This is a genomic window from Rhizobium sp. 18055 (assembly GCF_902706285.1).
Lineage (GTDB): Bacteria > Pseudomonadota > Alphaproteobacteria > Rhizobiales > Rhizobiaceae > Rhizobium.
In genome coordinates this window covers 1-56,425 of record NZ_CACSKD010000009.1, presented here as the reverse complement: position 1 = coordinate 56,425, position 56,425 = coordinate 1, and the positions used below count along the sequence as shown (strand labels likewise).

Genomic DNA, 56,425 nt, shown 5'->3' with positions numbered 1-56,425 from the left:
CTGGCTGCATGACCGCGGCTGGTCGGTGAATGCGACGGGTGCAGCCCTGGCACTCGCGCTGGTCTCGCTGGTCATCGCCGCTTTCGGCGCCACGCATATCCTGCCGATCCTGGTCGCCGTGCTGCTGCTCGACATCGCCATCCAGGGGCTGAATGTTCTGAACCAGACGCGCCTGTTTGCGATCGACCCGAACGCCCGCAGCCGGCTCAACACCGCTTTCGTCGCCAGCAATTTCATCGGCGGCGCGATCGGATCGACCTTGGCGGGCGTGCTTTGGGGACATGGCGGATGGCTGTTCGTGGCGCTCGGCGCCGCCGCTCTGATCGTGTTTGCGATGATCGTCTGGCTGGCCAAGCGCAAGGCACTGGCGCCGGTCTGATCCCAAGGCTGGGGCAACAGCTCAACCAGAAAATATGGAACCTTATCGGCTATCCATCTGTTTAGGCTGGATGAAAAGCACAGAGAAAAAAGCCCGCCGCGGCATGACGCGGTTCGTCGTCATCATCTTTGCCATCGCCGTTGCACTTGCCGCGGTCTATTTCCTGGCATTCACCCCCGGCACGGCATGACAACCGAACTCACTTCGCAGGCTTGCTTTTGCTTGATGGCTTGGCTTTAGAATTGACCGAAGACTTGCCAGGAGACTTAAAGGTCCATTTGACGACATAGTCGCCATTGCGTTTTTGCTTGATCCTGGTCTTGAGCCGCACAGGCCCGCCAAGCGCGATCTCAGCATCTTCGAAAGCCTGGCGCGCTTCGGCCATGGCGCGATGATAGGCACTGTTGTCGCGCTTCGGACTGTCGGCAACAGCCTTCAGAAGGGCGATCGTATCCGGCCCGATCGTGCCGGGCTTTTCGTCACCCATCTCCTGCTCCTTCGTGCTGCGGCATCCATCGTCACGGCGCGGCCGTACCGGCAACCCTATCGCTCCATACACCAATCGACACGCGCGTCTCAATCCCGACCGGCACTCGCCGCTTCAAGCAAAATCGATGCCGTCAATGGCAGCATCCCGATATTTTGCGACCGTGACGGCATTGAATAGCGCGGCACGCGGCACACTTATCCGCTGACGCCAGGAGTTCTCCTGCCGCCCAGTCCCAGTGTCCGGAAACGCATGACAACACAACAAATTCTCGCCTTCGGCGTCATCGGCCTGATGATGGCAGTCTTCATCTGGGATCGGTTCCGCTACGATCTCGTCGCCTGTTGTGCGCTTGTGCTGGCGGTTGCTGTCGGCCTCGTTCCCTTCGACAAGGCCTTTTCGGGTTTCAGCGACGACATCGTCATCATCGTCGGCAGTGCGCTGGTCGTCAGCGCCGGCGTCGCCCGCTCCGGCATTGTCGATACCGCGATCAAGCGCTTCTTTCCCAATCTCGACACGCTGCACACCCAGCTCGCGCTGCTGCTGATCGTCGTCGCTGTGCTGTCGGCCTTCATCAAGAACATCGGCGCGCTGGCGATCATGATCCCGGTCGCCTTCCAGTTCGCCCGCAAGAGCGGCAAGTCGCCATCCCTCTACCTGATGCCGATGAGCTTCGCCGCCCTGCTCGGCGGCCTGATGACCCAGATCGGCACCTCGCCCAACATCGTCGTCTCGCGCCTGCGCGGCGAGATCACCGGCACGCCCTTCACCATGTTCGACTTCACCCCGGTCGGCGCCACGCTGGCGCTGGTCGGCGTCATCTTCCTGATCTTCTTCCACTGGCTGGTGCCAGAGCGACAGAACGAGAACCCGTCGCTGGAAGAAGCGCTCGAAGCCAAGGCCTATTTCTCCGAGGCGACGGTGGCCGAGGAATCGACGGTCGAGGGCAAGCCGCTCAGCGACCTCCTGAAGCTCGGCGATGGCGACGCGGTCGCCACCGCCATCCTGCGCGGCCACACCCGCCTGTCGCCCTTCCCCGATATCAGCCTGAAAAGCGGCGACACCGTCCTGCTTGAGGGCAGCCCCGATGCGCTTGACCGCATCGTCTCCAACGCCAGGCTGAAACTCTCGGGCAAGCCGATCGCCGATCCCGCAGAACGCAGCGACCTGATCTCGATCGAAGCCGTCATCACCTCGGAATCCCAACTTGTCGGCTGGTCCGCGCGGCAGCTCTCGCTCTCCAACCGCCGCAGCGTCAATCTTCTCGCGGTCTCCCGGAAAGGTCACCGCCTGAACGAGCGCCTGAGCGAAGTCCGCCTGCGCGCCGGCGACGTGCTGGTGCTGCAGGGCAGCCGCCGCACGCTGCCCGCCTTCCTCCAGGAATTCGCCTGCCTGCCGCTTGCCCAGCGCGACATCATGCTCGGCACCTCGCGCCGCGCCTACCTGCCGCTCTTGATCCTGCTTGCCGCCATGGGCGCCACCGCAACCGGCGCCGTCCCGGTCGCCGTCTCGTTCTTCTGCGCAGCCCTTGCCATGGTCGTCTTCCGGGTGATCCCGCTGGTCGATGTCTACAAGGCGCTCGACGCCCCGATCCTGATCATGCTCGCCACCCTGATCCCGGTCTCCGATACGCTGCGGACGACAGGCGGCAGCGAGCTGATCGCCGGCTGGCTCGGCCACTTCGCCGCCCAGATGCCGCATTACGGCGCGCTGGCACTGATCCTGGTGACGGCGATGGCGGTCACGCCCTTCCTCAACAATGCCGCCACCGTGCTGGTGATGGCCCCGATCGCCGCAAGCTTCGCGCAGACGCTCGGCTACAAGCCGGACGCCTTCCTGATGGCGGTGGCAATCGGCGCCGGCTGCGATTTCCTCACCCCGATCGGCCACCAGTGCAACACGCTGGTGTTCGGCCCCGGCGGCTATCGCTTCAGCGATTATCCGCGCCTCGGCCTGCCGCTCTCCTTCCTGATCATCCTCGTCAGCGTGCCGCTGCTGCTCTATGTCTGGCCCGTGACCTGAACCGTCGCCTGGCAACGGCGCCTCAAGGCCCGCGGGCGGCATTTTCCTTGACGTCCGCGGCCGAATATGGCCTTAAAGCCAGCCAAACGGACAATTGGCCGGGCAAGCGCGCAGGACACCCTTTTCCGGCCGGTTTCCTGATCCACTTATCTGCATTCCTTCCGGCCGAGCGTCGCTTTCCCTGGGAAAGCCGTCCGGCATTTATTTGACGGGCACATAACATGACAGCTTCCGGCGTCCGCGTCCGCATTGCTCCCTCGCCAACCGGCGAGCCGCATGTCGGCACCGCATATATTGCACTCTTCAACTACCTGTTTGCCAAGAAGCACGGCGGCGAGTTCATCCTGCGCATCGAAGACACCGACGCGACGCGCTCGACGCCGGAATTCGAAACCAAGGTGCTCGACGCGCTGAAGTGGTGCGGCCTGACATGGTCGGAAGGCCCCGACATCGGCGGCCCCTACGGCCCATACCGCCAGAGCGATCGCAAGGACATGTACCAGCCCTACGCCCAGCAGCTGCTGGACAAGGGCCATGCCTTCCGCTGTTTCTGCACGCCCGAACGCCTGACCGAGATGCGCGAAGGCCAGCGCACTTCAGGCAAGCCGCCGAAGTATGACGGTCTCTGCCTGAAATATTCGGCCGACGAAGTCTCTGCCAAGATGGCGGCCGGCGAAGGCTCGGTCATCCGCATGAAGATCCCGACCGAAGGCTCCTGCGATTTCACCGACGGCGTCTATGGCGACGTTTCGATCCCGTGGGATTCGGTCGACATGCAGGTGCTGATCAAGGGCGACGGCATGCCGACCTATCACATGGCCAACGTCATCGACGACCATCTGATGAAGATCACCCATGTGGCCCGCGGCGAGGAATGGCTGTCGTCGGTGCCCAAGCACATCCTGCTGTATCGCTATTTCGAGTGGGACGAGCCGGTGTTCATGCACCTCTCGCTGATGAGAAACGCCGACAAGTCGAAGCTGTCGAAGCGCAAGAACCCGACCTCGATCTCCTATTACTCGGCACTCGGCTATATCCCCGAAGCGCTGATGAACTTCCTCGGCCTGTTCTTCGTGCAGATCGCCGAAGGCGAGGAAGTGCTCGATATCGCCCAACTGGCTGAAAAGTTCGACCCGGAAAACCTCTCCAAGGCCGGCGCCATCTTCGACATCCAGAAGCTCGACTGGCTGAACGGCCGGTGGATCCGCGAGAAGATGTCGGAAGAAGAGTTCCAGAGCCGCGTGCTCACCTGGGCGATGGAAAACGATCGCCTGAAGGCTGGCCTCGGCCTGTCGCAGTCGCGCATCTCCAAGCTCGGCGAACTGCCGGAGCTGATGGGCTTCCTGCTGAAATCCGACCTCAACCTCGAGCCTTCGGCCTTCGCCAAGATCAAGTCGCCGCCGGAAGAGATCCTCGAGATCCTCAACACCGTGCAGCCGGATCTGGAAAAGATCCTCGAATGGAACGTCGAAGCGATCGAAGCCGAACTGCGCGCCATCGCCGAGCGCATGGACAAGAAGCTCAAGGTCATCGTCGCGCCGCTGTTCGTTGCCGTCTCCGGCTCGTCGCGCTCGCTGCCGCTGTTCGACAGCATGGCCATCCTCGGCCGCTCGGTCGTGCGCCAGCGGTTGAAGCTGGCAGCAACCGCAGTCGCCGCACTGGTTGGCTCGAAATAAGCGGCGGATAGTCCCTCCCCCTTGTGGGGAGGGGTTGGGGAGGGGCTTTCACCGAGAGAACCCCTCCCCTCCGCTTCGCTCCGACCCTCGCCACAAGGGGGCGGGTTAAGCCGAGCCCGGCGCAAGCCACCTGAACCGACAAAATTCCATGCCCATCGATGAGGCAAATGACATGACCGACAAGACCGAAACCACCCTCTCCTCCGACGCGACGGAAGTTCGCGCCCAGAAGCTGAAGCTGCTGCGCGAGCAGATCGGCGACGTCTATCCCGCGCATTTCCACCGCACCATTACCAATGCCGAGCTGATCGAGAAGTACAAGGACCTCGAACCCGATGTCGAGACGACCGATGTCGTCACCGTCGCCGGTCGTGTCTACTCCTCGCGCAACTCCGGCATGTTCATGGATATCCATGACGCCGGCGGCAAGATCCAGATCTTCAGCCACAAGGACGTGACGCCGGAAGAAGCCCGCGCCATGCTCGCCATGATCGACATCGGCGACATCATCGGCGTGACCGGCACGGTACGCCGCACCAAGCGCGGCGAGCTGTCGATCAACGCCCGCGAGATCACCATGCTCACCAAGTCGCTTCTGCCGATGCCGGAGAAGTGGAACGGCATTGCCGACATCGAGATCCGCTATCGCAAGCGCCACCTCGACATCATGAGCAACGAGGAATCCAAGCTCCGCTTCCAGCAGCGCTCGAAGATCGTCTCCGGCATCCGCCGCTTCATGGAAGACGACGGCTTCATGGAAGTCGAGACGCCGATGCTGCATTCCGTCTATGGCGGCGCCACGGCCGAACCCTTCAAGACCCACCACAACACGCTGAAGCAGGATATGTACCTGCGCATCGCGCCGGAACTGTTCCTGAAGCGCACGCTGGTCTCCGGCCTCACCGACAAGGTGTTCGAGATCAACCGCAACTTCCGCAACGAAGGCGTCTCCACCCGGCACAATCCAGAATTCACCATGATGGAGTGCTACTGGGCCTATGCGGATTACGAGGACATCATGGACCTCGTCGAACGCCTGTTCGCCGAACTGGCGATGAGGGTCCACGGCTCCACCGAATTCGCCTATGGCGACAAGGAAATGTCCTTCAAGGGTCCGTTCAAGCGCGTACCGATGCCCGACGCCGTCAAGGACGTCACCGGCATCGACTTCCTCGCCATGAAGACCGACGAAGAAGCCCGCACTGCAGCCAAGGCTGCCGGCTTCGAAGTCGAGAAGGACTGGACCTGGGGCGAATGCCTGGCCTTCATCTTCGAAGAGAAGGTCGAAGGCACGCTGATCCAGCCGAGCCACGTCACCCATTTCCCGAAGGACATCTCGCCCTTCGCCAAGGAAGTGCCGGGCGAGCCGCGCCTCGTCGAGCGTTTCGAGACCTATTGCAACGCCTGGGAACTGGGCAACGCCTTCTCCGAGTTGAACGACCCGGAAGAGCAGCGCAAGCGCATGGTCGAACAGCTCGAGCAGGCCCATGCCCGCGGCGAGAAGGACAAGCAGCTCGACGACGAATTCCTCGACGCCATCGACCAGGGCATGCCGCCCGCCGGCGGCCTCGGCATCGGCGTCGATCGCCTGATCATGCTCTTGACCAACGCCCCCTCGATCCGCGACGTCATCCTCTTCCCGGCCCGCCGCGCCAAGGCCGACTGAGGCTGGTCATAGACACTGCAAGAAGGCGGCGGCCCGAAAGGGTTCGCCGCTTTTTTATGCTTAAGATTGCTGTTCCCTGTCTCGTCATGCTGACGGCCCACGGACCTCCCCACCACCTACATTCCTGTGGTCGTCACAGGAATCCAGCCGACGCGCGTCTGCGCAGCGAAAAGGGTTTTTTGCGCCCAGGGACTTGAGCGCGCTAGATTCACGCCACAAGGGCGAGAATGAGGGAGTAAATGGGAGCCCTGAGCGGCAAGCGGTGAACACTGCGGCACATTGACGGCTGCCTACGGAGACACCGGAACGACAAAGCCACACACATGCGGCGTCCCTTGTCTGCTTATCCTTAAAATCAGTGCCCGGCGGCCGGCGCCGCTTCCGCTTCGCCCTCGGCAGCCTTCTCACCTTCGGCAGGCTTTTCTTCCTTGCCCTTCTTCGGCTTTTCCGACTTGCCCTCCCCACCCTCGGTCGCCGCGACCGCGATGGGATCGATACAGTCGGTGACGTCCTTGAAGGACGCGTTCAGCGTGGTGATCTCATCTTCGGGCAGATCGACGCGCTCGCCGAAGAACAGGCCGTTGGCGGCCGCTGTTCCTTCGTAATAGCGCGCCGTGAACGTCTTGTTACCTTCGATGCTCTCGACGGCGGCATCGGGATGCGGGATGTAGACGACGTCGGCGCCGATTGCCCGGCCGCGGATGTCGGAGCGCAGTGTCGGGCCATTGGTGTCGAGCACCACCACCTGCACCAGATCCGGCTTCTGCGCCTCGTAGACCGCCTTCGCCACCCTCAGCGCAGTCTTCACCCGGGTCATGCCGTCGGTCGGCTCGGTCTTGATGTACTTGCGGATCCAGATCCGCTTCTGCTTCTTGATGGTGACGAGGTTGACGTCCGTGCATGCGGCGCCGTTCACGGTCTCCGAGGGAGGACCGAGGATGGCGTCCTTGCCGACATACAGTGCTGCGCCGCCGGAAGCGCCCCCAAGCAGGGCAATTCCGCCGATGATCAGAACCAATTTCCGGGAAGGCCGGAAGATGCGCAGTAAGGCCTTCACGCCAACTGCTCCGCCATCAAGTCACTCCAACGCGATAAACTCGGTTTCAACGCTAGAGAAATGACGTTTCGGAATACTTAAATACGGCGAACAAGTTTGTGCCAGTAAGGGACTTATACCAAAAAAGGTCAGCCTGCTGCGCGCTTGCAATAGCGCTCACCGCCATGCTCTAACACGCCATGGCCTTCACGCTTCGCCAGATCCAGTATTTCATCGCAGTGGCCGAGCAGGGTTCCATCACGCGGGCCGCGCAGAACCTGTCGATCTCGCAATCCTCGGTTACGGAAGCGCTGAAGGAGCTGGAAACCGATCTCGGCGTCGAGCTGTTCGATCGCCACCCGCGCGGCCTGACCATCACCCATAACGGCCACCAGTTCCTGCGTCATGCCACCAAGATCCTCGCCAGCGTTTCCGATGCCCGCACAAGCTTTTCCGGCAACAGGAACGAACTCTCGGGCAAGCTGAATATCGGCGTCACCTCGCTGGTCGCCGGCTACGTGCTTTCCGACCTCCTCGCCCGCTATCGCCGCGCCTGCCCCGGCGTCGAGGTCTCGGCGATCGAGGACAATGGCGGCTATCTCGAGCATCTGCTGGTCGGCGGCGAACTGGACGTGGCTGTCATGGTCATCTCCAACCTGCGCGACCGCATGGCGCTGCAGGCCGAAATCCTGGAAACCTCGCCCTACCGCCTCTGGCTGCCGATGGGCCATCCGCTGGTGTCCGCCGATATCATCTCGGTCGCCGACATTGCCCGCGAACCGCTGATCATGCTGACGGTCGATGAGATCGAGGAGAACACCGGCAAGCTGCTGTCGGCCCTCGGCGCCCGCCCGCATGTGGCTTTCCGCACCCGCTCGGTCGAGGCCGTCCGCAGCCTTGTGGCAACCGGCGCCGGCGTGGCGCTGCTGCCCGATCTCGTCTATCGCCCCTGGTCGCTGGAAGGCGACCGCATCGAAAGTCGCGATGTCTCCGGCTCGCTTCCGGTGGTGCAGGTCGGCATGGTCTGGCGCAAGGGATCGAGCCTGCCGCAGGCGGCGCGCGACTTTGTCGGCATTGCCGAAGCGATGCGCTCGGGCCGGCCGCGCTAGACACCTTTCATCTTGCCATCGGAAAAACCGATAACGCCATTCTGATAAATGAATTTGCGAAAGCGGCTTTTTCGCGTCACCTTTTCTGCCGGGAACAAAACGCCACAAAGTGGCACCTGAACCGGGAGACATCAGATGAAATATCTTCTGAAATCGTGCACGGTCGCGCTCGCGAGCCTGAGCTTCGTGACGCAGGTCGTGGCCGCAGAGCCGCTGAAGGCGCTCGGCAAGGGCGAAGGTGCCGTCAGCATCGTGGCCTGGGCCGGCTATATCGAGCGCGGCGAGAGCGACAAGAGTTACGACTGGGTCACCGGCTTCGAGAAGGAAACCGGCTGCAAGGTCTCGGTCAAGACCGCCGCGACATCGGACGAAATGGTCTCGCTGATGAACGAAGGCGGCTTCGACCTCGTGACCGCCTCGGGCGACGCCTCGCTGCGGCTGGTGGCCGGCAAGCGCGTCCAGCCGATCAACACCGACCTGATCCCGAGCTTCAAGAAGGTCGACGAGCGGCTGCAGAACGCGCCGTGGTATACGGTATCAGGCGTCCATTACGGCGTTCCCTATCTCTGGGGGCCGAACGTGCTGATGTACAACACCGACGCCTTCAAGGATAAGGCGCCGACCAGCTGGAACGTCGTGTTCGAAGAACAGACGCTACCCGACGGCAAGTCCAACAAGGGCCGCGTCCAGGCCTATGACGGCCCGATCTACATCGCCGATGCGGCGCTCTATCTGATGGCCCACAAGCCGGACCTGAAGATCACCAACCCCTACGAGCTCAACGAGGACCAGTACAAGGCGGCGCTCGACCTGCTGCGCGGCCAGCGCAAGCTGGTGTCGCGCTACTGGCACGATGCGATGATCCAGATCGACGACTTCAAGAACGAAGGCGTCGTCGCTTCCGGCTCCTGGCCGTTCCAGGTCAACCTGATGCAGGCCGACAAGCAGAAGATCGCCTCGACCTTCCCTGATGAGGGCGTCACCGGCTGGGCCGACACCACCATGCTGCATGTCGATAGCGAACATCCGAACTGCGCCTATATGTGGATGGAGCATTCTCTCTCCGCCAAGACCCAGGGCGATGCCGCCGCCTGGTTCGGCGCCGTCCCCTCGGTGCCTGCCGCCTGCAAGGGCAACGAACTGTTGACCGACACCGGTTGCGCCACCAACGGCTTCGATCACTTCGACAAGATCAAGTTCTGGAAAACGCCCACCGCCAAGTGCGAACAGGGCGAGTGCGTGCCGTATCATCGCTGGGTGTCGGATTATATCGGCGTGATCGGCGGGCGGTAAGCTTAGCCCGCAGCCTCTCTTCTCCCCGACGGGGAGAAGATGTCCAAAGGACAGATGAGGGGGTGAGCGACGCAGGAGCGAACGTCTGAGCGGCAAGCGAAGACGGCGCGGCGCCTACCGTGTTGCCCCCTCATCCGACCCTTCGGGCCACCTTCTCCCCCTTGGGGCGAAGGGAAAACCGCAAACACCGGAGCCCCCATACCATGACCCCCGCCGTCCGTTTCCAGCAGGTCTCGCGCCATTTCGGCCCGGTTCGCGCCGTCGATAGCGTCGATCTCGAGATCGCGCCCGGCGAATTCTTCGCGATGCTCGGTCCCTCCGGTTCCGGCAAGACCACCTGCCTGCGCCTGATCGCCGGTTTCGAGCAGCCGACAGCGGGCCATATCGAGATCTTCGGCGAAACCGCCGAGGGCGTCCCTCCCTATCGCCGCAACGTCAACACCGTCTTCCAAGACTACGCGCTCTTTCCGCATCTCAACATCCTCGACAACGTCGCCTATGGGCTGATGGTCAAGGGCATTGGTAAGCTGGAGCGCACAAAAGCCGCCGAACAGGCGCTGGAACTGGTCAAGCTCCCCGGTTACGGCGCCCGCAAGCCCGGCCAGCTCTCGGGCGGCCAGCGGCAACGCGTGGCGCTCGCCCGCGCGCTGGTCAACAAGCCGAAGGTGCTGCTCCTCGACGAGCCGCTCGGCGCGCTCGATCTGAAGCTGCGCGAGCAGATGCAGGAGGAGTTGAAGAGCCTGCAGCGCGCGCTCGGCATCACCTTCATCTTCGTCACCCATGATCAGGGCGAGGCGCTGTCGATGGCCGACCGCGTCGCCGTCTTCAACGATGGCGGCATCGTCCAGGAAGGGACGCCGCAGGATATCTACAACAGACCAAAAACCCGCTTCGTCGCCGATTTCGTCGGCTCGTCGAATGTCATCGCTCCCGAGCTGATGGGCACGCTCGGCGGCGAAAAGCGCTGGGCAAGCCTGCGCCCGGAAGCCATCCGCCTCGCGGGCGACGGGGTCGAATCCCGGGTCGAGAACGCCAGCTTCCTCGGCGCCGCCACCCGCCTCACCGTCGATGTCAAAGGCACCCGCCTGCACGTCATGTTGCCCGCCGGCAGCGCCGTGCCCGATGTCGGCGCCAATGTCCGCCTCGCCTGGCAGCCGCTCGACATCCATTATATGGATGGTGCTGCATGACGACGATGGCGCTCACGGAGGCAGAGGCATCGACCTCGATCCTGCCCGGCCGCGGCGGTTTCTTCGGCGGGCTGTCGGACGCCTTCTGGCGGCACCCGAAACTCCTGCTCCTGATAATGCTGACGCCGCCGCTGCTGTGGCTCGGCATCATCTATATCGGCTCGCTGCTGGCGCTGCTGCTGCAGAGCTTCTTCTCGATCGACGATTTCTCCGGCCTGGTGAACTACGAATTCACGCTGGCCACCTACGCGCAGCTCTTGAGCCCCACCAATTTCGACATCATCCTGCGCACCATCCTGATGGCCGCCATGGTGACGCTGGCATCCGCCATCGTCGCCTTCCCGATCGCCTATTACGCAGCGCGCTACGCCAGGGGAAAGTGGAAGGCGCTGTTCTATCTCGGCGTCATGCTGCCGCTCTGGTCGAGCTACCTGGTGAAGATCTACGCTTGGAAGCTGATCCTCGCCAAGGAAGGCATCCTCACCTGGATATTCGCCAAGCTGCACCTCTCCTGGGTGCTTGACGGCATCCTCGCGCTGCCCGTCATCGGCGGCAACTCGCTGTCAGTCAGCTACACCGGCACCTTCCTTGTGTTCGTCTATGTCTGGCTGCCCTACATGATCCTGCCGACGCAGGCAGCGCTCGAGCGCGTCCAGGGGAACCTGATCGAGGCCTCGTCGGATCTCGGCGCCACGCCGAGCCAGACCTTCCGCACCGTGCTCTTTCCGCTGGCCTTGCCCGGCATCGTCGCCGGCTCGATCTTCACCTTCTCGCTGACGCTCGGCGATTACATCATCCCGCAGATCATCGGCTCGTCGCGCCTGTTCATCGGCCAGGCGGTCTATGCCCAGCAGGGCACCGCCGGCAACGTGCCGCTGGCCGCCGCCTTCTCCGTCGTCCCGATCGTCATCATGGCCATCTATCTCTGGCTGGCGAAAAAACAGGGAGCCTTCGATGCGCTCTGATCGTGGCCAAGGCTCGCCGCTTTTGTTGAGGATCGCCGCCGCCGGCGGGCTGCTGTTCCTGCATCTGCCGATCCTGCTGATCTTCGTCTATGCCTTCACCACCGAGGAGAAGAGCTATCAGTGGCCACCGCCCGGGCTGACGCTGCAATGGTTCGCGGTCGCCTGGAACCGGCCGGATGTCTGGGCCGCACTCGGCCTCTCCGTGCAGGTCGCCAGCATCGCCACGGCAATCGCCCTGCTGCTCGGAACGCTTTGTGCTGCCGCCGTCAGCCAGACCAAATTCTTCGGCCGCGAGGCGATCTCGCTGCTGGTGATCCTGCCGATCGCGCTGCCCGGCATCATCACCGGCATTGCGCTGCGCTCCGCCTTCAGCCTGTTCGATATCCCGTTCTCCGTCTGGACGATCGTGCTCGGCCACGCCACCTTCTGCGTCGTCGTCGTCTACAACAACGCCGTCGCCCGTTTCCGCCGCACGCAGGGCTCACTGATCGAGGCGTCGATGGATCTTGGCGCCGACGGCTTCCAGACCTTCCGGCACATCATCCTGCCGAACATCGGCACCGCACTTCTGGCCGGCGGCATGCTGGCCTTTGCGCTCTCCTTCGACGAGGTCATCGTCACCACCTTCACCGGTGGCCAGCAATCGACATTGCCGATCTGGATGCTCGAAGAACTGATCCGCCCGCGCCAGCGCCCGGTGACAAACGTGGTTGCCATGGTCGTCGTGCTCGTGACATTCCTGCCGATCCTGGCCGCCTACTACCTCACCCGCGACGGCGATCAGGTTGCCGGCGGCGGAAAATAACCCGGGCGGGATACCCCCATCCCGCTCCACCAAAGACAAGGGAGAACATCATGGACACCGCGATGCTGATTGGATCCCGCTTCGAAGCGGGCACCGAGATCGAAGAAAACATCCTCAACCCGAAGACCGGCGAGACGGTGCTGCACCTCGCCGAAGCCTCGCTTGGTCAGATCGATGCCGCTGTCGATGCCGCCGAAAAGGCCTTCAAGGGCTGGTCGCAGACGACGCCCGGCGAGCGCTCCGGCTATCTCCTGAAGATCGCCGACGCCATCGAGAAGGATGCACTCGGCTTCGCGACGCTGGAAGCGCTGAACTGCGGCAAGCCTATCAATGCCGTGTTGAATGACGAGATGCCGGCGATCGTCGATTGCTACCGCTTCTTCGCAGGCGCCGTGCGCAACCTGCATGGTCCGGTTGCCGGCGAATACATTCCCGGCCACACCTCGATGATCCGCCGCGACGCCATCGGCATCGTCGGCTCGATCGCGCCGTGGAACTATCCGCTAATGATGATGGCCTGGAAGCTGGCACCGGCGATTGCCGGCGGCAACACCGTGGTCTTCAAGCCCTCCGAGCAGACGCCGCTGACGGCGCTGAAGATGGCGAAGCTCCTGGCGGACATCCTGCCGGAGGGCGTCGTCAACGTCATCCTCGGCCGCGGCGAAAGCGTCGGAAACGCGCTGATCAATCACCCGAAAATATCGATGCTGTCGATCACCGGCGACGTCGCCACCGGCAAGAAGGTGCTCGCAGCCGCTGCCAAGACCGTCAAGCGCACCCATCTGGAACTCGGCGGCAAGGCACCGGTGATCGTCTTCGATGACGCCGATATCGATGCCGTCGTCTCCGGCATCCGCACCTTCGGCTATTACAATGCCGGCCAGGATTGCACCGCTGCCTGCCGCATCTATGCCGATGCCAAGGTCTACGACAGGTTCGTCGCCGACCTCTCGTCTGCCGTCTCCTCGATCAAGTTCAACCTTGCCGACGACACCGAAAACGAGATCGGCCCGCTGATCTCCAAGCGCCAGCGCGACCGTGTCGAGAGCTTCGTGGCCCGCGCTTCCGAGCACACGCACATGGAAATCACCACCGGCGGCAAGGTCTCCGGCGACAAGGGCTTCTTCTATGCTCCGACCGTGATTGCCGGCGCCACCCAGGATGACGAGATCGTTCGCCGCGAGGTGTTCGGCCCGGTGGTTTCGGTTACCCGCTTCACCGATGTCGAGGATGCCGTCACCTGGGCCAACGACAGCGACTACGGTCTCGCCTCGTCGGTCTGGACCAAGGACATCAGCCGCGGCATGAAGACGGCAGCACAGCTGCAATATGGCTGCACCTGGATCAACACCCACTTCATGCTGACCAACGAGATGCCGCATGGCGGCCTGAAACAATCCGGCTATGGCAAGGATATGTCCGTCTACGCACTGGAGGATTACACCGCCGTTCGCCATGTGATGATCAATCACGGCTGACGGGTTCTCACCGCAAACATTGACGCCGCCGAGAGCAACCACGGCGGCGTTTTCTTTGATCACAATGAAGAACCAGCAACGCGCTATCAGCGCGGCGGCATCTTCTCGAACGTCGGAATGGCCGGATCGAGATGATCCCACGGATATCCGGCTGCCGTCCACGACACCAGTTGCGGCTTGAAACGGCTCGGGTCGTCGAGGCTTGCCGGCGGGACGATGAAAACGTCAGGCATATCGGGAAAGGTCAGATGCACCGACGAACCGCATGTCGGGCAGAACGCCCGCCGCTTGACGGTCCCGCCATCGCCGACTGTCTGCCAGTATGATGGTTCTCCCGCAACCGTCACCTCGGCCGCAACGAATGTCAGGTGCGACTGATGCCCGGTGCCGCTGTCGCGCTGGCACTGCCGACACTGGCAGTCGAGCATGACGACCGGCTCGCCTTCGATCTCGTAGCGGATCGCACCGCAGGCGCAGCCGCCGGTATAGGACGTGTTCATGCCGTTCTCCTCCTCTTGCCTCTTCTCTCAATGCAACGTCTGCGACGACGCCTCCTCGGCAACCACCGTATCGAGCCGCTTCACCACCGTCTTCCAGCCCTCGCTCATATTGCGATAGGCGGTGTCGTTCTTCGGCAGCACGAAGCCGGAATGGACCAGTTGCAGGCGGGTCCCGCCGTCTACCTTCGACAGCGTGAAAGTCACCACCGTCTCCAGCTTCGAGCCTTAGCCCTCATTGCCCTCATGCCCACCCCTCCAGGCGTAGGACAGCCGCTCATTCGCCACCACCTCCAGCACCTCGCAATGAATGGTGCCGTCCCATTCGCCGGCCGGATTGGTCTGGAAGGTGAAACGGTTGCCGACCACCGGTGCAAAACCCTTCGGCGCCATCAGCCATCGCCCCATCAGCGCACCCGATGTCATTGCCGCCCAGATCACCTCCGGCACATGCGGAAAGACCTCGTCGATGACGATCGCCTGCGTCTTAGGCCTGGCAGCTTGGCTCATGGGTCGATTTCCTTCAGCAGGGTTCTCAAATCGGCAAATCGCTCGCGCCAGAACACGCCGTAATGGCTCATCCAGTCGGCCAGCGGCGCCAGCCCGCCCGGCTGGACGCGGTAATAGACATTGCGACCCTCGGGACGCTCGCTGACGAGACCAGCCTGTTTCAGCGCCTTCACATGCTGCGAGATCGCGCCTTGCGTGACACTGCTGCCGCGCGTCAGTTCGACAACGGTGATCTCGTCGGAATTGGCGATGCGTTCGAACACCGCCCGCCGCGTCGGATCGGCAAGGGCGCGCATGACGGCGGTGATGGCTTCGGCTTCGATCATGGAAAATCCAATAGCCAATACTAATCAATTAGTCAATACTTATTGATTTTACCGCGTGAGCCGGCCGCCTCCAGAACCCCGAGCGGACGAGAAAAATCACGGCTATCCCGTTGGATACGGAACCTTTTTCGATCTGAAGAGTCTTCTACCCGACCAACAAGAAGGAATACCTCCATGCTGAAATGGGCTCTCATCTTTTTCGTGATTTCGCTGCTGGCTGGCTTCTTCGGCTTCTCAGGCGTTTCGGCGGCCACCGCGACCATCGCCCGCGTCCTCTTCGGCATCGCGCTGGTGATCTTCCTGATCTTCCTGGTGCTGGCGCTGATGGCCGGACAGGCGATCCTGTAGCCAGCCCTATACCGGAAGCGAGCAAAAACGAGATCCTGCAGCCACCCGGCTGCGGGATTTTCGTTGTTTAAAGCAAGCTGGCCCCGACATTGATGGCCAGCGCCAGGATCGTCGTGTTGAACAGGAACGAAAGCACAGAATGAAGCAGAGTCAGCTTGCGCATCCCGGTGGAGGTGGTTGCCACATCGGCGGTCTGTGATGCCACGCCGATGGTGAAGGAGTAATAGAGAAAATCCCAGTAAAGCGGCTCGGCAACGCCCTCGGGAAATTTCAGCCCGTCGCCCTTCACCCCATCGCCATCGTCATCGCCGCCATAGAAGCGATGGGCGTAGTGCAGCGTGAACAGCGTGTGCAGGAACACCCAGGAAATCAGGATGGTCGCGATCGCCGTCAGCGCCCGTGCGAACGCCACGCCCGGCGCCGCATCCTTTACCTGATGCAGTTCGAGCCCGATGCCCGCGACGCTGGCAAGGGCTGCGACGATCGACAGGAACAACAGCAGTGAATCGGAAAAATCGAGATCGGCGGATCGTTTGCGGATCTTCTCGACACTGGCACGCAGCATCCGCCACCATGTCGCGGCGATGAACAGGAGTGCCGACACGTTCCAGCCAGCCAGCAGGTTGCGGGCATTCACCTCGCGCGTCGTCAGCAGCAGGAACACCAGGAGGCCGACCAGCAGCGCAATCAGGAAAACCGCGTGCTTTCGCATCAGCTTCATCAGCCGGCTCGGTTCGCCACGTGTATTTCCTGCCATCGCCTGCTCCGCCGGTCCGAGATTGCCTTTGATATCAGCTTGATACCGGCCAGAGCAAGATGACCTCAGCCGGTCCAGCCGCCATCGACGACATGGATCTGGCCGGTGGTGAAGCCTGCCTCGTCGCCGGCGAGATAGGTCACCAGTGCGGCGATCTCCTCCGGCGTCGCGATCCGTCCCATAGGCTGGCGGCCGATGAAATCGGCGAGCGCCTTGTCGTAATCGCCGGTGGCACGCAGCCGCTCGTGCAGCGACGGGCTGTCGACCGTGCCCGGGCAGATCGCATTGGCACGGATGCCCTTGGCGACGAAATCGGAGGCGATCGACTTGGTGAGACCGATCACCGCCGCCTTCGAGGCGCTATAGGCAAACCGGTTCGGCACGCCCTTCACGCTTGACGCCACCGAGGCCATGTTGACGATCGCCCCTTTGCCCTTCTCCAGCATGCCCGGCAGGAAGGTGCGGCAGGTCGTGTACATCGCCTTGGCGTTCAGGTTGAACGAGAAATCCCAGTCCTTCTCCTCGCAATCGAGGATCGAACCGGAATGGACGAAACCGGCGCAATTGAACAGCACATCGATTGGCCCGATATCGGCCGCAAAGCCGCGCACGGCATCGCCGTCGAGCACGTCGAGAACCTCAGTTGTTGCACCGGCCAGCGTCGAGAGCGTCGCCTGGTTGATATCGGTGGCGTAGACATGGGCGCCGAGCGCGATGAACCGCTCGGCACTGGCGCGACCGATCCCCTGCCCCGCCGCCGTGATGACGACCTTCTTGCCTTCCAGACCGTGGCTCATACTTCCTCCCATGCTGCATGGCGCTTGCGGCGCATTCATTCATATGCAAACATTATATTCATTATGCCGTCAATCACATTGTCCGACGCCGGACGCTGACACAGAGCAGAGGAGGCCTGTTCAGCAGAGGAGAAACCGGCGTCCGGACGGATGGATGGCCTGGGACGCCAGCATGGATGGGAGGAACCGCATGCTTTTCGATACACACCTGCACGTCATGGACAGGACGCGACTGAATTACCCGTGGCTGCCAGATGTGCCGGATCTCGACCGCGACAGCCTCTACGAACACTACGCCCGCGATGCGCACCGCTGCGGCATCTCCAACGTGCTGCACATGGAGGTCGATGTCGCGCCGGATCAGATCAACGCCGAGATCGATTACATCAAGGAACTCGCCGCCCGCCCCGGCAGCCTCGTGCGCGGCGCCATCGCCGCCTGCCGCCCCGAGGAGGATGGCTTTGCCGCCCATCTCGAACGCTGCCTCGCCGATCCCTTCATCAAGGGTTTCCGCCGCGTGCTGCACGTCGCCCCCGACGACACCTCAGAGCGCCCGCTGTTCCGCGACAACATCGCACGCCTCGCAAACACCCGCCTGACCTTCGACCTTTGCGTCTTCCCGCACCAGTTCGAGCGCATCCTGGCGCTTGTCGATCTCAATCCCGATGTCCGCTTCATCCTCGACCACTGCGCCAACCCGCCGATCAAGCACGGCATGAGCGCCGTCTGGCACAAGGGCATCACCGAATTCGCCCGCCGCCCCAACATCACCGCCAAGATCTCCGGCGTCATCGCCTATGGCGATCTCGAGACCTGGTCGGTCCAGAGCCTGCGCCCCTATGTCGAACACACGATCGGAAGCTTCGGCTGGGACCGGGTGGTCTGGGGCAGCGACTGGCCGGTCTGCACCCTCGCCCACGGCCTGACCGCCTGGGTGGCCGCGACGCATGCGCTGACGGCAGGCTGCAGCGCCGATGAGCGCGATGCGCTGTATCAGGGCAATGCGAGGCGTATCTGGTCGGTGTGAGATGTGAGGGAGTGCCGGCGCAACGACAAGGCCACCCCGCGGGTGCGCCCTACCGCCACGTTTCGGTCGTTCGCGCGAACACCCTCCCTCTCCCCCATCCTCACCCTTGTGGTGGGGTCGAGCCGACGCGCGTCTGCGCGGCGAGAGGCTGTTCTACTCTCTGCATGCGAGAAAGCGTCATTCACGGCACAGACACGCCGTGGCTGCATGCCTGTGACATCGCTCCGGCAAGGCACGAACACAGGTATGAGGGTGGCGTTGCCAACCACCAAAACGCAAAAAGGGCGGCGCCATCGGCACCGCCCTTCCAATCAATTTACCCGAAAACCTTAAGCGGCTGCGAGCTGCAGTTCCTTCTGCACCATGGTGCGCAGGATGCCCAGATCCTTGGCGAAAGCGCGAATGCCTTCGGCGAGCTTTTCGGTCGCCATCGCGTCTTCGTTCATCATCCAGCGGAAGGTCTTCTCGTCGACGGCGATCTTCGGCGCCGGCTTGATGATCTCGGGCGACAGCTTGCGCTCGAGCTTGCCTTCGTCCTTGGCCAGCTCATCGAGCAGGTTCGGCGCGATCGTCAGGCGGTCGCAACCGGCCAGCGCTTCGATTTCGCCGGCGCTGCGGAACGAGGCACCCATGACGATCGTCTTGATGTCGTTGGCCTTGTAGTAGTTGTAGATGTCGCGAACGGAAACCACGCCCGGATCTTCCTCAGGCGTGAAATCCTTGCCCGTGGACTTCTTGTACCAGTCGAGGATACGACCGACGAAGGGCGAGATCAGGAATGCCTTGGCGTCGGCGCAGGCGATCGCCTGTGCCTTCGAGAACAACAGCGTCAGGTTGCAGTCGATGCCTTCCTTCTGCAGGATTTCGGCAGCGCGAATGCCTTCCCAGGTGGAAGCGAGCTTGATCAGGATACGATCCTTCTCGATGCCGCGTTCCTTGTAGCCGGCGATGATGCCGTGTGCCTTTTCAACCGATGCCTTGGTGTCGAACGAAAGGTCGGCATCGACTTCGGTCGAGACGCGGCCGGGGACCAGCTTCGACAATGCGGCACCGACGGAGATGGCGAGACGATCGGCAACCGCCGACGAAACGGCTTCCGAAGAACCGCCCTGCTTCTTGCCCCAGGCAACGGCTTCCTTGATCGCGTCGGCAAACATCGGCGTGCCGAGTGCCTTCAGAACGATGCTGGGATTGGTCGTGCAATCGACCGGCTTCAGGCGGGCAACCGCTTCGATGTCGCCGGTGTCGGCAACGACGGTGGTAATTTCGCGGAGTTGGTCAAGCTTGGATGTCATGATCGTGTCCTTCTGACTTGAGCTGCGGACCGGGGGCGATGTCCGCCCGGCAAAGAGGTGATCTACGGAATGAACCGTATGCTGCACGTGAAATCGCGGCCGTCTGTTACGGATAGCCTGTAAACGTTAGAGAGGGTCTTGTCGTTCCGGCATCGTCACTCGACAAAACGACTCGCGCAGGCCTATCAGCCCGCAGCGCAAAAGCCTGTCGTGACGACCCATTTGCCCGCACATTGCCTCCTTGAACGGACGGAGCGACTTGTCGGTAAGACTATCGCTATTCCGAGCACACTATGTCAAGGACATTTGTGCATTTCAATTGACATAAGTGTCACACCGGTCATTATCCCCCGACGCAAAGCTCATGCCTTAGATCAAGAACAGATCTAGGGCGCAATTCGCTTCGGAGGAGATGTGGTCAAGCTCAAACGCGGCACGCACACCGCCTATTCGGAAGCCTCCTCCCTCAGACTGCGCGCTGCCTGGCTCTATTATAACCAGGGATTGACGCAGAAGGATGTCGCCGAGCAGCTCGGCATCAGCCGCACCACCGTCATCCGTCTGCTCGACGAGGCGATGAAGCGCAGCGAGGTGCAGATCTGGATCAACGATTCGATCGGCGATTGCGTCGAGCTGTCGGTGAAGCTGGAGCGCGCCTATGGACTGGACGAGGCGATCGTCGTGCCGGCACCTGTCAGCACCGATGCCAATGCGCTGGCGAAAAGCGTCGGCCTGGCGCTCGGCCAGTTCCTCTCCGAAGCCATCCCCGACAATTACACCATCGGCGTCGGCTGGGGCCGCACCATGACCGCCTCGCTGTCGAGCTTCCGCCCGCCGCGCCGCGACAATTGCAAGGTGGTTTCGCTGCTTGGCGGCATCGTCGCCGTCCATCAGACCAACCCGATCGACTACACCTGGCGGCTGGCAAACCAGCTCGGCGCCGAATGCTACATGTTCCTCGCGCCGCTCTTGGTCGATTCCACCGAGACCAAGCGCAACCTGATCGAAAAATGCGGGCTGGACGCCATCTACCGCCTGGCCGAAACGCTCGATCTCGCCATTGTCAGCTGCGGCGATATCGGCCCGCACTCGACCTCGCTGTCGGAAGGCTGGATCTCCAAGGCCGAATTGCAGCAACTGATCGACGCCGGCTGCGTCTGCGACACCATGTTCAACTTCCTCGACAAGGACGGCAACACGATCGACCACTCGATCAACAGCCGCGTCATGTCCGTCGATCTCGACACGCTGAAGAAGGCAAAACACATCGTGCTGTCCTCCGGCGGCGCCCACCGCGCCGTCGCCATCAGCGCCACCATCAAGCGCATCGGCTGCAACACGCTGATCACCGACGAGAGCGCCGCCAAGGCGCTGCTGGAGCTGGCGAACGCGGCTTAGCCGATCACATCGGCGTCATCTCGGGCAAGCGGTCATCCGGCCGCGGATCATCTGCGTAAATGCTTGATGACCCAAGCAGCAGAAAATGAAGGCGTCGAACAGACGGAAAGCCCGACAGGCAGATTTGTCCTCGTCGCCTTCTACGCCATCGCCGGCTTCGCCCATTTGCTTTTCCCCGGCGTCTTTCTGTCGATCACCCCGGATTGGGTCCCCCTTCCCGCCACGGTGATCGCCCTCACCGGCCTATGCGAACTCGCCGGCGCCATCGGCCTGATGACGACGAGGTTCCGCCGCTCGGCCGGCATTTGTCTGGCGCTCTATGCCGTCTTCGTGTTCCCGGCCAATATAAAGCATGCAATGCACGATCTCGGCTCGGCCACGGCCACGCTGGGCTGGTGGTATCATTTGCCGCGTCTGGCCCTGCAGCCGGCCATCGTCTGGTGGGCTTTGTTTGCCGGCAAGGTCACGCGCTGGCCCTTTGCGCGACACCCATAGCGGCCGCACCATCCGGGTGGACATGCTCCCGGTCGCCCTCAAAGCTGCGCCGCTGCCTGTCTGTTCGCCCTGCTGTCATATATCCTTCATGAGACGCTGCTTATTTGGCGGCGTGAGTCGCCCTCCTCGTGCCTGCTTTCATGATAGTCTTCATGCCGCCGGCAGTCTTCTGAAGCGCGATGCATGGCCGACCAACCCGCTCCGGCGACAGAGCTCACCCACACATCCACACCAAGGATTCGAGATGACCAACTCCAACGGCACGCCTTCACACGATTGGCTCGAAGCCGAACTGGCCGATACGCTCGATGAGGATTACGAACTCGAACTCTCGGAACCGGCTCTGTCGGAAGAGATCCGCAAGATCTATCGCAAGGCGCACCCGCCCTCGATGCCGCGCATCGACTATTTCCGCGCCCTGATCTCCATGCAGGCCGAGCTGATCCGGCTGCAGGACTGGGTCACCTATCACAAGGAAAAGGTGGTGGTGATCTTCGAAGGCCGCGATTCCGCCGGCAAGGGCGGCGTCATCAAGCGCATCACCCAGCGGCTCAATCCGCGCGTCGCCCGCGTCGTGGCATTGCCGGCTCCGTCCGACCGCGAAAAGTCGCAATGGTATTTCCAGCGCTACGTGCCGCATCTGCCGGCCGGCGGCGAAATCGTGCTGTTCGACCGCTCCTGGTACAACCGCTCCGGCGTCGAGCGGGTCATGGGCTTTGCCGACGAGGACCAGGTCGAGCAGTTCTTCAACGACGTTCCCGAATTCGAACGCATGCTGGTGCGTTCCGGCATCCGCCTGGTCAAATACTGGTTCTCGATCACCGACGAAGAGCAGCAGCTGCGCTTCCTCGTGCGCATCCACGATCCGCTGAAGCAGTGGAAGCTGTCGCCAATGGACCTGGAATCGCGTGTTCGCTGGGAATCCTACACCAAGGCCAAGGAAGAAACCTTCGCCCGCACCAATATTCCCGAAGCCCCGTGGCATATCGTCGAGGGCAACGACAAGAAGCGCGCCCGCCTCAACTGCATCGCCCACCTGCTGTCGCAATTTCCCTATGAGGACGTCCCGCACGAGGAGATTGCTTTGCCGGAGCGCGTGTTCAACCCGGATTACGAACGCAAGGTCCTGCCGCCTGAACTCTACGTGCCGTCGAAGTATTGAGCAAATATCGAGAGGGTGGCGGCTGTCACCCTCATCCCAGGTGCAACGAGTTGCACCTGCCCCGCCTGCACCTTCTCGCTCCCGAGAGGGAGAAAAGACCAACGGCGGCATCCCACTCAAACGCCCCAGAATATAGGCGCACCTCGAACGTCAGTGCAAACAGCGCCACCCATCAGGCCTGCGCCCGGGCCTTCTGCCCGGCATCCCTGATCAGATCGAGCACCACCTGAGGCTTGGCGATGCCCAGAAATTGCGGTGTCGGATCGAGCGCCGGCATCAACCCCGACATCGAGCGATTGCCGAACAGCGACGTCGACGACCCGAAACGAATATGCCCCTTGGTGGCGCCGTCGCCGATGAGGTTCAGCTCCGGCAGGCGGTCGAGCTCGATCGACGTAAAGCGTGCGAAAGGTGCGGAGCGCAGAATGATCACCCGCTGGTCGGTCACGGCATAAAGCGTGCGGCTGCGCAGCCAGGCATCGACGGCAAACCGGCCCACGGCAAAAAACAGGCCGATGCAGACAAACATCGCGCCCCAGAGATAGAAGAACGCCGGCGCGCCCTGGTGCGTGACCATCGACAGCCAGAACACGGCAAATGCCAGCCAGACGGCGCTGAACGGGATCATCAATAGGTCGCGGCTGGTCAACAGCAGGCCCTGCGCAGGTGCCGCACTCCAAAGCACCCGCTCGCCATGCGCCAGCTTGGAATTCAGACTATACGCCGCCATGCACCGCCCCCGGATCGTCTCAACCGCACGGACCATAATGGCTACGAATTAACGTTCACCTACATTTGCCCAAGCCTTGCAATCACGCGTGCGCCGACTCCCACCCGAGCATCGCCCGCTTGCGCGTCAGTCCCCAGTGATAGCCCGTCAGCGCGCCGCTCTTGCCGAGCGCCCGGTGACACGGCACCACGAAGGAGATCGGGTTGGCACCGACCGCAGCCCCCACCGCCCGCATCGCCGTCGGTCGGCCGATGTCGCTGGCGATGTCGCTATAGGTCACCGCCCTGCCGAACGGGATCTTCAGCAGGCTTTCCCAGACCTGAACCTGGAAATCCGTGCCGATCAGCACCACTCGAAGCGGCTGATCCGAGGTCCAGCGGCCCGGCTCGAAAATCCGCGCGGCATAGGCGATCGTTGCCTCCCGATCCGCCACATATTCGGCATTCGGCCAGCGGCAGGTCATGTCCTCGAGACAGGCCGTCTCGTCGCCGATATCGCTGAAGGCAAGACCCGCAAGGCCGCGATCGGTGACCATCACAAGCGCGATGCCGAACGGAGACGGGTGGAAGCCGTAGCGGATCGTCAGCCCGCCGCCACGCGCCTTCCACTCGCCCGGCGACATCGCCTCATGGGTAACGAACAGGTCGTGCAGCCGGCTCGGGCCGGAGAGCCCGACTTCCAGCGAGGTCTCGAGCAACGGCAGCGCTTCCTGCCGCAGCAGCCGCTTGGCGTGATCGAGCGTCACCGCCTGCAGGAAAGCCTTGGGGGAAAGACCGGCCCAGCGGGTGAACGTCTTCTGCAGCTGCGTCGGCGACTGGTTGAGGCGCGCGGCAATCGTTTCCAGCGATGGCTGGTCACGGTAATCCTCGGTGATCAGTTCGATCACCTGGCGCACCGTCTCGTAGTCGGGACCATCGGGCGTGATGTCTTGGTTCAGCTTGGCTATCATGTTCATGATCTTTCTCCTTGCAACAAGGAGATAGTCAAGGGGCATCGGCCAAGCCACCCGATTCTTGCCGCCATCCGCAGGAGTGCTCAGATACGCTGCTTGACCGTCGCCAGCGCCCGCTTGAACGCCTTTGCGAAGCTTTCGCGATCATCCGGGTTGAGAAACGAGCCGATATCGGTGCCACGCCCCTGCCCCGAAATATGCATCGACAGGATGCCGATCTCGTCGTGCCGGCGCACCAGGAAGCGGGACCAGAACGGGTTGAAATGATGCTCGACCGTCCGGCCCGACGGGGCGATCTTGCGCACCAGGATGTCCGTGCGTGACACCGTCACCACCTCGCGCGTCCGCGCCGAGCGGTAGTTGAGCCGGAAGGCACCGTAGAGCAGCAGAAAATCCAGACCGAAGAAGAAGCCGATCGGCCAGGCGCCGGTGGCGATGAAGAACATCCCGTACAGCAGGCAGAACCCGCCCGTCAGCAGCAGAAGCACCCTGAACCCCTTGCGGCCGAGCGACCGGTGGGGAAAGAGCTCGGCTGCAAACACGGGCTGATCCAAAACAGCCTGTTGAGTGGCGCTGTCGGCGTTGCTTTCCGTCATGGCTGCCGAGTATAGATTGTCCATGTCCAGCCCGAAACTCAAATCCGCAGCCACATCGTCGCAGCCCGAGAAAGTGATCGTCCGCGCCAAGAAGCCGGCGACGTTCCGCTCGATCTACAGAGAGGCCGAGCGCGTCGAAATGTTTCGCCGCTTCTCGGTCCAGCGGCCGGAGCCGAAGGGCGAGCTGGAGCACTCCAATCCGTTCACGCTGGTCGTCGCCGTGGCGCTGTCTGCGCAAGCAACCGATGCCGGCGTCAACAAGGCGACGCGGGCGCTGTTCAAGGTCGCCGACACGCCGGAAAAGATGCTCGATCTCGGCGAAGACCGGGTCCGCGATTACATCAAGACGATCGGGCTCTATCGCAACAAGGCAAAGAACGTCATCGCCCTGTCGCGGATGCTGGTCGAACTGTTCGGCGGCGTCGTGCCGCGCACTCGCGACGAGCTGGTAATGCTGCCGGGCGTTGGCCGCAAGACCGCCAACGTCGTGCTTTCCATGGCCTTCGGCGAGGCGACCATGGCGGTCGATACCCACGTCTTCCGCATCGCCAACCGCATCCGGCTGGCGCCGGGCAAGACGCCGGACGAGGTCGAGGACCGCCTGATGAAGGTGATCCCGAAACAGTATCTCTACCACGCCCACCACTGGCTAATCCTGCACGGTCGCTACACCTGCAAGGCGCGGCGTGCCGAATGCGAGCGCTGCGTCATCGCCGATCTCTGTCGATCGCCGGAAAAGACCTGCGACGTCCCGGCACCACTGGTCGAGCTGCCGCCGCAATTCATCGGCGAGACCGTCGAGTAGAACGCTCAGACGCGGGCGCCGAGTTCCTTGCGCGACAGCAGCTTGTGCAGATGCACCATCATGCCGGCCGCAAACAGCGGTGTCAGCAGGTTGACGATAGGTATCGCCAGGAACACCGCGATCACCAGCCCGGCCATGAACACCGTCGAGGCATGCTTCATCCGAAACAGCCGCGCTTCTTCCGGCGAGCGAAACCGCATCGCGGCAAACTCGAAGAATTCCCGGCCGAGCAGATAGCCGTTCACCAGGAAGAAGGCGATCAGGTTGATGCCGGGGATGAACAGCAGGAACAGCGCCACGATATTGCCGGCAATGATGACGCCGAGGAATTTGACCGAACTCAGCATCGCCGGCCCGAGCGGCATCGCGGTGCCGCCCACATCATCAGGATAGTCGCGCTTCTCCACCACCTCGGCGACGTCGTCGAGAAACAGCCCGGCAATCAGCGCGGTGACCGGCGAAAGCAGCAGGGCGAGACATAGCGCCAGCCCGATGCCTGCCATCAGCGCCAGCACGAAACCCATCCACCCCGCCCAATCCGGCATATCAGGGAAGAAACTGGCGAGCCACGGAAACAGAAACGTCATGAAGACGCTGCGCAGTGCCAGCCACAGGCCGATCAGCGCCAGGATCGTCAGCCCCAGCACTTTCCAGAACACCGATCGCGTTTCCGCAGCGAAGAGATTGGAGGCGGAAAGGCGGGCCGCTTCGAGGATCATTGTGACGTCTCCGGTTGTGGCGATGATGTAGGAATCTGATCTTTGAACGGCAAGGCTGAAATTATTTCGCTAAATTGACGGGATTGTTGTTAAAAAGCGTTTCGTAATATATATTTTTTCCAGCATCCGGGATTACTTGCGCAACACACCTGAATATTTGCGTGCGTGAGAGTTTGTTTCAAGCAGATCAGAAACGCCTTCGAAAATCGGGACAGCTGCCGTGGAAGACTTTGTTCAGAAGCTCCGCCAATATGCGAAATCCGGCACCCCTGCCGAACGTCGCATCGCAAAATATTTCACCGAGCATCTGAATGACCTGCCGTTCGAAACGGCAGCGTCGGTGGCCGACCGGCTGGATCTCAGCCCGATGACCGTCGGGCGTTTCCTGCGGGCGCTCGGTTACCAGGGCCTTGATAGCGTCAAGGTGCAGATCCGCGACGTCTCCGGCGTTTCGGTGACGCAGATGCAGGCGTCGATGTCGGAACTGCAGGTCGATGCATCGGACGGCAAACCGCTTGCGGTTCTGGTCGCCGAACAGATCCAGGCACTGCATCACATCTACCATCTGACCGGGCAATCGCAATGGACCGAGGCCGTCGCGATGATCCGCGCGGCAAGCGAGGTCTTCATCGCCACCCATGTCTCGCAGGCGAGTTTCGCCACCCATTTCAGCCAGCGCCTGACCCAGGCGCGCGACGGCGTGCATGCGCTCGATGGCTCCGGAAATCGCTTTGCCGAGCTTTTCGCGCGCGTCAACGGCAACGACGCATTGCTTATCATCATCGATAGCCAGCGCTTCAAGAAGGCCCGCCTTCTGGCGCGCATAGCCCGCCGTTATGGCTACAGGGTCGTTCTGATCAGCGCCCAGAGCGCCAACTGGATGCTCGATCAGGCCAATCTCATCCTGCCACTGCCGCCGACACGCGCGGGAGAGGCAGACAACCTGCCGCCTGTCATCGCCCTGCTCGACTGCCTGTCCTCGGCTGTCGTCATGGCCACAGGCGAAGAAGCGATCTCGCGCGCCGGTCGCATGTCCGAATTCAGCACCATGCTGGGCGAGGATTCGAACCGCTAGCGGCGCAGCCTTTCAGGGATCCCACCACCCAAAGTGATCGCCTGAGACGTTCTATTCCATCGCTTCCAACTCGGCGCGATGGCGATACATCGCGAGCAGACGCCGGTATTCGCGGTCGTAGATCGCTCGCTTGCGCTCGTCCGGCAGCCTTGCCTCGCCACCCGGATACATCGCCGAACCCGCCGCCGCTAGGTCGGCATGCAGGCCGCAGGCAACCGACGCCGCCATTGCCGTTCCCAGCAGCACCGCCTCGTTCATCTTCGGCACCACCACCTTGCAGCCTGTGGCATCCGAATAAAGCTCCATCAGCACCGGGTTCTTCACATGCCCGCCGGCGACATGCAGCGTGTCGGGCGCATAGCCGTATTCCTTCATCCGCTCGAGGATATGACGAATACCGAGCGCAATCGCCACCGCGGTTCGCCAATAGAGCGCGCACAGCCCGTCGAACGAGGTGTCGAGCGTCAGACCACTGATCGCGCCGACCGCATGCGGGTCGGCAAGCGGTGAACGGTTGCCGTGAAAATCGGGCAGCACGAAAATCCGGGCGCCGAATTCGTCGCCCTCCTCAGCGCGCATTTGCGAGATCCGCGAGACGATCTTCTGGTGCAGCGCCGCCGTCGGCTCGCCGCCGGCCGCATGCATCCTGACGACATGATCGAGCAGCGCGCCCGTCGCCGACTGGCCGGCTTCGACGAGCCAGGTGCCCGGAAAAACCGCCTCGTAATAGGGGCCCCACATGCCGTGGCTGGGTCTGCGTTCGCGCGAAAACGACACGATGCAGCTCGACGTTCCGGCAATCAATGCCAGTTGGCGCTCCAGCCGTTCCGGATCATGCGCATCGCCGCCAAGCGTGCCGAGCGCGCCGGCATAGGCGTCGATCATCCCTGAAGACACATGACAGGCGGTGGTCAGGCCGAGCGCCGAGGCGGCCTCCTGCGTCAGCGTCCCGACGCTGCTGCCGACGGCAACCGTATCGTCCGGCAGCCGCCCGCGTGCCTGCAGGTCGTCGAGACCGATCTGCTCGAGAAAATCCTTGCGCCAGCCCTCTGTCTGGTGTGCGAGATAATTCCACTTCGCCGTCAGCGTACAGCGCGAACGGGCCAGCGAACCGGTGGCTTTCCAGGTCATGAAATCGGCGAGATCGAACAGATAACCGGTGTTCATCCAGGTGCCGGGCAGCTTCTTCTTCAGCCACATAAGCTTCGGCATTTCCATCTCGGGAGACATGAAATGCCCGGAATGCTCCAGCACCTCATGCTGTGTCGCCGTGCAGAAATCCGCCTCCTTCAAGGCCCGGTGATCGAGCCAGACGATCGTGTCGAAGCGTCGCTCGCCGCCCGTCGATACGCTGATCTGGCCGCCATCGATATCGCGCACGACGAGCGAACAGGTCCCGTCAAAGCCGATCGCGCCAACCGATTCCGGTGGCGCACCCGATTGCTCCATCGCCTTGCGCACGGCAATCGAGACGGCAGACCAGATGTCTTCGGAATCGTGTTCGGCGTGGTTTTCCCGCGGCCGGTTCATGATGATCGGATGTTCGGCCTTGCCCAGTAGCTGGCCACGCGCATCGAACACCCCGGCCCGTGCACTGCCCGTGCCGATATCAACAGCAACCACATGCTGAGGCATTAAAGGTGAGTCCCGTCCTGCTGGTGTTTTTTGATAAGGTGTATCAAATCCGGCATGACGTCAAACGTAGCGTCGGGGGCAAGGCGGTCAAGTTCATCGCGATAACCGGCAAAATTGGCATGCGATCCGCCGGTGAAGGCAAACACCGTCATCCCCGCCGCCTTGGCCGCCTCGATGCCGGCAGGGCTATCCTCGATCACCACGCAATGGATGGGATCGACCTGCATTTCGCGGGCAGCGTGCAGGAAGAGATCCGGCGCCGGCTTGCCGTTCTTGACCATCGAGGCGCTATAGATATTTGGCAGGCGGTCGATCAGGCCGGTGACGGTGAGCGAAAGCCGGATGCGCTCCACCTGGCTCGACGACGCCACACAGCAGGGCACGTCGAGCTTGTCGATCGTCGCCGCAATGCCGCCGATCGGCTTCAGCTCTCTGCGGAAGCGTGCATAGAGATCGGTACGGATCTGCTCGAGAAAAGCCTCGCCCGGATGCACATTGTACTCGTTTTTCATCGTGTCGATGACGGTCGCAAGGCTGCGGCCGAGAAAGCGGTCATAGACCTCATCTTCGGTGATCGGCACATTGAGATCGTTCATCGCCTTGACGAGAACGCTGACCGAAATCGGCTCGCTATCGACGAGAACGCCGTCGCAATCGAAGATCACAAGCCGTGTTTCAGCATCAGCCATGACACATCCAACCAGAGTTCAGTAGGGAAGATAGAGAAAGCGAAGGGCGGCAGGGCTGCCTGCCGCCAGTGTCCTGCGCAACAACTGTGTTACGCCGCGAGTTTGTTGTCGAGATAGAGCTGCAGCGTTTCCCGCGTGCCCTTTTCCCACAGCGTCTTCAGCGCATGCGCGAACCGCTTGCGGAACAGCTCCGACTTCGCCACTTCGCCGAAGATGTCGTCGAAGGCGAGGAAGGCCATCGGATCGTCCTTGGCCTTCAGGGCCGCCGCGTGCAGTCGGTCGGCGCTGGCATCGTTGAAGACGATGTCCTTGCCGCTGTCGGTCTTGCCGGCGAAATAGCGGCACCACAGCGCCGAAACCAGCGCCAGGCCGACGACATCGCGACCCTGGCTCAGATTATCGAGCGTCGAGGGCAGGATGAACTTCGGCTGGCGGTTGGAGCCATCCTGCGCCAGACGCGGAATGGTGTCGGCGATCTTCGGGTTGAGCAGACGATGCTCGATCAGCGCGAAGTAGTCCGTCAGCGAGGTGTTCGGCACCGGCGGCACGATCGGGATGATCTCGTCGGTCTCGAGCTTGGCGAGGAAGGCGCGGATCAGCGGATCTTCCATCGAGTCATGCACGAAATGGATGTCCATCAGCGCTGCCGGATAGGCAATCGCCGCGTGGCCGCCGTTGAGGATGCGGATCTTCATGTGCTCGTAGGGCGTCACGTCGGGCACGAAGGTGACGCCGACGTTCTCAAGCGCCGGGCGACCGGCGGTGAACTTGTCTTCCAGCACCCACTGCTTGAACTCTTCGCAATAGACCGGCCAGTTGTCCTCGATATCGAAGACATCCTTCAACAGGTCGATCTCGCGCTGGCCGGTGGCCGGCGTGATGCGGTCGACCATGGCGTTCGGGAACGCGACATTGGCCTTGATCCATTCGGCGAAGGCAGGATCGGAGAGCGCCGCCGTGCCGACCACCGCATTCTTGGTGACGATGCCGTTATGCGGGATGTTGTCGCACGACATCACCGTGAACGGCACCATGCCCTTGTCCTTGCGTGCCTTCAGACCGGCAACGACGAGGCCGAACACCGTCTTCGGATCGGCCGGGTTCTTTCCATCGGCGGCAATGGCCGGGTGCGCCGGGTTGAACTTGCCCGACGCGTCGATGAAATAGCCGCCCTCGGTGATCGTCATCGAGACGATGCGGATCTCGGGGTCGGCGAGCTTGGCAATGATCGTCTTCGCATCACCGACAGGCAGAATGTCTATCATCGGCGCGGTCACGCGTGCCGAGGTCTTATTGTTGTCCTGCTCGACCACGGTCGTCAGGAAATCCTGGGCGGCGAGCTTGTCGCGCATCGCGGCATCGGACGGCAGGATGCCGGCGCCGATGATTGCCCAGTCATGGTCCTGTCCCTTGTTGAACAGGTCGTCGAGATAGATCGCCTGGTGGGCGCGGTGGAAGTTGCCGACGCCGAAGTGCACGATGCCCGCCTTCAGCGACGCCCGCTCATAGGCAGGCACAGTGGCCGTCTTTGCCGCGTCGGAAAGCGTTGCCAGCGATAATTTGCACGTCATGTCTCAGTCCTCTTGAAGGTCTTCAGGGCCACGCGTGACCCCGGGGGCCACATCGGGCCCCACTGTCGGCGCGCCGGGCACCTTGTCCGGCACGCACCGTTGTCCCCAACCCGGCAAGCCTCCTCAGATGGCGAGGCCGTCCTGGCCGAACTTGTGAATGCGCGTCTTGTCCGGCGTCAGGTAAACGGTGTCGCCGGCCTTGGCCGGGAAGTTGCCGTCGCCGCGCGCCGTCATCTGGCCGATGCCCTCGACATCGACATGCAGGAAGGTGTCGGAGCCGAGATGCTCGGCCACCACGACCCTGCCCTTCCATTCGCCGCTCTCCATCGAAAGCTGCATATGCTCGGGGCGAACGCCGATGGTGTGGGCATTCTGCGCCGCCGCATTCTGGCCGGTGATCAGGTTCATCTTCGGTGAGCCGATGAAGCCGGCGACGAACAGGTTGCGCGGCTTGCTGTAGAGCTCCAGCGGCGAGCCGACCTGCTCGATATTGCCGCGATTGAGCACGACGATCTTGTCGGCCATGGTCATGGCTTCCACCTGGTCGTGGGTGACGTAGATCATCGTCGTCTTCAGCTGCTGGTGCAACTCGCTGATCTCGAGGCGCATGTTGACGCGCAGCGCGGCATCGAGGTTCGACAGGGGTTCGTCGAACAGGAAGGCCGACGGCTGGCGCACGATGGCGCGGCCGATGGCAACGCGCTGGCGCTGGCCGCCCGACAGCATGCGCGGCTTGCGGTCGAGATAATCGGTGAGGTTCAGCACGCGTGCCGCATCCGACACCTTCTTGTCGATCTCGGCCTTCGGCATGCCCGCCATCTTCAGCGGAAAGGCGATGTTGCTGCGCACGCTCATATGTGGATAGAGCGCGTAGGACTGGAACACCATGGCAAGCCGGCGTTCGGACGGTGCGCTGTCGGTGGCATCCTTGCCGTCGATGATCACCTTACCGGATGTGACGTCCTCAAGGCCCGCGATCAGCCGGAGCAATGTGGACTTGCCACAGCCCGACGGGCCGACGAAGACGACGAATTCGCCGTTCTTGATTTCGAGGTCGATCGAAGGGATGACCTTGGCTTCGCCGAAGACCTTCGAAACTTTCTGAAGGGTAATGCTGCCCATGTTTCTCTCCCTTAATTCTTATTTCACCGCGCCGAAGGTCAGGCCACGGACGAGTTGTTTTTGGCTGAACCAGCCGAGGATCAGGATCGGGGCAATTGCCATGGTCGATGCTGCCGAAAGCTTGGCGTAGAAAAGTCCTTCCGGACTGGAATAGGACGCGATGAACGCCGTCAACGGCGCCGCTTTCGAGGCCGTCAGGTTGAGCGTCCAGAAGGCTTCGTTCCAGGACAGGATGATGTTGAGAAGCAGCGTCGAAGCGATGCCGGGCACCGCCATTGGCGTCAGCACGTAGACGATCTCCTTCATCAGCGAAGCACCATCCATGCGCGCTGCCTCGAGAATCTCGCCGGGGATTTCCTTGAAGTAGGTGTAGAGCATCCAGATGATGATCGGCAGGTTGATCAGCATCAGCACGAAGACGAGGCCGAGGCGGCTGTCGAGCAGGCCGGTATTGCGGAACATCAGGTAGATCGGGATCAGCGCGCCGACGGCCGGCATCATCTTCGTCGACAGCATCCACATCAGGATGTCCTTGGTCCGCTTGGTCGGCGAAAACGCCATCGCCCAGGCGGACGGAACGGCGATGAGCAGACCGAGCAGCGTCGAGCCGAACGAGATGATCACCGAGTTCATGAAGTGGCTGAAGTAGTTCGAACGGCTCTGCACCTCCAGATAGTTCTCGGTCGTCCAGTGGAAGAACAGGAACTGCGGCGGCGAGGCGATCGCATCGGCTTCCGACTTGAAGCTCGTCAGAAACGTCCACAGGATCGGGAAGAAGATGATGATGCCGATGGTCCAGGCGATGGCCGTGACCACGACCTTGCGCTGGGTGGTGATTTTTCTAGCCATCTCAAGCCTCCAGGTTCTTGCCGACGATGCGGACGAGGAAGATAGCAACGATGTTGGCGAGGATGACCGCGATGATACCGCCGGCAGATGCGCCACCGATGTCGAACTGCAGCAGTGCCCTGTTGTAGACGAGATAGGTGAGATTGGTGCTGCTGGTTCCCGGACCGCCATTGGTGGTTACGAGGATTTCGGCAAACACCGACAGCAGGAAGATCGTCTCGATCAGGATAACCACGGTGATGGCGCGCGCCATGTGCGGCAGCGTGATGTAGACGAACTGCGAAAAGAAACCCGCCCCGTCCATTTCTGCCGCTTCCCGCTGCTCTTCCGACAGCGACTGAAGCGCGGTGAGCAGGATCAGCGTTGCAAACGGCAGCCACTGCCAGGCAACGATCAGGATGATCGAAAACAGCGGCGCATTGGCGAGCCAGTCAAGCGGCTGCAGCCCGAACAGCTTGGCGATGTAGGCGAACAACCCGTTGACCGGGTTCATGAACATGTTCTTCCACACCAGCGCTGCCACCGTCGGCATGATGAAGAAGGGCGCGATCACAAGGATGCGCACGATCCCCTGGCCGAACATCGGCTGGTCGAGCAGAAGCGCCAGCGCGATACCGCCGACGATGGTGATAACCAGAACGCTGAGCACCAGCACGAGCGTATTCACCAACGCGTCGAAGAAGGCCGGATCTGTCAGGAAGAAGCGATAATTGAGGAAGCCGACGAACCGGTTGTCGCTCGGCATCAGCAGATTGTAGTCGATGAACGAGAAGTAGATCGTCATGACAAGCGGGACGATCATCCAGGCGAAGAGAAGCAGCACGGAAGGTGCCATCATCATGCGCGCAGCGGAGCGGGTGTGTAACGTTGCCATGGTTCACCGTCTTTTCTGAAAGCGGATGGCTGCAAGGCCTTTGGGGAAAAAAAGGCCGCCGATGCAGTTCGGGCAATTCGGCGGCCTAGGGGTGCGGAATGCCAGGCACCCCGCATGTCTCAGGAGGTTTACTTGATGTAACCAGCCTTCGTCATTTCGCGGGTCGTCAGTTGCTGCGCGCTCTGCAGCGCCTGATCGACACTCAGCTGGCCGGCAAGGGCTGCCGAGAACTGCTGGCCGACGGCCGTACCGATGCCCTGGAATTCAGGGATCGCCACGAACTGGCCACCCGTGTAGGGGACCGGCTTGACGGTTGGCTTCTGCGTGTCGGCTGCCTTCATCGCATCGAGCGTCTTGGCGGCGAACGGAGCGGCCTTCTGGTAATCGGCATTTTCGTAGAGCGAGGTGCGCGTGCCCGGAGGAACGTTGGCCCAGCCTTCCTTGCCGGCGACCAGTTCGCCGTAAGCCTTGTCGGTCGCCCAGGCGACGAACTTCTGTGCGGCTTCAGCCTTGGTGGACGTCGCCGGAATGGCAAGGTTCCAGGACCACAGCCAGTTGCCATGGTTGGTCATGTCGCCCTTGGTCGGGAACAGCGCGTAACCGACCTTGTCGGCAACGGTGGAGTCCTTCGGGTTGGACACGAACGAGGCAGCAACCGTTGCGTCGATCCACATGCCGCACTTGCCGGTCTGGAAGAGCGCCAGGTTTTCGTTGAAGCCGTTCGAGGAGGCACCGGGAGGGCCGGCATCCTTCATCAGGTTGACGTAGAAGTTGAGAGCGTCCTTCCACTCGGGCGAATCGAACTGGGGCTTCCAGTTTTCATCGAACCAGCGGCCGCCGAACGAGTTGTCGAGCGCGGTGAGGAACGCCATGTTCTCACCCCAGCCGGCCTTGCCGCGAAGGCACATGCCGTAGATTTCCTTGTCCTTGTCGGTGATCTTCCGTGCCGCATCGGCAATGAAGTCCCAGGTCGGGTTCTCAGGCATCTTCAGACCGGCCTTTTCGAACAGGTCGGTGCGATACATGATCATCGCGCTTTCGCCGTAGAAAGGCACCGCGTAGAGCTTGTTGTCGACGGTCAGCGCAGCGCCGATCGCAGGCAGCAGGTCCTTGGTGTCGTATTTTTCGCCCAGTGTGTCGAGCGGCAGGAGCCAGCCCTGCTTTGCCCAGATCGGAACTTCGTAGTTGCCGATCGTCAGAACGTCGTACTGGCCGCCCTTGGTCGCGATATCGGTCGTGACCTTCTGGCGAAGCACGTTTTCTTCGAGCGTGACCCATTCGAGGTCGATGCCGGGGTTCTTGGTCTTGAAGTCGTCCGTCAGCTTCTGCATGCGGACCATGTCGCCGTTGTTAACGGTTGCGATCGTCAGCGTTTCGGCCGAAGCCATGCCGGCGAACGCCAGCGCCGAGCAGGCGCCCAGCAGAAAAGTTTTAAATGTCATGATCTTCCTCCCAGAAGATGTTAGCGAGCATTCGCTTTGCTCATGGGCAATTACTCACCGCCGCGCAGAAAATGTCAATCATCAATCGTTGCTGCAACCGCGAAACGAGTGGTTAGCCAATTGATTTCAATGGGAATAAATTTTTGCTCACGCCTTGAGCAAATACTCGGCAACCTCTTCATCGGTGATCAGACCATTGATCTGATGACCAGTCACCGCCGCCTTGATCGCCTTCATCTTGCGCTTTCCCTTGCCGATGCCGATCACCACCGACGAATCGCGCGACGGGATCGGCGCGGATGCAACGCGCTCGTTGATCGGGTTGTCGAGCAGCTTGCCCTCACTGTCGAACACCCAGCCGCAGATCTCGCCAACAGCGCCGTTGCGCATCAGCTCCATCATCTCGTCCTTCTCCAGGAACCCGTCGAGGCAGAGCGGCCCATCGATGCCGAGCTCGCCGATACCGACGAAGGTGACATCGGCCTGCGCGCTCATGTCGAGCGTCGCGCGCACCAGCTGCTGCGCGTGCAGCGTCTCGCGCTCCTCGGCAGAAGTGACGAGCACCGGCAGCGGCATCGGAAAATGCCGCGCCTTGACCGCATCGGCCATGCTGAAGATTACGTTGTAATAGGCAGCCGATCCGTCCGGCGCGATGTTGCCGGTCAACGATACGATGCGATGGTTGATGCACTCGATCGCCGGCAGCTGATCGACGGCGGCTTTCAGCGTTCGCCCTGTACCGACGGCCAGCACGATCGGATCAGGCTTCTTCAGCCAGCGTTCGATCTCGGCTGCGGCCGCTTCCGCAATGCCGACGGTCGCGGCGCCCGCCCCTGGATCGCTTGGCACCACATCCACCTGCCGCAGGCCATATTTTTTCTGCACCGCATCGGCGAGTTCGAGACAGGCGGCGATCGGGTGGTCGAGCCGCACCTTGATCAGCCGCTCGGCAACCGCAAGCGACACCAGCCGCTGCGCCGACTGGCGAGAAATGCCCATCGACGCTGCGATTTCATCCTGCGTTCGCCCGGCGACGTAATAGAGCCAGCCGGCGCGGGCTGCATCGTCGAGACGGGCTGAGGTTTCGGATCGTTTCACCATCGAATATCCACCGCGCGGGACTGGACCGGATTTCGCCGGCAAGCATCTCGTTGCAACTATGTTCGCGCCAGATCAAAACAAAATTCGGGCAAATGTCGAGTGCATTGAGAAATTGCACAATCTATTTTAGCGCCGGCGCTTGTAGACCGCGTCTCTGAAACCTTCGCCATCGCCCCGCCATCTTTGCCCGCAATGCCTTGCTTGACCTGAGATCGAACGGCACGCTAACTGTGCCGAGAGGATAAATCGTGCGGATTCTGCTGGTTGAAGACGACAGGATGATTGGCGAGGCCGTGCGCGATCACGTTGCCGCGTCCCATCATGCCGTCGATTGGGTCAAGAACCTGGCCGACGCGGACGCTGCCTCCGGCCCGGTCGAATACGGCCTGATCCTGCTCGACCTCCAGCTTCCGGATGGCAGCGGCGTCGATTTTCTCCGCCGCATCCGCGCCCGCGACATTCGCACGCCTGTCATCATCCTGACCGCCCGCGACCAGATCTCCGACCGCATCGAAGGGCTGAACGCCGGCGCCGACGACTATCTCGTCAAGCCGTTCAATCTCGGCGAGCTGGAGGCCCGGATCATGGCGGTTGCCCGCCGCTACGACGCCAACCCGCACCCGATCCTGCACATCGGCGACATCCAGATCGACCGGCCGCAGCACAGGCTCTCCGTCGAGGGCGCCGCCGTCATCCTCACCAGCCGCGAATGGGCGGTGCTCGATCTCCTGACCGCACGCCCTGGCGCCATCGTCTCGAAGGACCGTATCGAAGAGGCGCTATACGCCTTCGGGTCCGAGATCGAGAGCAACACGGTGGAGGTTTACGTCAGCCGCCTGCGCAAGAAGATCGGCAAGGAACGGATCCGCACCGCCCGCGGTATCGGCTACACACTTGGATCACCATGAAACGCGAACCCAGCATTACCCGCCCGTTGATCGCCGCCCTGACCACCGTCATGGTCGTCTTCTGGCTCGTCGCCATCGGCCTCAGCATCCGCGTGATGCAGCACGAGTTCGACGAGATCTTCGACAGCGCCCAGCAGGAGACCACCGAGCGGCTGCTCGCCCTGATCCTCGACGACATGGACCGGCGCCAGATCAATGATCCGCATGGCATCGCCATGCTGAACACGGCCGCCAACCGCGAATACTTGACCTACCAGGTCCGCGATGCAAGCGGAAAGGTGATGCTGCGCTCCAACGATGCGGCCTCCGAGCCTTTCGCGGCCCCCCTCGAAACCGGCTTCCACGACACCGAAACGGCCCGCATCTACACCGAAAAGACCTCCGACGGCACGCTCTTCCTGCAGGTTGCCGATCGCTTCAAGAACCGCCGCGAGGCCGTGCGTGAAAGCGCCGTCACCCTGCTCATCCCGCTGATCGCGCTCATTCCGGCCAGCATCTTCGCCATCTGGTTCATCGTCGGCCGCGCGCTGAAGCCGCTCGATACGCTGCGGCAGGATATCGGCACCAAGGATGGCGGCAACCTCGCCACGGTCGAGAGCACCGGCCTGCCGAAGGAGCTGAAACCGATCGCCCGTTCGGTCAACCTGCTGCTCGGGCGGCTGCGATCGGCACTCGAGGCCGAGCGCGAGTTTACCGCCAACAGCGCCCACGAACTCCGCACGCCGATCGCCGGCGCATTGGCGCAGACGCAGCGCCTGGCCGAAGAATTGCCGCCCGGCCCGACACGCGCGCGCGCCCAGCAGATCGAGACCTCGCTGGTCAATCTCGGCCGGCTGGCCGAAAAGCTGCTGCAACTGGCCCGCGCCGAAGCCGGCATCGGCGGCAGCGCCACCGCCACCGACCTGCGGCCGGTGCTCGACATGATTGTCACCGACTACGAACGCGACAGCCGCTCGCTGGGCCGGCTGCGCTATACCGCAGCCGCTGACGCGACGCTGGTGCGCAATGCCGACATGGATGCCTTTGGCATCATCACCCGCAACCTGATCGAAAACGCCCTGGTTCATGGCGACCCGGAGCTGCCGGTCAATATCAGCCTTGAGCCCCACGGCATCGTGCGCGTCGTCAACGGCGGCCCGCTGGTCGTCGGGACCGATATGGCGGGCTTGAAGAAGCGCTTTCGCCGCGGCAAGACCAGCGCATCGGGTTCCGGCCTCGGCCTGGCGATTACCGACCGCATCGTCTCGCAGATGGGCGGCACACTCGAGCTTCTGTCACCGGCTTCAGGCGAGACATCGGGCTTCGAAGCGCGCTTAACCTTGCCGGCCTGACCATGGTTTTGGCTTGCAAATCGGCGAGAACGATGCGAGCAGACGCAGAGCGTCTCGAACAAGCAGAACAGCAATGATCATCTCTTTCGACATCGGCGGCTCGGCCATCAAGGGCGGCATCGCCCTTTCCGGAACCGACATCACCCCGCTCGGCCGGCGCCCGACGCCGCTCGACGATTTCGGTGCCTTCGTCGATACGCTGAGAACCTTCATCGCAGAAGCCGGAGGCCGGCCGTCGCTGCTTTCCATCTCGATCGCCGGTGTCGTCGATCCCGATAGCCAACGGCTGACCTGCGCCAACATTCCCTGCATCCACGGCCGCACCTTTGCCGCCGATATCGAGGCCGAACTCGCGATACCGGTGCTGGTCGCCAATGATGCCGATTGCTTCGCCATGGCCGAAGCCGGCCTCGGCGCCGGCCGCGGCCACCGCATCGTGCTTGGCGTCATCCTCGGCACCGGCGTCGGCGGCGGCGTCATCGCCAACGGACGGCTGATCAACGAGGCAGGTGGCTTTGCCGGCGAATGGGGCCACGGCCCGATCGTTGCTTTGCGTGCGGGTCACCCGCCGGTCGAAATCCCGCATTACGCCTGCGGCTGCGGCCAGAAGGGCTGCGTCGATTCCGTCGGCGGCGCCCGCGGCATGGAACGCCTGCACAAGACGCTGCACGACCTCGATTTCACCAGCCAGGAGATCATCGATCAGTGGCTGAACGGCGAGGAACAGGCAACCCGCACCATGGACGTCTACATCGACCTCCTCGCCTCTCCCCTGGCGCTGACCATCAACATCACAGGTGCCACCATCGTCCCCGTCGCCGGCGGCCTCTCCAATGTCGAGCAACTCCTGCAGGAACTCGACAAGACCGTCCGCCAGCGCATCCTGCGCAAATTCGACCGCCCGCTGGTGGTGCGCAGCGAATGCCGCGTCGAACCGGGCCTGATCGGTGCGGCACTGCTGGGACTGAAGGCGGAAGCGGAGATGGCGAGCGCGGTTTAGCCAGCGACGTCATTGACATACGCCTGAGCCAACAGCCCCCTAACCCTCTCCCCGAGGGGAGAGGGGGATTTCCGGGTTGGCCATGCCCCTCCATTTCAAACGTTGAAATTGGGCGAAGCGCTCCCGCAGGTCTCTTCTCCCCTCGGGGAGAAGGTGGCGGCAACCGGATGACGGGGCGCCATACACGCAACCCGAGCCCATGGTCCCACACATGTTCCCACACACAAAAATGGCGCGGTTTTCACCGCGCCATTTGCTTTACTCTGCCGCCATGACAGGCGGCTCCCGGTGATCCCTCACCTCGTCATTGCTGTTGGAAGCGGCATCCTTGTCGCCCTCCTTCGCCTTCGGCTCCTTGCCGAAGAACAGCGCGTAGGCAGCCGGCAGCACCAGGATGGTCAGCACCGTCGCCACCAGGATACCGCCCATCATTGCATAGGCGAGCGGACCCCAGAACACACCGCGCGAGATCGGGATCAGCGCCAGAACCGCCGTCAGCGCGGTCAGCATGATCGGCCGGAAACGCCGCACGGCGGCACCGACGATCGCTTCCTGCCGGTGCATCCCCGCCTTGATGTCCTGGTCGATCTGGTCGATCAGGATGATCGAGTTGCGGATGATGATGCCGAGCAGGGCGATGACCCCGAGGATGGCGACGAAGCCGAAGGGCGCGCCGGAGATCAACAGTGCTGCCGACGCCCCGATGATGCCGAGCGGGCCGGTGGCCAGCACCAGCATCGCCTTGCCGAAGTGCTGCAGCTGCGCCATCAGAAGCAGCACGATTATCACAAGCATGACCGGCGCCTTGGCAGCGATCGAGGCCTGGCTTTCGGCCGAATCCTCGGCACCGCCCTGGATCTCCACCTTGTAGCCGGCCGGCAGGCTGTCGCGCAGCGGCTGCAGATCGGCATACATCTTCATCACCACGTCATTCGACTGCACACCGTCAGGCAGGGTTGCCCGCACGCTGATTGTTGGCAGGCGGTTGCGCCGCCATTCGATGCCCTGCTCGAGCACCGGCACGACCTTGGCGATCTGCGAGACCGGCACGAAGCCGCCGAAATCGGTCGGCACGTAGACCGAATTGACTGCAGACAGCAGCGAACGATTGGCCTCCGGTTCGCGGGCGACGATCGACACCGTCTCCTCGCCATCGCGGAAATCGTCGAGCGGCGCGCCGGACATGGCGGTCTGCAGCATCTGGCGGACGCGCTGCGAGGTGACGCCGAGCGCACGCGCACGGTCCTGGTCGATCACCAGCTTCATTTCAGGCACCTGCTCCAGCCAATCGTCGTGGATGGCGCCGAGCAGCGGATTGGCCTGGAACTTCGCCTTCACCTCGTCGGCGATCTTGCGGACTTCCTGGCGATCAGGCCCCATGATGCGCATCTGCACCGGCCAGCCGGTCGGCGGGCCGAGGAACAGGCGATCGACCTTGCCGCGGATGTCGGGGAAGTCTTCGGCGAGAATGGCGCGCAGCTTGATGATCATCCGTTCGCGGGCCGGTTCGTCATTGGCCATGACGAGAAGCTGCGCGAAGTTCGGATTGGGCAGCTGCTGGTCGAGCGGCAGGAAGAAGCGCGGTGCGCCCTCGCCGATATAGGTGGCGACGAACTGCTTGTCCTTGTCGTCCATGATCTTGGCTTCGAGCGCCTTCGCCTGGGTCTCGACTTCCTTGATGCTGGTGCCCTCGGGCAGCCACAGATCGACGAGGATTTCAGGGCGCGACGACTGCGGGAAGAAGTTCTGCGGGATGAACTGGAACGCCCAGAGGCTGGTCGCAAAGCTCACGAGCGTCATGGCCACCACGATGATCCGGTGCCGCACGGCCCAGCCGACCGTCGCCCGAAGACGGCGGTAGAAGCTGGTGTCGAAGGCATCGTGATGATCGCCGCCGGCATGATGGCGCTGCTTCAGGATCATGTAGCCGAGCCAGGGCGTGAAATAGACAGCCACGAACCACGAGACGACGAGCGCGATGCCGACGACGTAGAACAGTGTGCGGACGTATTCCCCGGCAGTGGAGGCGGCAAAGCCGACCGGAATGAAGCCGGCGGTCGTGATCAGCGTACCCGTCAGCATCGGGAAGGCGGTGGAGGAATAGGCGAAACTTGCCGCCTCGATCTTCACCAGCCCCTCTTCGAGCTTCCGCTCCATCAGTTCGACGACGATCATCGCGTCATCGACGAGCAGCCCGAGCGCAATGATCAGCGCGCCGAGCGAAATGCGCTGCAGGTCGATGCCGAGCTCGTACATGATCGCAAAGGTCGCAGCCAGCACCAGCGGAATGGCGATGGCGATCACCAGGCCCGAACGCCAGCCGATCGACAGGAACGAGACGATCAGCACGATGACAAGCGCTTCGCCGAGTGCATGCATGAACTCGCTGACGGCATCGGTCACGACGTCAGGCTGGTTGGAGATCTGGTCGACGGAAACACCGTAGGGCAGAGCCTCTTCGAAGCGCCTGTAGGTCGCCTCGACATCCTTGCCGACGTCGGTGACCTTGAAGCCCTTGGCCATGACGACGCCGACCTGGACGCTCTCGTGGCCGTTGAAGCGGTACTTGCGCTGGTAAGGGTCTTCGAGACCGGAATAGACGGTGGCGATATCGCCGAGACGGGTCACCTGATTGCCGGCTTTCAGCCTGAGCTCGCGGATATCGGCAGCCTTGGTCACGTCGCCTTCGACGGCAATCCGCACCGAGCGCGTGCCGGTGTCCACGGAACCAGACGCATCGACATTGTTCTGGCCCTTGATGGCGTTCTGCAGGTCGAGAATGGTCAACCCGCGCTCGGCCAGCGCCTGCGAGGACACGTCGATATAGATCTTCTCCGGCTGGTCGCCGATGATCACGGCCTTTTCGACACCGGGTGTCGTCAGCAGCATGTCGCGCGCCTGGATGGCGAATTTCTTGAGTTCCGGATAGCTGTAGCCATCGCCGCTGATCGATTGCAGCGTGATGAAGGTATCGCCGAATTCGTCGTTGAAATAGGGGCCGAGCAAACCGGATGGCAGGTCGCCCGAGATATCGCCGACCTTCTTGCGTACCTGGTAAAAGGCATCCGCGACCTGTGCTGCATTGGTATCGCCCTTGATCTGCAGGGTGATGACGGCCGAGCCGGCGCGCGTGTAGGACTTCACCCAGTCTATATGTGGGGTTTCCTGCAGCTTGCGTTCGATCTTGTTGACCACCTGGTCCTGCATCTCCTGGATCGAGGAGCCCGGCCATACGGCCTGCACCACCATGACGCGGAAGGTGAAATCAGGATCTTCCTTCTGGCCCATGCGCGTCAGCCCGAGCACGCCGGTGATCAGGATCAGCCCGAACAGGAAGCGCGCGATGCTCGGATGGCCGATCGCCCAGCGCGACAGGTTGAAGGGCTTCTTCTCGGTGTTGGAATTGTCCATTGTCCCGTTCCCTCTCCTGGCCGCTTAGCGAACGACGTCGCCGGTTTCGGCGGATGCCGACTGCTGGCCCGGCAGCTTGACCTTGAGATTTTCGGTCATGAACTGCGTGCCCGCGGCAACGACGAGATCCCCGGTCTTCAGACCGTCGGAAACATTGACGCCATCACCGGTGAAATCGACGACCGTGATGTCGCGCGCATGCACCGTGGCGGCATCGCGATCGACAACCCAGACGATCTTCTTGCCATCCTTCTCGGCCAGCGCTGCCAGCGGAATGGCGACATGGGTATTGGCATTGCTGACATCGGCCTCGATGGTCGCCGTCATGCCGAGCAGCACCCGGTCGTCGTTCGGCAGGCTGACGCGAACCGCAAAGGTGCGCGACTGCGCATCGGCACTGCCGGACACTTCGCGCACCTTGCCGTCGAGCACCAGCTTGGCTGAGGACCAGAAGCTGGCCTTGACCGTCTTGCCCGGCTTGAATTCGGCGATGTCGTTTTCCGGCACCGCAATCAGCACTTCCTTCTCGCCGTCGAGCGCAACCGTTGCAACCGGCGTACCGGCGGCAACGACCGTGCCGGCATCGGCGCTGATGGCGGTGACGATGCCGCTCTGGTCCGTCTTCAGGTCTGCGTAGCTCACCTGGTTCTTCGCCTGGTCGAGCGAGGACGCAGCCGCGTCGCGGGTGGACACCGCCTGATCGTAGCTCAGCGACGCCTGCTCCATCTGCGATTTGGCCGTGACGCTCTTGTCGAACAACTGCTGGGCGCGCTTGTTGGCCAGATCGGCGGTGCCGACACCCTTTTCGGCAGCGGCCAGATTGGCCTCGGCGGTCTTCGTCGCCAGCTCGTAATCGGTGGCATCGATGCGGGCGATCAGATCGCCGGGATGCACCCGGTCGCCGATATTGACGCGCCGCTCGGTGATCTTGCCGGCAACCCGGAAGCCGAGGTTGGTCTCGACCCGGGCCTTGACGGCACCGGAATAATTCAGCGAACGGGTATCGCCCGCCTTGGCGATTTCCACCACCTTCACCGGCCGCAAAATCTCTTTTGTCTCGGCCTTCTTCTCATCGCTGCAGCCGGAAACGGCGAGCGAAACCGCGCCAAGCAGCGCAAAAGTGACAACGGACGGCAACTTGACTGTCTTCAGCGAAATCATCTTTCGCACTCCCGGTATGTTTGTGTGGTGATGGGTACGACGGAACGGCCGTCGGGTTATTTCTTCAGTGCCCTGATCGAGAAATCGATCAGTTCGTCCACCGTCGCGCGGTTGGTCTTGGCAAGGCATTGGGCCACCATGATCGGGTGGCAGAGCGTCACGGTCGCAGCGCCGAAGCAGCGCGATGCGGCAGCCGGGTCCTGGTCGAAGAATTCGCCGGCAGCGATGCCCTCGCGGATGACCTCTGCCAGCAGATCGTGAATGCAATCGACGTGTTTTTCGATGACGTGCCAATCGCGCTCGATGGCAACGACGACCATCTCGTGCACCTTCTCCTGGTCCAGCATGGTCTCGACCGTCATCTTGTACTGCTCGCGCACGAAAAGGCTGAGCCGCTCTGCAGCGCTGATCGGCAGATGGCAGGTATCATAGGCCTGCTGATAGCTGGCCGTCAGCATCCGGTCGCAGATCGCCTGGTGGATCTCGATCTTGGAGGAAAAGAAACGGTAGACGTTGGCCGGCGACATGCCGAGGTCGCGGGCAATGTCGGCAACGGTCGTCTTCGAATAACCGTAGTGGCGAAACAGCCGCTCGGCGGCGTCGAGAATGCGGGTCACATTCTCCTGTCGCGTGGCTTCAAGGGCATTTTCGGCGATGTCGTTCATGAGTTTTATCGACCTGAATTACGACTGACGATTTTTGAATTTCGTCAGTCGTAAAACATCAGGCACCTGAAGTCAATCTGTGCACCGCGGCAGGAATGCTCAGAAACCCGCCACCATCGGCCGGAACCGCCGGACGCTGAAAAAGCCGACGATCAGAAACGCAACGAAGACAATCGCCTGAACGATGCCGACGACCGGCTCGGCACCGGTTGGCGCCAGTGCATTCAGAGGCGGAATTTTCTGGAACGACTGCACCACGAAGACAAGACAGTTGAAATAGAACAGCGCCAGCGCACCGACGATGAAGACGGGACGCCAGATACCGGCCATCTGAAAGCGATAGCGGGCCAAGTACGTTGGTATGAACACAAGCACGCAGACGATGCCGACCCCGATCCCCGGCGTAAAGCCGTGATAGGGGAAGACGAACCCGGTAAGCACGGTCACCGCCGTCGTCAGCATGAAGATCGACGTCCACCGGTCATTGCGCTGTCCGCCGATAAATCCACGGGCAAGCACGACGCCGGCAACAATGGCGATCAGGCTGATAATGACATGAAACAGGGTAAGAGCTGCTATTCCCGACATGGTTTAACTCCCTCGATAAGGCAGGTTAAAAAAATGAGCATGAATACGGGATAAAAGCAGGACGAAAGACAGGACCTGCAGCCGGGATGCTGCAGCGCAATCTCGCGAAAAGAAAGCGAAATCTGAAATTACTGTAAAAACGGAAATGCCGCGGCACCTAGGCCGCGGCATCAAATCATGCAACCAGCGATCGATCAGACGAGCTGGGCGTCGAGCGTGATCGGAACGGCGGCAAGCGCCTTGGAAACCGGGCAACCGGCCTTGGCCTTGCCCGCCAGCTCGATGAAGGTTTTCTCGTCGCAATCGGGAATGCTGCCGCGCAGCGTCAGCAGGATGGCGCTGATCGCAAAGCCGCCCTCGACGCTTTCAAGCGTCACCTTCGCCGTGGTCTCCATGCTGGTGGCGGTAAAGCCTGCCTCGCCGAGAATGAGCGACAGCGCCATGGTGAAGCAGCCGGCATGGGCGGCGCCGATCAGCTCTTCGGGATTGGTGCCCGGAAGTCCTTCGAAGCGGCTGGCAAAGCCGTAGGGGTAGGATTTGAGCGCGCCGCTTTGCGTCGAGATCTGGCCCTTGCCATCCTTGATGCCGCCCGACCACTGTGCGGAACCTGTGCGATTGATCTGCATGCCGTTCTCCTGTTGGGTTGATGATCTTCGATGCGCGGCAAGCCTGCCACGCCGTTCGGTCAAGAGGCGCAATCCACCCCTCCATCCCTGGATATAATCCTCTAGATCAGGAAGGCGACAGTCTTGTAAAATTTGATCGTCTTCGCAGAAGCCTACGTCATCGAACGCGCCGGCACGGGGCATCGCTGGCGCAACCCGGTCCGGGGCCATGGCGATCGCAGCCTCTAAAACTGATGGGCCGGTTCTGACAAGTGAGGAAGACGAGAACGGTCGCAGCCCCTCTTTTCTTTTGCGGCAACATCGATAGAGGGGCCTCGCCATCGCCTTGATGTGGTCGAGCCTCGATAAGTTTGCCTATCCCGAATGGGTCTCTATCCGCTGGTGGTCGAAAAGCCCTTCGGCCTACCGCGCGACGCCTTCGTCGGCCTTGTCGGCGCGTTGACACTCTTCGTGTCGGGCTATTGGGGCCTGCACCTTGCCTTCTACGGCCCGAACGGCCATGTCGGCCCGACGACCGACGACCGACGACCGCCGATCGATCGACGCATTCGCACAACCCCGCGCAGCCACACGGCCCCGGAACCGAAGGCGACATCGGCGCGCCGCCGACCCGCGGGACGGATGTCGTGGAGTAATTTGATCGGAACCAAGACCCTGTTCGCCCATTGCCCTGTTGACGCGCGCAAAGGAGATGAGGTCATGGAACTGGACGGCAAAATCGCATTGGTCACCGGCGCCGGTTCCGGCATCGGCAAGGCAACAGCGCTGGCTCTCGCGTCAGAGGGTGCGAAAGTCGCCGTGCTCAGCCGCACCGAAAGCGAGGTCTCAAAGACCCGCGACGAGATTGCCGCAGCCGGTGGTGAAGCCATCGCGCTGACGGCAGACACCAGCGATGAAACGGCGATGCGCAGGGCTATCGGGGCACTGGTGACCGCTTTCGGCGGTCTCGACATCGTCGTCGCCAATGCCGGGATCAACGGCGTCTGGGCCCCGATCGATGATTTGCAGCCTGAGGAATGGGACAAGACCATGGCCGTCAACCTGCGCGGCACCTACCTCACCCTGCATCTGACGGTGCCGCATCTGAAGGCGGCCGGTGGCGGCTCGATCGTCGTGGTCTCCTCGATCAACGGCACCCGCACCTTCACGACGCCGGGCGCCACGGCCTATGCGGCAACCAAGGCCGGCCAACTGGCGATGGTCCAGCAACTGGCGCTGGAACTGGGCAGGCACCGCATTCGTGTCAACGCCGTCTGCCCGGGCGCCATCGATACCAGCATCAGCGACAACACCGCATCCAGGCGCACAGACAAAACCGAGATCCCGGTCGTCTGGCCGGAAGGAGAGATTCCGATTTCCGGTGGTGAGGCTGGCGACAGCAGCGATGTCGCCGAAGCGATCCTGTTCCTCGCAACCAACCGGGCCCGCCACATCACCGGCACGCCGATCTGGATCGACGGCGGCCAGGGATTGCTGCGCTGATCAGCGGATCATGCCCGCCGTATCGAGCGTGTACAGCTGCTGCGGACGCTGAACGCCACGCAGCGCATAGCGCCCGATGCAGGCAAGCGCGTCCCGTTCCTCCTGCGGAACGGCCGCAGCGAAATCCGACGACATCAGCACGTTGAAATCGACAGACCGGCAGAGCGAGGCAATCCGGCTGACCTCGTTGACCGCAGGTCCGATCACGGTGAAATCGAGCCGCTCCTGGCTGCCGATATTGCCGTAGAACACATCGCCGATATGCAGGCCGATATAGACATCGGTGATCGGTCGCTCCTCGAACGCCCGTTCGTCGTTCAGCGTCACCAATCTTTCGTGCAGGAGCCGCTCGGCCTTCAGCGCTGCCGAACAGGCATCCGATGGCGCATCCGCCTTGAAGATCGCCAGCACGCCGTCGCCGATCAGCTTCAACACATTGCCGCCGGCCTCATGCACCGCCGTGATGACGAGATCGCTATAGGCATTCAGCATCGGCAGGATTTCTTCCGGCGGGGCGCTGTCTGAGATCTTCGTGTAGTTGACCAGATCCGAGAACCACAGCACCGCGGAAATCCGCTCGGATTTGCCGCGGCTGATCTTGCCCTCCAGCACCTGCCGCGCCGCATCCTCGCCGAGATAGACCTCGGCAATCGTGCGGGCGATACGGCCGAGCGCGATGCACTTGATCGCCAGCGCCAGCACCGGCACCAGCTTGCGCAGGATCATCAGGTGATGATCGCTAAAGCCTTCGGCATGCCGCGTGGTGAAATGCGAGAAGAAGCAGTCCATCTCGCCGATCGTGCCCTCTTTGGCAAAACGGTGCACCATGGCGATGAAATCGGTATGCCCATCGGTCTGCATCTTTTCCAGCATCGCAAAGTCGGTGGGGTCGCCAAAGCCGAGACGCCGGCGAACCTCGTTCTCGGTGCCGGCCCAGAGGTAGTAGAAGGCGGATGTCTGCCAGCTCGCCAGCGAATTCCCTTCTCCCCCGGTCGGGCCGTAGGCAAATTCCCCTTCCACCTCTTCCTGGCTATCCCAACGAAAGGCGCGCCCCTCATGCACCGGGTGCAGCGTATCCATCAGCGCCAGGCCGCGATCGAGCGGCAGGCCGAGACTTCGACATGTCTCGCAGAAACCGTTCAGCAGTTGAGACTCCGTCGCCCCCTTCAGCCCCTGCTCCGTCAGCCATGACGCGACCGTGCCGATATCGCTGTATTCCATGCCAAATTACCCATTTTCGATCAGACAGCTTTATCGCGATTTCGTGGGCAAAGGAACGAGAAAGCTCACCCTGCAACCGGCATATTTTAGGGTGTGGTGATCTCCCTTGCCGCGACCGCGACGATCGCTCGCCGCCGCTTGTCGTCGCTCGAAGCGCGGCCTTGAAAAAACACCGTGGCCCGTTCCTTTTGCCGGATCACGCTATGGCACGCTCCACCGTTTACGTTTACGAAGGAGATCAAATCGCTTTGGGAGGAGCAGCCTGTGTCGCAAGATGCGCTTTACGAAATCCGTGATGACCGTTTTCACAGCCTGATCGCCGGCAGCGCCAAGCTCGAAGAGCTTTATTCCGGATGCCGCTGGGCCGAAGGTCCGGTCTGGTTTTCCGATCTCAACTGCCTGCTCTGGAGCGATATTCCCAACGAGCGGATCATGCGCTGGGTGCCCGATGGCGGCACCTCCGTGTTCCGCTCCCCCTCCAGCTACGTCAATGGCAACACCCGCGACCGTAAGGGCCGGCTGGTCTCCTGCGAACATGGTGGCCGCCGCGTCACCCGCACAGAGCCGGACGGCCGCATCACCGTTCTCGCCGACAGCTACAAGGGCAAGCGTCTCAACTCGCCGAACGACGTCGTCGTCCGCTCGGACGGTTCGATCTGGTTCACCGACCCGACCTACGGCATCCTGTCGGATTATGAAGGCCACAGGGCCGAGCCCGAGCAGGAAACCCGCAACGTCTATCGCATCGATGCCGGAACAGGCGAGATCGAAGCCGTTGCCACCGATTTCATCCAGCCGAACGGCCTCGCCTTCTCACCGGATGAAAAGCAGCTCTACATCGCCGATTCAGGCTCCGCCAACCATGAGGTTCCCCGGCACATCCGCGTGCTCGATGTCATCGATGACCGCAAGCTGACGAATAGCCGCTACTTCTGCTCGATCGATACCGGCGGCCCCGATGGCTTCCGCTTCGATGTGGCAGGCAATCTCTGGAGCAGCGCTGGCGATGGCATTCATTGCTTTGCGCCGGATGGAACCTTGCTCGGCAAGATCAAGGTGCCGCAGACGGTTTCCAACCTCACCTTCGGCGGGCAGAAGAAGAACCGCCTGTTCATAACTGCAACCCAATCGGTCTACGCCATTTACACAGCCACCAACGGCGCCCAGTACCCGTAAGGAAAAGCTGACGAAGCACGCGCAGGCGGCTCGCTTCGAGCCCAGCGGTTACAAGCGCGCCAGCATTCAAAAAGGACAGATGATGCTCGATATTTCACGCGCCTGCAAAGGCACTTCCACCCCAAATGCCGTCCTTGCTGCGAGAGCCTGATATGCGTTCCATCGTTCCCTACAATGAATCCTGGGCTTTCCATCACGGCGACGGTCAGCATCTGCTGACATCCTTCGACGGCCGCACCATCGTCAGCCTGCCGCACACTGCGGTCGAACTGCCGTTCAATTATTTCGACGAGACCAGCTATCAGCGCGCCTTCACCTATCAGAAACTGTTGCGCTGGATGCCGGAATTCGACGGCCGCGAAGTTTCGCTGGTCTTCGATGCCGCCATGGCGGACGCCGTCGTCTATCTGAACGGCGTGGAAATCATCGCCCACAAGGATGGCTATACGCCATTCGAGGCCCGCCTCAGCGATGGGCTGCTGCGCGGCGACAACCTCATCACGGTCACCATCGACGGCAGCGAAAACCCCGCCATCCCACCATTCGGCGGCGCTATCGACTATCTCACCTATGCCGGCATCTATCGCGAGGTCTGGCTGAAAGTCACCGATCAGGTCTCGATCGAGAACCTCAAGATCGAAACATCGGATGTCCTCTCGGAGGAAAAGGCCGCGTCGGTTCGCGTCGATCTTGCTAATCCGCAGGGCGTAGAATTCCTCGGCACCCTCACCGCTTCGCTCGCCGATATCGATGGCAACGTGCTGGCGACGACCTCGGCCGAGACGACCGGCGACGATGTCACGCTCGCTTTCACCGGCCTCAAGGGCATAGCACTCTGGGATCTCGTCAACCCGGAACTCTACCAGATCACCGTCGAGCTGAGGACCAGCCACGGCGCCGACAAGGTAACCACGCAATTCGGCTTCCGCACCGCCGAGTTTACCCCCGAGGGCTTCCTGCTCAATGGCAAGCCGCTGAAACTGCGCGGCCTCAACCGCCACCAGTCCTTTCCCTATGTCGGCTATGCCGCCGGCCGCTCCGCCCAGGAGCGCGACGCCGACATCATGAAATCCGTGCTGAAGTGCAACATGGTCCGCACTTCGCACTATCCGCAATCGAAGTGGTTCCTTGATCGCTGTGACCGCATCGGTCTGCTGGTGTTCGAGGAAATTCCCGGCTGGCAGCATATCGGCGATCAGGAATGGCAGCACGAATCCATCCGCAACGTGCGCCGCATGATCGAACGCGACTGGAACCAACCGTCGATCGTCATCTGGGGCGTGCGCATCAACGAATCCCAGGACAACCATACCTTCTATGCCGAGACCAACCGGCTTGCCCGCGCGCTCGACCCGACCCGCCAGACCGGCGGCGTCCGCTACATCACCGATAGTGAACTGCTCGAAGACGTCTACACCATGAACGACTTCATCCTCGGCAACGAGGAACTGCCGGGCGCCAACCGCCCGCGCACGGCCCTTCGCCCGCAGCAGGAAAGCACCGGGCTTTCGTACAAAGTGCCTTACATGATCACCGAATTCGGCGGTCACATGTATCCGACCAAAATCTACGATCAGGAAGCCCGGCAGGCAGAACATGTCCGCCGCCACCTCGAAGTCCTGAACGCCGCCTATGGCGATCGCGACATCTCGGGCGCCATCGGCTGGTGCATGTTCGACTACAACACCCACAAGGATTTCGGCTCCGGCGACCGCATCTGCTACCACGGCGTCATGGACATGTTCCGCGAACCGAAATTTGCGGCTTACGCATATGCCAGCCAGTGCGAACCGTCTGACGAGATCGTCATGAAGCCGGTGACCTTCTGGGCCCGCGGCGAGCGCAACATCGGCGGCGTTCTACCGTTGATCGTGCTGACCAATTGCGACGAGGTGGAACTCACCTACGGCTCGATCACCAAGCGCGTCGGCCCCGATTACGAGAACTTCCCGCATCTGCCGCATCCGCCCGTGGTTTTCGACCACCGCCACTTTACCGCCGACGAACTCGGCACCTGGGGGCTGAAATGGATCGACGGCAGCTTTACCGGCTATGTCGGCGGCGCGCCGGTGGCGCATCTGACGATGGTCGCCGATCCGCTGCCGACCACCCTCGAAATGGTGCCGGACGCCATCCGCCTGAAAGCCCGCGACCGCGACACCACCCGCGTCATCCTGCGCGCCCTCGATCAAGCAGGCCAGCGGCTGCCATTCCTGAACGAGACCATCACCGTCAGCATATCAGGCCCGGCAAAGATCATCGGCCCGACGTCCATCCCGCTGCAGGGCGGGACGGCCGGCTTCTGGATCGAGACCACAGGGCTCACCGGCGATATCAGACTGGAAGCGACCTGCGCCCGCTTCGCGCCGGTCACCGTCACCCTCGCCGCGGTCTAAGCGGCCTTGCCGATCGACCTGGCAAGCATTTGCCAGATTGATCATGAGGCAACGGGAAATGAACTCGTGAGCCTCCACGCGCCCCGGCTAAGCTATAGGCCACACCCCATCCTCTCCCACCCTTATGGTGGAGATCACAGCCCATTCACGTCGCTGAATGCAAGAGACCCTTCCCACGGCGCAGACGCGCCGCGGCTCGATGTCCGTGACGCGCACAGACATGAGGGAAGTGGAGACCCAGGCTCGAGCCAACTCACGCGCTGATCCTGCGCAATCGCCGCCTTACCAACGTAAGGCAATCTCGCGACCTCACACCGGCGTTACCGAGCGCACCGTGCCATTGTTGTCGACGATACAGGAGAACTTGCGCCCGCCGGCGTCGAGATCGACGACGAACGTGCCATCAGGCTGTAGCCGCGACCCGGTCGGCAGAACCTTGGCGCCGCCGGCAGCACTGGCCGTGGCATTCGCGCACAGCAGTTGCAGATCGGCCGGCGCCGTCATCAGCGTCGTCCGTGCCATCGATTCCGGCGGTGGCGGCGCCGGGGTGCAGGCACCCAGAGCCAACATGCCGGCCAAAGCAGTGACAAACCGACCGCCCCATTTCACATCGCTTCTCGACACCTGGCCCACCCTCCGGACGTTGCTGATCCCCTCCGGCCGATGCCGGTATGTTCCGTCAAATACCCTTGTAGAGCGCCGCACCCTGCATCAGCACGATCACCTTGGCGCCGATCTGCACCCGCGAATGCAGATCCGTGACATCGTCATTGTTGAGCCGGATGCAACCGGACGAGACATCGAGGCCGATGGTCCAGGGCTCGGCCGTGCCATGGATGCGATAGATCGTATCCTGGTCGCCGGCATAGAGATAAAGCGCCCGGGCACCGAGCGGATTGTCCGGCCCGCCGGGCATGCCGGCCGCCCATTTCGCCGCATTCGCATCACGCGCCACCATCTCGGCCGGCGGCGTCCATGTCGGCCATTCCGCCGTCCGACCGACCCGGACGATCCCCGCCCAGCCGAACCCGTCGCGGCCGACGCCGATGCCGTAGCGGATCGCCTGCCCGCCCGGTTGCACCAGATAGAGGAAATGCTGGTTGCCGTCGATGATGATCGTGCCCGGCGGTTCGGCCGTGCGGAAGGTCACCATCTGCCGGCGAAATGCCTCCGGAGACTGCTTGTTGCGCGCGTAATATTGCCGGGCCTTCTTGTTGTCGTAATCCACCCAGCTCCGCGTCTTCGCATCATAGATCTGCGTTTGCGCCAGCGCCACGAGAGGCCCCAGCCAGGTCGCAGCCGCAAGCGCAACCATTGCGACGCCGCGAACCCCAGGCGACCGCCTCGCCGCACAAGACCAACCTGAATTCATGAAGCCAGCCAATCGCGTTCTCATGGTTTCGCCCACCCATCGACCCGTGCAGCATTTTTCTCCACCCAAGCCTTGGCATAGCCAAGCGGCGCCTGCCGCTCCACCTCCAGCGCATAGCTCATCGCCGTCGCCTCATCCGGTGTCAGGTCGACCTTGTCGAGAAAGGCTGCAATATCGGGGTGTTTCTTGCCGAAAGCCGTCGCATAGGCGATGCGGAAATTCGCTGCATCCCAAGCCGTCGACGCCTTCGATTTCTTGATCCACATCGGATCGATGGCGCTGACCAGCGACCACTTGGCCGCGTCATGTGGCGGCTCGCTCAAACGCACGATCTTGTGCAGGTCGAAGACGAAGTGCGGCGCATAGCAGGCAAACACCACGGGCTGGTCGGTGGCCACTGCCGCATCGATGCCGGCCATCGCCACCTCTTCCTCGGCCTCAACCAGCGTCATCGTCTTGGCATAACCGTAGCTATTGGCCCGCACCCGCTCGATCCCGGTCGATGACCAGGCCGGCGCGCCGATCCACATCTCGCCCTTGCCGTCGCCATCGGTATCGAGGAGCTTGGTCTTTTCAGGCTCGCTGAGATCGGCGATCGTCTTCAGCCCCTTTTCGGCTGCAGCCGGCGTCGCGCAAATTCCCTGCCACGCAGGAACCGTGGGCTTGGCCAGCGTCACCACGCCCTTGTCGGTCACGAACTTCTTGATGACGTCGTCGAGATTGGGCTGCCAGACCTCCGGATGGATATCGACCGTGCCCTTCTCCAGCCCGGCAAAGGCATTCAGCGTGCCGATCTCCTCGACAAGCGAAGGCTGGCCGAATTCCTTTTCGATCGCAACCTTGAGAATATAGGCCGTCGCCTGCCCCGAGGGCCAGTTCGGCATGGCAATCCTCAGGTCGTCGGCCCTGGCAGGCACGGCGGAGAGCACGACAGAAGACAGAAAGGCAATGAAAACGCCTGAACCGGCACAGTATCTCACAATGTTCCCCCCTTGGCAGGCACTGATCGGATCGCATGCGGATATTTCAACGCGAAGATGCAGAAGCAGGCAGACTTAGTCAAGCGAGGATTGTTTTAGCGCCGAACTATAAACGACAAAGGGCCGAACTCCAGGCCGCCACCCGCGACGCCATCGCCGCCAGATGATCGCCCATCGAGAAACCCGATACCCCCTTGCGCGGCCTCAGGTCGTGATCGCCATCCTCAAGCCAAAAGATCTCGATCTGGTCGGAGAGCTCATAGCCAATAACGTCCTCGCGGCTGCCGAACGGATCGCGCGTCCCCTGACAGATCAGCGTCGGCGCTCGAAGCGTTTCGAGGTGCGCTGTCCGCAACAGTTCGGGCTTGCCTATCGGATGAAACGGATAGCCAAGGCATAGCAGCCCGGCAATGTCACCGGTGCGATAAAGATCGTCCGCGACCATGCTGGCAATACGGCCACCCATCGACTTGCCGCCGATGACCAGCGGACCGCTGGCAACCAGCGCGCGGACAGCCGCTAGATAGTCCGGGATCAACATCTCCGCTTTCGGCGGCGGCGCCCGCCTTCCCGATCGCCTGCGCTCGGCCATGTAACCGAATTCGAACCGGGCGACGCGCACACCGGCTGCAGCCAGCGCCTCGGAAAACCGCTCCATTCCAGGCGAATCCATGGCGCCGCCGGCACCATGCGCGAGAAGAATTGTAACGGCCGCATCAACTGGGCCGGAGAAAAGAAAGCGATCACTCATCAGGCAGTGATAGCCGAATTGCACGTGTGCGGCGACCCCAGGGCTGACTTATCCGAAACGCGAAACGGCCCGGTGGATTTCTCCACGCGGGCTGCTTTGGTTTCGAATCTGGTATGATCTTACGAACGTTTGGTTGCGGGGGCAGGATTTGAACCTGCGGCCTTCAGGTTATGAGCCTGACGAGCTACCGGGCTGCTCCACCCCGCGTCCAGCGCAACTCCGAAGGAGTTGTCGCGGCTACGTCAACGCTTTGCGTTGACGGATTTCTGCCCGAGCAAATTGCCGAAGGCGATTTGTCTCGTGTAAGGGGCGCACAGGCTTGGATCCGCGCGCCGCTTGGTATTCTGCGCTTGCCCTTTATAACACGAAAGGACCGCTTTTGGGCGGCCCTTTGGTATCGGCTGGGCCGAAGAATTCGTTTAGAGAAGATTTGTTGCGTTTCGCAGACCTGGCAGCGACCGACTCTCCCGCGTCTTAAG

At 62.1% G+C, this 56,425-nt stretch carries 53 protein-coding genes, 1 tRNA gene and 1 pseudogene (1 of these 55 cut by a window edge); 24 read left to right on the top strand and 31 right to left on the bottom strand.

Translation table 11 applies throughout. From position 1 onward, the window contains the following. A protein-coding gene (locus GVL52_RS16590; RefSeq protein ID WP_244619205.1) for an MFS transporter crosses the window boundary here: on the top strand, nucleotides 1–29 show its end. 847 nt of this gene lie to the left of the window's left edge; the window shows 29 of its 876 coding nt (coding positions 848–876); its start codon lies beyond the left edge, outside the window; its stop codon occupies nucleotides 27–29. Beyond that, entirely contained in the window at nucleotides 26–379 is a 354-nt protein-coding gene (locus GVL52_RS30910) for a hypothetical protein (RefSeq protein ID WP_244619204.1), read from the top strand. The genes GVL52_RS16590 and GVL52_RS30910 overlap by 4 nt, the downstream gene beginning before the upstream one ends. Nucleotides 380–578: 199 nt before the next feature. Here the strand turns inward: GVL52_RS30910 and GVL52_RS16585 are convergent, their stop codons facing one another. Next, nucleotides 579–866 carry a hypothetical protein gene (locus tag GVL52_RS16585; RefSeq protein ID WP_160009056.1) on the bottom strand — a complete coding sequence of 96 codons (288 nt, stop codon included), beginning with the start codon at nucleotides 864–866 and terminating at the stop codon, nucleotides 579–581. A gap of 252 nt (nucleotides 867–1,118) precedes the next feature. Here GVL52_RS16585 and GVL52_RS16580 point away from each other — a divergent pair, with 252 nt between their 5' ends. From GVL52_RS16580 to lysS, 3 genes are all read left to right on the top strand, one after another. Beyond that, nucleotides 1,119–2,888: an SLC13 family permease gene (locus tag GVL52_RS16580; protein ID WP_160009054.1), complete on the top strand. Its 1,770-nt coding sequence runs from the start codon at nucleotides 1,119–1,121 to the stop codon at nucleotides 2,886–2,888. A 221-nt stretch (nucleotides 2,889–3,109) separates the two neighbouring features. Next, a complete protein-coding gene (gene gltX / locus GVL52_RS16575; RefSeq protein WP_160009052.1) occupies nucleotides 3,110–4,564 on the top strand; it encodes a glutamate--tRNA ligase in 1,455 nt (484 codons plus the stop codon). 172 nt (nucleotides 4,565–4,736) lie between these two features. Beyond that, nucleotides 4,737–6,230, top strand: coding sequence for a lysine--tRNA ligase (gene lysS, locus GVL52_RS16570; RefSeq protein ID WP_160009050.1), 1,494 nt, complete (start codon nucleotides 4,737–4,739; stop codon nucleotides 6,228–6,230). Nucleotides 6,231–6,585: 355 nt separating this feature from the next. Here the strand turns inward: lysS and GVL52_RS16565 are convergent, their stop codons facing one another. Then, nucleotides 6,586–7,287 carry a hypothetical protein gene (locus tag GVL52_RS16565; RefSeq protein ID WP_160009048.1) on the bottom strand — a complete coding sequence of 234 codons (702 nt, stop codon included), beginning with the start codon at nucleotides 7,285–7,287 and terminating at the stop codon, nucleotides 6,586–6,588. Between the two features lie 179 nt (nucleotides 7,288–7,466). On the opposite strand from GVL52_RS16565, the gene GVL52_RS16560 reads away from it, so the two are divergent. The 6 genes from GVL52_RS16560 (at nucleotide 7,467) to GVL52_RS16535 (ending at nucleotide 14,106) form a co-directional block, all read left to right on the top strand. Continuing rightward, nucleotides 7,467–8,375 carry a LysR family transcriptional regulator gene (locus GVL52_RS16560; RefSeq protein ID WP_160009046.1) on the top strand — a complete coding sequence of 303 codons (909 nt, stop codon included), beginning with the start codon at nucleotides 7,467–7,469 and terminating at the stop codon, nucleotides 8,373–8,375. Between the two features lie 135 nt (nucleotides 8,376–8,510). Further along, complete coding sequence (locus GVL52_RS16555) at nucleotides 8,511–9,668, top strand: ABC transporter substrate-binding protein (protein WP_160009044.1); 1,158 nt, start codon at nucleotides 8,511–8,513, stop codon at nucleotides 9,666–9,668. A gap of 203 nt (nucleotides 9,669–9,871) precedes the next feature. Continuing rightward, on the top strand, nucleotides 9,872–10,858 hold the full coding sequence (locus tag GVL52_RS16550) for an ABC transporter ATP-binding protein (RefSeq protein WP_160009042.1): 987 nt from the start codon (nucleotides 9,872–9,874) through the stop codon (nucleotides 10,856–10,858). Next, on the top strand, nucleotides 10,855–11,823 hold the full coding sequence (locus GVL52_RS16545) for an ABC transporter permease (RefSeq protein WP_160009040.1): 969 nt from the start codon (nucleotides 10,855–10,857) through the stop codon (nucleotides 11,821–11,823). Before GVL52_RS16550 ends, GVL52_RS16545 begins: the two co-directional genes overlap by 4 nt. Further along, a complete protein-coding gene (locus GVL52_RS16540) occupies nucleotides 11,813–12,628 on the top strand; it encodes an ABC transporter permease (RefSeq protein WP_160009039.1) in 816 nt (271 codons plus the stop codon). The genes GVL52_RS16545 and GVL52_RS16540 overlap by 11 nt, the downstream gene beginning before the upstream one ends. A 50-nt stretch (nucleotides 12,629–12,678) precedes the next feature. Then, nucleotides 12,679–14,106: a gamma-aminobutyraldehyde dehydrogenase gene (locus GVL52_RS16535; protein ID WP_160009037.1), complete on the top strand. Its 1,428-nt coding sequence runs from the start codon at nucleotides 12,679–12,681 to the stop codon at nucleotides 14,104–14,106. An 86-nt stretch (nucleotides 14,107–14,192) separates the two neighbouring features. On the opposite strand, the gene GVL52_RS16530 is transcribed toward GVL52_RS16535, so the two are convergent. The 3 genes and pseudogenes from GVL52_RS16530 to GVL52_RS16520 form a co-directional block, all read right to left on the bottom strand. Beyond that, nucleotides 14,193–14,606, bottom strand: a complete 414-nt coding sequence (locus GVL52_RS16530) for a GFA family protein (RefSeq protein ID WP_160009035.1) — start codon at nucleotides 14,604–14,606, stop codon at nucleotides 14,193–14,195. 27 nt (nucleotides 14,607–14,633) lie between these two features. Continuing rightward, a pseudogene (locus GVL52_RS16525) lies at nucleotides 14,634–15,113 on the bottom strand (SRPBCC domain-containing protein). Then, on the bottom strand, nucleotides 15,110–15,439 hold the full coding sequence (locus tag GVL52_RS16520) for a helix-turn-helix transcriptional regulator (RefSeq protein ID WP_160009033.1): 330 nt from the start codon (nucleotides 15,437–15,439) through the stop codon (nucleotides 15,110–15,112). The pseudogene GVL52_RS16525 and the gene GVL52_RS16520 overlap by 4 nt, the downstream one beginning before the upstream one ends. A gap of 174 nt (nucleotides 15,440–15,613) precedes the next feature. Between GVL52_RS16520 and GVL52_RS16515 the strand changes: the two genes are divergently transcribed. After that, on the top strand, nucleotides 15,614–15,787 hold the full coding sequence (locus GVL52_RS16515; RefSeq protein ID WP_160009031.1) for a DUF1328 domain-containing protein: 174 nt from the start codon (nucleotides 15,614–15,616) through the stop codon (nucleotides 15,785–15,787). A gap of 67 nt (nucleotides 15,788–15,854) precedes the next feature. Here GVL52_RS16515 and GVL52_RS16510 read toward each other — a convergent pair whose 3' ends face one another. Together GVL52_RS16510 and GVL52_RS16505 are read right to left on the bottom strand one after the other, a co-directional pair. Next, nucleotides 15,855–16,544 carry a DUF1345 domain-containing protein gene (locus tag GVL52_RS16510; protein WP_160009029.1) on the bottom strand — a complete coding sequence of 230 codons (690 nt, stop codon included), beginning with the start codon at nucleotides 16,542–16,544 and terminating at the stop codon, nucleotides 15,855–15,857. Between the two features lie 65 nt (nucleotides 16,545–16,609). Next, entirely contained in the window at nucleotides 16,610–17,341 is a 732-nt protein-coding gene (locus GVL52_RS16505; protein WP_160009027.1) for an SDR family oxidoreductase, read from the bottom strand. A gap of 190 nt (nucleotides 17,342–17,531) precedes the next feature. Between GVL52_RS16505 and GVL52_RS16500 the strand changes: the two genes are divergently transcribed. Continuing rightward, entirely contained in the window at nucleotides 17,532–18,368 is an 837-nt protein-coding gene (locus tag GVL52_RS16500; protein ID WP_160009025.1) for an amidohydrolase, read from the top strand. A 329-nt stretch (nucleotides 18,369–18,697) separates the two neighbouring features. Here the strand turns inward: GVL52_RS16500 and tal are convergent, their stop codons facing one another. Then, nucleotides 18,698–19,663 carry a transaldolase gene (tal, locus tag GVL52_RS16495; RefSeq protein ID WP_160009023.1) on the bottom strand — a complete coding sequence of 322 codons (966 nt, stop codon included), beginning with the start codon at nucleotides 19,661–19,663 and terminating at the stop codon, nucleotides 18,698–18,700. 414 nt (nucleotides 19,664–20,077) lie between these two features. Between tal and GVL52_RS16490 the strand changes: the two genes are divergently transcribed. The 3 genes from GVL52_RS16490 (at nucleotide 20,078) to ppk2 (ending at nucleotide 22,718) form a co-directional block, all read left to right on the top strand. Beyond that, nucleotides 20,078–21,061: a sugar-binding transcriptional regulator gene (locus GVL52_RS16490; protein WP_160009021.1), complete on the top strand. Its 984-nt coding sequence runs from the start codon at nucleotides 20,078–20,080 to the stop codon at nucleotides 21,059–21,061. A gap of 66 nt (nucleotides 21,062–21,127) precedes the next feature. Continuing rightward, the gene (locus GVL52_RS16485) at nucleotides 21,128–21,556 is read left to right on the top strand and encodes a DoxX family protein (RefSeq protein WP_160009019.1); all 429 of its coding nucleotides are present in this window, start codon (nucleotides 21,128–21,130) and stop codon (nucleotides 21,554–21,556) included. A gap of 244 nt (nucleotides 21,557–21,800) precedes the next feature. After that, nucleotides 21,801–22,718, top strand: coding sequence for a polyphosphate kinase 2 (ppk2, locus tag GVL52_RS16480; protein WP_160009017.1), 918 nt, complete (start codon nucleotides 21,801–21,803; stop codon nucleotides 22,716–22,718). Between the two features lie 172 nt (nucleotides 22,719–22,890). Here the strand turns inward: ppk2 and GVL52_RS16475 are convergent, their stop codons facing one another. The 3 genes from GVL52_RS16475 to GVL52_RS16465 form a co-directional block, all read right to left on the bottom strand. Next, nucleotides 22,891–23,448, bottom strand: a complete 558-nt coding sequence (locus GVL52_RS16475; protein WP_160009015.1) for a PH domain-containing protein — start codon at nucleotides 23,446–23,448, stop codon at nucleotides 22,891–22,893. An 82-nt stretch (nucleotides 23,449–23,530) separates the two neighbouring features. After that, nucleotides 23,531–24,403 (bottom strand): bifunctional helix-turn-helix domain-containing protein/methylated-DNA--[protein]-cysteine S-methyltransferase, encoded by an 873-nt coding sequence (locus tag GVL52_RS16470; protein WP_160009013.1) that lies wholly within the window; start codon nucleotides 24,401–24,403, stop codon nucleotides 23,531–23,533. 80 nt (nucleotides 24,404–24,483) lie between these two features. Next, complete coding sequence (locus tag GVL52_RS16465; RefSeq protein ID WP_160009343.1) at nucleotides 24,484–24,996, bottom strand: DUF2244 domain-containing protein; 513 nt, start codon at nucleotides 24,994–24,996, stop codon at nucleotides 24,484–24,486. On the opposite strand from GVL52_RS16465, the gene nth reads away from it, so the two are divergent. Further along, nucleotides 24,995–25,801 (top strand): endonuclease III, encoded by an 807-nt coding sequence (gene nth, locus GVL52_RS16460; protein WP_200847843.1) that lies wholly within the window; start codon nucleotides 24,995–24,997, stop codon nucleotides 25,799–25,801. The genes GVL52_RS16465 and nth overlap by 2 nt on opposite strands. A gap of 5 nt (nucleotides 25,802–25,806) precedes the next feature. On the opposite strand, the gene GVL52_RS16455 is transcribed toward nth, so the two are convergent. Then, the gene (locus GVL52_RS16455) at nucleotides 25,807–26,520 is read right to left on the bottom strand and encodes a sulfate transporter family protein (protein WP_160009009.1); all 714 of its coding nucleotides are present in this window, start codon (nucleotides 26,518–26,520) and stop codon (nucleotides 25,807–25,809) included. Between the two features lie 220 nt (nucleotides 26,521–26,740). On the opposite strand from GVL52_RS16455, the gene GVL52_RS16450 reads away from it, so the two are divergent. Next, on the top strand, nucleotides 26,741–27,595 hold the full coding sequence (locus GVL52_RS16450) for a MurR/RpiR family transcriptional regulator (protein WP_160009007.1): 855 nt from the start codon (nucleotides 26,741–26,743) through the stop codon (nucleotides 27,593–27,595). A gap of 51 nt (nucleotides 27,596–27,646) precedes the next feature. Here GVL52_RS16450 and GVL52_RS16445 read toward each other — a convergent pair whose 3' ends face one another. The 8 genes from GVL52_RS16445 to GVL52_RS16410 all read right to left on the bottom strand — a co-directional run bounded on the left by GVL52_RS16445 (nucleotide 27,647) and on the right by GVL52_RS16410 (nucleotide 36,878). After that, on the bottom strand, nucleotides 27,647–29,230 hold the full coding sequence (locus GVL52_RS16445) for an FGGY-family carbohydrate kinase (RefSeq protein ID WP_160009005.1): 1,584 nt from the start codon (nucleotides 29,228–29,230) through the stop codon (nucleotides 27,647–27,649). After that, nucleotides 29,230–29,919 carry an HAD family phosphatase gene (locus GVL52_RS16440; protein WP_160009003.1) on the bottom strand — a complete coding sequence of 230 codons (690 nt, stop codon included), beginning with the start codon at nucleotides 29,917–29,919 and terminating at the stop codon, nucleotides 29,230–29,232. Before GVL52_RS16440 ends, GVL52_RS16445 begins: the two co-directional genes overlap by 1 nt. An 89-nt stretch (nucleotides 29,920–30,008) precedes the next feature. Continuing rightward, on the bottom strand, nucleotides 30,009–31,490 hold the full coding sequence (locus GVL52_RS16435; RefSeq protein WP_160009001.1) for a mannitol dehydrogenase family protein: 1,482 nt from the start codon (nucleotides 31,488–31,490) through the stop codon (nucleotides 30,009–30,011). Between the two features lie 123 nt (nucleotides 31,491–31,613). Next, nucleotides 31,614–32,612, bottom strand: a complete 999-nt coding sequence (locus tag GVL52_RS16430) for an ABC transporter ATP-binding protein (RefSeq protein ID WP_160008999.1) — start codon at nucleotides 32,610–32,612, stop codon at nucleotides 31,614–31,616. Between the two features lie 18 nt (nucleotides 32,613–32,630). Then, a complete protein-coding gene (locus GVL52_RS16425) occupies nucleotides 32,631–33,461 on the bottom strand; it encodes a carbohydrate ABC transporter permease (protein WP_160008997.1) in 831 nt (276 codons plus the stop codon). 1 nt (nucleotide 33,462) lies between these two features. Further along, nucleotides 33,463–34,335 (bottom strand): carbohydrate ABC transporter permease, encoded by an 873-nt coding sequence (locus GVL52_RS16420; RefSeq protein ID WP_160008995.1) that lies wholly within the window; start codon nucleotides 34,333–34,335, stop codon nucleotides 33,463–33,465. A 128-nt stretch (nucleotides 34,336–34,463) separates the two neighbouring features. Further along, nucleotides 34,464–35,777 (bottom strand): sugar ABC transporter substrate-binding protein, encoded by a 1,314-nt coding sequence (locus GVL52_RS16415; RefSeq protein ID WP_160008993.1) that lies wholly within the window; start codon nucleotides 35,775–35,777, stop codon nucleotides 34,464–34,466. Nucleotides 35,778–35,924: 147 nt separating this feature from the next. Continuing rightward, entirely contained in the window at nucleotides 35,925–36,878 is a 954-nt protein-coding gene (locus GVL52_RS16410) for a sugar-binding transcriptional regulator (RefSeq protein WP_160008991.1), read from the bottom strand. A gap of 248 nt (nucleotides 36,879–37,126) precedes the next feature. Here GVL52_RS16410 and GVL52_RS16405 point away from each other — a divergent pair, with 248 nt between their 5' ends. From GVL52_RS16405 to GVL52_RS16395, 3 genes are all read left to right on the top strand, one after another. After that, a complete protein-coding gene (locus tag GVL52_RS16405) occupies nucleotides 37,127–37,786 on the top strand; it encodes a response regulator transcription factor (protein WP_160008989.1) in 660 nt (219 codons plus the stop codon). Further along, nucleotides 37,783–39,117, top strand: a complete 1,335-nt coding sequence (locus GVL52_RS16400; protein WP_160008987.1) for an ATP-binding protein — start codon at nucleotides 37,783–37,785, stop codon at nucleotides 39,115–39,117. Before GVL52_RS16405 ends, GVL52_RS16400 begins: the two co-directional genes overlap by 4 nt. A 73-nt stretch (nucleotides 39,118–39,190) precedes the next feature. After that, a complete protein-coding gene (locus tag GVL52_RS16395; protein WP_160008985.1) occupies nucleotides 39,191–40,117 on the top strand; it encodes an ROK family protein in 927 nt (308 codons plus the stop codon). Nucleotides 40,118–40,375: 258 nt separating this feature from the next. Here the strand turns inward: GVL52_RS16395 and GVL52_RS16390 are convergent, their stop codons facing one another. From GVL52_RS16390 to GVL52_RS16370, 5 genes are all read right to left on the bottom strand, one after another. Further along, nucleotides 40,376–43,528, bottom strand: a complete 3,153-nt coding sequence (locus tag GVL52_RS16390; protein ID WP_160008983.1) for an efflux RND transporter permease subunit — start codon at nucleotides 43,526–43,528, stop codon at nucleotides 40,376–40,378. Between the two features lie 24 nt (nucleotides 43,529–43,552). Then, on the bottom strand, nucleotides 43,553–44,689 hold the full coding sequence (locus tag GVL52_RS16385) for an efflux RND transporter periplasmic adaptor subunit (protein WP_160008981.1): 1,137 nt from the start codon (nucleotides 44,687–44,689) through the stop codon (nucleotides 43,553–43,555). A gap of 56 nt (nucleotides 44,690–44,745) precedes the next feature. Then, a complete protein-coding gene (locus GVL52_RS16380) occupies nucleotides 44,746–45,354 on the bottom strand; it encodes a TetR family transcriptional regulator (RefSeq protein WP_160008979.1) in 609 nt (202 codons plus the stop codon). Between the two features lie 99 nt (nucleotides 45,355–45,453). Beyond that, on the bottom strand, nucleotides 45,454–45,942 hold the full coding sequence (locus GVL52_RS16375) for a hypothetical protein (protein WP_160008977.1): 489 nt from the start codon (nucleotides 45,940–45,942) through the stop codon (nucleotides 45,454–45,456). A gap of 194 nt (nucleotides 45,943–46,136) precedes the next feature. Continuing rightward, a complete protein-coding gene (locus GVL52_RS16370) occupies nucleotides 46,137–46,568 on the bottom strand; it encodes an OsmC family protein (protein WP_160008975.1) in 432 nt (143 codons plus the stop codon). A 699-nt stretch (nucleotides 46,569–47,267) separates the two neighbouring features. Between GVL52_RS16370 and GVL52_RS16360 the strand changes: the two genes are divergently transcribed. After that, complete coding sequence (locus tag GVL52_RS16360) at nucleotides 47,268–48,050, top strand: SDR family NAD(P)-dependent oxidoreductase (protein ID WP_160009341.1); 783 nt, start codon at nucleotides 47,268–47,270, stop codon at nucleotides 48,048–48,050. On the opposite strand, the gene GVL52_RS16355 is transcribed toward GVL52_RS16360, so the two are convergent. Then, nucleotides 48,051–49,271 carry an adenylate/guanylate cyclase domain-containing protein gene (locus GVL52_RS16355; protein ID WP_160008974.1) on the bottom strand — a complete coding sequence of 407 codons (1,221 nt, stop codon included), beginning with the start codon at nucleotides 49,269–49,271 and terminating at the stop codon, nucleotides 48,051–48,053. It abuts the gene before it with no gap. 264 nt (nucleotides 49,272–49,535) lie between these two features. On the opposite strand from GVL52_RS16355, the gene GVL52_RS16350 reads away from it, so the two are divergent. Then, nucleotides 49,536–50,447: an SMP-30/gluconolactonase/LRE family protein gene (locus GVL52_RS16350; protein WP_160008972.1), complete on the top strand. Its 912-nt coding sequence runs from the start codon at nucleotides 49,536–49,538 to the stop codon at nucleotides 50,445–50,447. A 152-nt stretch (nucleotides 50,448–50,599) separates the two neighbouring features. Next, on the top strand, nucleotides 50,600–52,843 hold the full coding sequence (locus tag GVL52_RS16345; protein WP_160008970.1) for a glycoside hydrolase family 2 protein: 2,244 nt from the start codon (nucleotides 50,600–50,602) through the stop codon (nucleotides 52,841–52,843). Between the two features lie 309 nt (nucleotides 52,844–53,152). Here the strand turns inward: GVL52_RS16345 and GVL52_RS16340 are convergent, their stop codons facing one another. From GVL52_RS16340 to GVL52_RS16320, 5 genes are all read right to left on the bottom strand, one after another. Beyond that, the gene (locus GVL52_RS16340; protein ID WP_200847846.1) at nucleotides 53,153–53,413 is read right to left on the bottom strand and encodes a hypothetical protein; all 261 of its coding nucleotides are present in this window, start codon (nucleotides 53,411–53,413) and stop codon (nucleotides 53,153–53,155) included. Nucleotides 53,414–53,522: 109 nt separating this feature from the next. After that, complete coding sequence (locus GVL52_RS16335) at nucleotides 53,523–54,158, bottom strand: L,D-transpeptidase (RefSeq protein WP_160008968.1); 636 nt, start codon at nucleotides 54,156–54,158, stop codon at nucleotides 53,523–53,525. Between the two features lie 77 nt (nucleotides 54,159–54,235). Next, entirely contained in the window at nucleotides 54,236–55,165 is a 930-nt protein-coding gene (locus GVL52_RS16330) for a glycine betaine ABC transporter substrate-binding protein (RefSeq protein ID WP_280179110.1), read from the bottom strand. A gap of 136 nt (nucleotides 55,166–55,301) precedes the next feature. After that, complete coding sequence (locus GVL52_RS16325; RefSeq protein ID WP_160008966.1) at nucleotides 55,302–55,946, bottom strand: alpha/beta family hydrolase; 645 nt, start codon at nucleotides 55,944–55,946, stop codon at nucleotides 55,302–55,304. Between the two features lie 130 nt (nucleotides 55,947–56,076). After that, nucleotides 56,077–56,153, bottom strand: a tRNA-Met gene (locus GVL52_RS16320). Nucleotides 56,154–56,425: the final 272 nt, after the last annotated feature.

Excerpts from the sequence above, each read along its gene's own strand:
- GVL52_RS16585 (WP_160009056.1), bottom strand. The coding sequence starts at position 866 with ATGGGTGACGAAAAGCCCGGCACGATCGGGCCGGATACGATCGCCCTT.
- GVL52_RS16580 (WP_160009054.1), top strand. The coding sequence starts at position 1,119 with ATGACAACACAACAAATTCTCGCCTTCGGCGTCATCGGCCTGATGATG.
- gltX (WP_160009052.1), top strand. The coding sequence starts at position 3,110 with ATGACAGCTTCCGGCGTCCGCGTCCGCATTGCTCCCTCGCCAACCGGC.
- lysS (WP_160009050.1), top strand. The coding sequence starts at position 4,737 with ATGACCGACAAGACCGAAACCACCCTCTCCTCCGACGCGACGGAAGTT.
- GVL52_RS16560 (WP_160009046.1), top strand. The coding sequence starts at position 7,467 with ATGGCCTTCACGCTTCGCCAGATCCAGTATTTCATCGCAGTGGCCGAG.
- GVL52_RS16555 (WP_160009044.1), top strand. The coding sequence starts at position 8,511 with ATGAAATATCTTCTGAAATCGTGCACGGTCGCGCTCGCGAGCCTGAGC.
- GVL52_RS16550 (WP_160009042.1), top strand. The coding sequence starts at position 9,872 with ATGACCCCCGCCGTCCGTTTCCAGCAGGTCTCGCGCCATTTCGGCCCG.
- GVL52_RS16545 (WP_160009040.1), top strand. The coding sequence starts at position 10,855 with ATGACGACGATGGCGCTCACGGAGGCAGAGGCATCGACCTCGATCCTG.
- GVL52_RS16540 (WP_160009039.1), top strand. The coding sequence starts at position 11,813 with ATGCGCTCTGATCGTGGCCAAGGCTCGCCGCTTTTGTTGAGGATCGCC.
- GVL52_RS16535 (WP_160009037.1), top strand. The coding sequence starts at position 12,679 with ATGGACACCGCGATGCTGATTGGATCCCGCTTCGAAGCGGGCACCGAG.
- GVL52_RS16530 (WP_160009035.1), bottom strand. The coding sequence starts at position 14,606 with ATGAACACGTCCTATACCGGCGGCTGCGCCTGCGGTGCGATCCGCTAC.
- GVL52_RS16520 (WP_160009033.1), bottom strand. The coding sequence starts at position 15,439 with ATGATCGAAGCCGAAGCCATCACCGCCGTCATGCGCGCCCTTGCCGAT.
- GVL52_RS16515 (WP_160009031.1), top strand. The coding sequence starts at position 15,614 with ATGCTGAAATGGGCTCTCATCTTTTTCGTGATTTCGCTGCTGGCTGGC.
- GVL52_RS16510 (WP_160009029.1), bottom strand. The coding sequence starts at position 16,544 with ATGGCAGGAAATACACGTGGCGAACCGAGCCGGCTGATGAAGCTGATG.
- GVL52_RS16505 (WP_160009027.1), bottom strand. The coding sequence starts at position 17,341 with ATGAGCCACGGTCTGGAAGGCAAGAAGGTCGTCATCACGGCGGCGGGG.
- GVL52_RS16500 (WP_160009025.1), top strand. The coding sequence starts at position 17,532 with ATGCTTTTCGATACACACCTGCACGTCATGGACAGGACGCGACTGAAT.
- tal (WP_160009023.1), bottom strand. The coding sequence starts at position 19,663 with ATGACATCCAAGCTTGACCAACTCCGCGAAATTACCACCGTCGTTGCC.
- GVL52_RS16485 (WP_160009019.1), top strand. The coding sequence starts at position 21,128 with ATGACCCAAGCAGCAGAAAATGAAGGCGTCGAACAGACGGAAAGCCCG.
- ppk2 (WP_160009017.1), top strand. The coding sequence starts at position 21,801 with ATGACCAACTCCAACGGCACGCCTTCACACGATTGGCTCGAAGCCGAA.
- GVL52_RS16475 (WP_160009015.1), bottom strand. The coding sequence starts at position 23,448 with ATGGCGGCGTATAGTCTGAATTCCAAGCTGGCGCATGGCGAGCGGGTG.
- GVL52_RS16470 (WP_160009013.1), bottom strand. The coding sequence starts at position 24,403 with ATGAACATGATAGCCAAGCTGAACCAAGACATCACGCCCGATGGTCCC.
- nth (WP_200847843.1), top strand. The coding sequence starts at position 24,995 with ATGGCTGCCGAGTATAGATTGTCCATGTCCAGCCCGAAACTCAAATCC.
- GVL52_RS16465 (WP_160009343.1), bottom strand. The coding sequence starts at position 24,996 with ATGACGGAAAGCAACGCCGACAGCGCCACTCAACAGGCTGTTTTGGAT.
- GVL52_RS16455 (WP_160009009.1), bottom strand. The coding sequence starts at position 26,520 with ATGATCCTCGAAGCGGCCCGCCTTTCCGCCTCCAATCTCTTCGCTGCG.
- GVL52_RS16445 (WP_160009005.1), bottom strand. The coding sequence starts at position 29,230 with ATGCCTCAGCATGTGGTTGCTGTTGATATCGGCACGGGCAGTGCACGG.
- GVL52_RS16440 (WP_160009003.1), bottom strand. The coding sequence starts at position 29,919 with ATGGCTGATGCTGAAACACGGCTTGTGATCTTCGATTGCGACGGCGTT.
- GVL52_RS16435 (WP_160009001.1), bottom strand. The coding sequence starts at position 31,490 with ATGACGTGCAAATTATCGCTGGCAACGCTTTCCGACGCGGCAAAGACG.
- GVL52_RS16430 (WP_160008999.1), bottom strand. The coding sequence starts at position 32,612 with ATGGGCAGCATTACCCTTCAGAAAGTTTCGAAGGTCTTCGGCGAAGCC.
- GVL52_RS16425 (WP_160008997.1), bottom strand. The coding sequence starts at position 33,461 with ATGGCTAGAAAAATCACCACCCAGCGCAAGGTCGTGGTCACGGCCATC.
- GVL52_RS16420 (WP_160008995.1), bottom strand. The coding sequence starts at position 34,335 with ATGGCAACGTTACACACCCGCTCCGCTGCGCGCATGATGATGGCACCT.
- GVL52_RS16415 (WP_160008993.1), bottom strand. The coding sequence starts at position 35,777 with ATGACATTTAAAACTTTTCTGCTGGGCGCCTGCTCGGCGCTGGCGTTC.
- GVL52_RS16410 (WP_160008991.1), bottom strand. The coding sequence starts at position 36,878 with ATGGTGAAACGATCCGAAACCTCAGCCCGTCTCGACGATGCAGCCCGC.
- GVL52_RS16400 (WP_160008987.1), top strand. The coding sequence starts at position 37,783 with ATGAAACGCGAACCCAGCATTACCCGCCCGTTGATCGCCGCCCTGACC.
- GVL52_RS16395 (WP_160008985.1), top strand. The coding sequence starts at position 39,191 with ATGATCATCTCTTTCGACATCGGCGGCTCGGCCATCAAGGGCGGCATC.
- GVL52_RS16390 (WP_160008983.1), bottom strand. The coding sequence starts at position 43,528 with ATGGACAATTCCAACACCGAGAAGAAGCCCTTCAACCTGTCGCGCTGG.
- GVL52_RS16385 (WP_160008981.1), bottom strand. The coding sequence starts at position 44,689 with ATGATTTCGCTGAAGACAGTCAAGTTGCCGTCCGTTGTCACTTTTGCG.
- GVL52_RS16380 (WP_160008979.1), bottom strand. The coding sequence starts at position 45,354 with ATGAACGACATCGCCGAAAATGCCCTTGAAGCCACGCGACAGGAGAAT.
- GVL52_RS16375 (WP_160008977.1), bottom strand. The coding sequence starts at position 45,942 with ATGTCGGGAATAGCAGCTCTTACCCTGTTTCATGTCATTATCAGCCTG.
- GVL52_RS16370 (WP_160008975.1), bottom strand. The coding sequence starts at position 46,568 with ATGCAGATCAATCGCACAGGTTCCGCACAGTGGTCGGGCGGCATCAAG.
- GVL52_RS16360 (WP_160009341.1), top strand. The coding sequence starts at position 47,268 with ATGGAACTGGACGGCAAAATCGCATTGGTCACCGGCGCCGGTTCCGGC.
- GVL52_RS16355 (WP_160008974.1), bottom strand. The coding sequence starts at position 49,271 with ATGGAATACAGCGATATCGGCACGGTCGCGTCATGGCTGACGGAGCAG.
- GVL52_RS16345 (WP_160008970.1), top strand. The coding sequence starts at position 50,600 with ATGCGTTCCATCGTTCCCTACAATGAATCCTGGGCTTTCCATCACGGC.
- GVL52_RS16340 (WP_200847846.1), bottom strand. The coding sequence starts at position 53,413 with ATGTTGGCTCTGGGTGCCTGCACCCCGGCGCCGCCACCGCCGGAATCG.
- GVL52_RS16335 (WP_160008968.1), bottom strand. The coding sequence starts at position 54,158 with ATGGTTGCGCTTGCGGCTGCGACCTGGCTGGGGCCTCTCGTGGCGCTG.
- GVL52_RS16325 (WP_160008966.1), bottom strand. The coding sequence starts at position 55,946 with ATGAGTGATCGCTTTCTTTTCTCCGGCCCAGTTGATGCGGCCGTTACA.